At 71.1% G+C, this 56,819-nt stretch carries 51 protein-coding genes (1 of these 51 running past the window's edge); 36 read left to right on the forward strand and 15 right to left on the reverse strand.

The genetic code is table 11. The features are described from left to right. Positions 1-82 precede the first annotated feature (82 nt). Positions 83-2,125 (reverse strand): SpoIIE family protein phosphatase, encoded by a 2,043-nt coding sequence (locus Ade02nite_RS31935; protein WP_379036744.1) that lies wholly within the window; start codon positions 2,123-2,125, stop codon positions 83-85. 112 nt (positions 2,126-2,237) lie between these two features. Here Ade02nite_RS31935 and Ade02nite_RS31940 point away from each other — a divergent pair, with 112 nt between their 5' ends. Then, positions 2,238-6,644: a HAMP domain-containing protein gene (locus tag Ade02nite_RS31940; RefSeq protein ID WP_203772010.1), complete on the forward strand. Its 4,407-nt coding sequence runs from the start codon at positions 2,238-2,240 to the stop codon at positions 6,642-6,644. Next, positions 6,637-7,185, forward strand: coding sequence for a response regulator (locus Ade02nite_RS31945; protein ID WP_203772012.1), 549 nt, complete (start codon positions 6,637-6,639; stop codon positions 7,183-7,185). Before Ade02nite_RS31940 ends, Ade02nite_RS31945 begins: the two co-directional genes overlap by 8 nt. On the opposite strand, the gene Ade02nite_RS31950 is transcribed toward Ade02nite_RS31945, so the two are convergent. The 3 genes from Ade02nite_RS31950 to Ade02nite_RS31960 form a co-directional block, all read right to left on the reverse strand. Further along, positions 7,182-7,529 carry a thioredoxin family protein gene (locus Ade02nite_RS31950; protein WP_203772014.1) on the reverse strand — a complete coding sequence of 116 codons (348 nt, stop codon included), beginning with the start codon at positions 7,527-7,529 and terminating at the stop codon, positions 7,182-7,184. The two genes, Ade02nite_RS31945 and Ade02nite_RS31950, sit on opposite strands and share 4 nt — an antisense overlap. Further along, on the reverse strand, positions 7,502-7,885 hold the full coding sequence (locus Ade02nite_RS31955; RefSeq protein WP_203772016.1) for a MerR family transcriptional regulator: 384 nt from the start codon (positions 7,883-7,885) through the stop codon (positions 7,502-7,504). Before Ade02nite_RS31955 ends, Ade02nite_RS31950 begins: the two co-directional genes overlap by 28 nt. Positions 7,886-7,953: 68 nt before the next feature. Then, positions 7,954-8,280 (reverse strand): STAS domain-containing protein, encoded by a 327-nt coding sequence (locus Ade02nite_RS31960; protein ID WP_203772018.1) that lies wholly within the window; start codon positions 8,278-8,280, stop codon positions 7,954-7,956. A 146-nt stretch (positions 8,281-8,426) separates the two neighbouring features. On the opposite strand from Ade02nite_RS31960, the gene hemL reads away from it, so the two are divergent. From hemL to ccsB, 6 genes are read left to right on the forward strand one after another with little or no spacing between them, the layout of a single operon-like run. Continuing rightward, on the forward strand, positions 8,427-9,761 hold the full coding sequence (hemL, locus tag Ade02nite_RS31965) for a glutamate-1-semialdehyde 2,1-aminomutase (RefSeq protein ID WP_203772020.1): 1,335 nt from the start codon (positions 8,427-8,429) through the stop codon (positions 9,759-9,761). Then, a complete protein-coding gene (locus Ade02nite_RS31970) occupies positions 9,758-10,414 on the forward strand; it encodes a histidine phosphatase family protein (protein ID WP_203772022.1) in 657 nt (218 codons plus the stop codon). The genes hemL and Ade02nite_RS31970 overlap by 4 nt, the downstream gene beginning before the upstream one ends. Before the next feature lie 3 nt (positions 10,415-10,417). After that, positions 10,418-10,972, forward strand: a complete 555-nt coding sequence (locus Ade02nite_RS31975) for a TlpA disulfide reductase family protein (RefSeq protein ID WP_203772024.1) — start codon at positions 10,418-10,420, stop codon at positions 10,970-10,972. After that, complete coding sequence (locus Ade02nite_RS31980) at positions 10,972-11,772, forward strand: cytochrome c biogenesis CcdA family protein (RefSeq protein WP_203772026.1); 801 nt, start codon at positions 10,972-10,974, stop codon at positions 11,770-11,772. The genes Ade02nite_RS31975 and Ade02nite_RS31980 overlap by 1 nt, the downstream gene beginning before the upstream one ends. After that, positions 11,769-13,376, forward strand: coding sequence for a cytochrome c biogenesis protein ResB (gene resB, locus Ade02nite_RS31985; RefSeq protein WP_203772028.1), 1,608 nt, complete (start codon positions 11,769-11,771; stop codon positions 13,374-13,376). Before Ade02nite_RS31980 ends, resB begins: the two co-directional genes overlap by 4 nt. Beyond that, on the forward strand, positions 13,376-14,344 hold the full coding sequence (gene ccsB / locus Ade02nite_RS31990; RefSeq protein ID WP_203772030.1) for a c-type cytochrome biogenesis protein CcsB: 969 nt from the start codon (positions 13,376-13,378) through the stop codon (positions 14,342-14,344). Before resB ends, ccsB begins: the two co-directional genes overlap by 1 nt. Here the strand turns inward: ccsB and Ade02nite_RS49715 are convergent. Next, complete coding sequence (locus Ade02nite_RS49715) at positions 14,341-15,438, reverse strand: hypothetical protein (RefSeq protein WP_239169215.1); 1,098 nt, start codon at positions 15,436-15,438, stop codon at positions 14,341-14,343. The two genes, ccsB and Ade02nite_RS49715, sit on opposite strands and share 4 nt — an antisense overlap. A gap of 115 nt (positions 15,439-15,553) precedes the next feature. Between Ade02nite_RS49715 and Ade02nite_RS32000 the strand changes: the two genes are divergently transcribed. From Ade02nite_RS32000 to Ade02nite_RS32020, 5 genes are read left to right on the forward strand one after another with little or no spacing between them, the layout of a single operon-like run. Next, entirely contained in the window at positions 15,554-17,014 is a 1,461-nt protein-coding gene (locus tag Ade02nite_RS32000; RefSeq protein ID WP_203772032.1) for a menaquinone biosynthesis decarboxylase, read from the forward strand. Beyond that, the gene (gene mqnP / locus Ade02nite_RS32005; protein ID WP_203772034.1) at positions 17,011-17,907 is read left to right on the forward strand and encodes a menaquinone biosynthesis prenyltransferase MqnP; all 897 of its coding nucleotides are present in this window, start codon (positions 17,011-17,013) and stop codon (positions 17,905-17,907) included. The genes Ade02nite_RS32000 and mqnP overlap by 4 nt, the downstream gene beginning before the upstream one ends. A gap of 31 nt (positions 17,908-17,938) precedes the next feature. Continuing rightward, complete coding sequence (locus tag Ade02nite_RS32010; protein ID WP_203772036.1) at positions 17,939-18,469, forward strand: SigE family RNA polymerase sigma factor; 531 nt, start codon at positions 17,939-17,941, stop codon at positions 18,467-18,469. Then, positions 18,453-19,499: a hypothetical protein gene (locus tag Ade02nite_RS32015; RefSeq protein ID WP_203772038.1), complete on the forward strand. Its 1,047-nt coding sequence runs from the start codon at positions 18,453-18,455 to the stop codon at positions 19,497-19,499. Before Ade02nite_RS32010 ends, Ade02nite_RS32015 begins: the two co-directional genes overlap by 17 nt. 16 nt (positions 19,500-19,515) lie before the next feature. Continuing rightward, entirely contained in the window at positions 19,516-20,154 is a 639-nt protein-coding gene (locus Ade02nite_RS32020) for a UbiX family flavin prenyltransferase (protein ID WP_203772040.1), read from the forward strand. On the opposite strand, the gene Ade02nite_RS32025 is transcribed toward Ade02nite_RS32020, so the two are convergent. Continuing rightward, positions 20,127-20,402 carry a BldC family transcriptional regulator gene (locus tag Ade02nite_RS32025; RefSeq protein WP_030442123.1) on the reverse strand — a complete coding sequence of 92 codons (276 nt, stop codon included), beginning with the start codon at positions 20,400-20,402 and terminating at the stop codon, positions 20,127-20,129. The genes Ade02nite_RS32020 and Ade02nite_RS32025 overlap by 28 nt on opposite strands. Before the next feature lie 212 nt (positions 20,403-20,614). Here Ade02nite_RS32025 and Ade02nite_RS32030 point away from each other — a divergent pair, with 212 nt between their 5' ends. Beyond that, complete coding sequence (locus Ade02nite_RS32030; protein WP_097327836.1) at positions 20,615-21,064, forward strand: Lrp/AsnC family transcriptional regulator; 450 nt, start codon at positions 20,615-20,617, stop codon at positions 21,062-21,064. A 214-nt stretch (positions 21,065-21,278) separates the two neighbouring features. Here the strand turns inward: Ade02nite_RS32030 and Ade02nite_RS32035 are convergent, their stop codons facing one another. The 3 genes from Ade02nite_RS32035 to Ade02nite_RS32045 form a co-directional block, all read right to left on the reverse strand. After that, the gene (locus Ade02nite_RS32035; RefSeq protein ID WP_203772041.1) at positions 21,279-21,923 is read right to left on the reverse strand and encodes a putative glycolipid-binding domain-containing protein; all 645 of its coding nucleotides are present in this window, start codon (positions 21,921-21,923) and stop codon (positions 21,279-21,281) included. 256 nt (positions 21,924-22,179) lie between these two features. Next, positions 22,180-23,991, reverse strand: a complete 1,812-nt coding sequence (locus tag Ade02nite_RS32040) for a DEAD/DEAH box helicase (protein WP_203772043.1) — start codon at positions 23,989-23,991, stop codon at positions 22,180-22,182. A gap of 261 nt (positions 23,992-24,252) precedes the next feature. Beyond that, on the reverse strand, positions 24,253-25,407 hold the full coding sequence (locus Ade02nite_RS32045; RefSeq protein WP_203772045.1) for a hypothetical protein: 1,155 nt from the start codon (positions 25,405-25,407) through the stop codon (positions 24,253-24,255). On the opposite strand from Ade02nite_RS32045, the gene Ade02nite_RS32050 reads away from it, so the two are divergent. Further along, on the forward strand, positions 25,397-26,530 hold the full coding sequence (locus tag Ade02nite_RS32050) for a hypothetical protein (RefSeq protein ID WP_203772047.1): 1,134 nt from the start codon (positions 25,397-25,399) through the stop codon (positions 26,528-26,530). The two genes, Ade02nite_RS32045 and Ade02nite_RS32050, sit on opposite strands and share 11 nt — an antisense overlap. Positions 26,531-26,607: 77 nt before the next feature. Here the strand turns inward: Ade02nite_RS32050 and Ade02nite_RS32055 are convergent, their stop codons facing one another. Next, a complete protein-coding gene (locus Ade02nite_RS32055) occupies positions 26,608-28,293 on the reverse strand; it encodes a C40 family peptidase (protein ID WP_239169216.1) in 1,686 nt (561 codons plus the stop codon). Positions 28,294-28,565: 272 nt separating this feature from the next. Between Ade02nite_RS32055 and mqnE the strand changes: the two genes are divergently transcribed. From mqnE to Ade02nite_RS32085, 6 genes are all read left to right on the forward strand, one after another. Beyond that, a complete protein-coding gene (gene mqnE, locus Ade02nite_RS32060; protein ID WP_203772051.1) occupies positions 28,566-29,735 on the forward strand; it encodes an aminofutalosine synthase MqnE in 1,170 nt (389 codons plus the stop codon). Between the two features lie 24 nt (positions 29,736-29,759). Beyond that, positions 29,760-30,194, forward strand: a complete 435-nt coding sequence (locus tag Ade02nite_RS32065) for a hypothetical protein (protein WP_203772053.1) — start codon at positions 29,760-29,762, stop codon at positions 30,192-30,194. Between the two features lie 11 nt (positions 30,195-30,205). Continuing rightward, complete coding sequence (locus Ade02nite_RS32070) at positions 30,206-30,550, forward strand: DUF4229 domain-containing protein (RefSeq protein WP_203772055.1); 345 nt, start codon at positions 30,206-30,208, stop codon at positions 30,548-30,550. Positions 30,551-30,620: 70 nt separating this feature from the next. Further along, entirely contained in the window at positions 30,621-31,547 is a 927-nt protein-coding gene (locus Ade02nite_RS32075) for an ABC transporter substrate-binding protein (RefSeq protein WP_203772057.1), read from the forward strand. A 2-nt stretch (positions 31,548-31,549) separates the two neighbouring features. Further along, the gene (locus Ade02nite_RS32080) at positions 31,550-32,608 is read left to right on the forward strand and encodes a FecCD family ABC transporter permease (RefSeq protein WP_203772128.1); all 1,059 of its coding nucleotides are present in this window, start codon (positions 31,550-31,552) and stop codon (positions 32,606-32,608) included. Next, the gene (locus Ade02nite_RS32085) at positions 32,605-33,375 is read left to right on the forward strand and encodes an ABC transporter ATP-binding protein (RefSeq protein ID WP_203772059.1); all 771 of its coding nucleotides are present in this window, start codon (positions 32,605-32,607) and stop codon (positions 33,373-33,375) included. The genes Ade02nite_RS32080 and Ade02nite_RS32085 overlap by 4 nt, the downstream gene beginning before the upstream one ends. A 790-nt stretch (positions 33,376-34,165) precedes the next feature. Here Ade02nite_RS32085 and Ade02nite_RS32090 read toward each other — a convergent pair. Together Ade02nite_RS32090 and Ade02nite_RS32095 are read right to left on the reverse strand one after the other, a co-directional pair. Next, positions 34,166-34,915, reverse strand: a complete 750-nt coding sequence (locus tag Ade02nite_RS32090; protein WP_203772060.1) for a VOC family protein — start codon at positions 34,913-34,915, stop codon at positions 34,166-34,168. Positions 34,916-34,975: 60 nt separating this feature from the next. Then, positions 34,976-36,976: a HelD family protein gene (locus Ade02nite_RS32095; RefSeq protein ID WP_203772062.1), complete on the reverse strand. Its 2,001-nt coding sequence runs from the start codon at positions 36,974-36,976 to the stop codon at positions 34,976-34,978. A gap of 158 nt (positions 36,977-37,134) precedes the next feature. Here Ade02nite_RS32095 and Ade02nite_RS32100 point away from each other — a divergent pair, with 158 nt between their 5' ends. The 5 genes from Ade02nite_RS32100 to Ade02nite_RS32120 all read left to right on the forward strand — a co-directional run bounded on the left by Ade02nite_RS32100 (position 37,135) and on the right by Ade02nite_RS32120 (position 42,357). Next, entirely contained in the window at positions 37,135-37,716 is a 582-nt protein-coding gene (locus Ade02nite_RS32100; protein ID WP_203772064.1) for an ArsR/SmtB family transcription factor, read from the forward strand. A 33-nt stretch (positions 37,717-37,749) separates the two neighbouring features. Continuing rightward, a complete protein-coding gene (locus Ade02nite_RS32105) occupies positions 37,750-38,976 on the forward strand; it encodes an MFS transporter (protein ID WP_203772066.1) in 1,227 nt (408 codons plus the stop codon). After that, complete coding sequence (locus Ade02nite_RS32110) at positions 38,973-39,824, forward strand: menaquinone biosynthetic enzyme MqnA/MqnD family protein (protein ID WP_203772068.1); 852 nt, start codon at positions 38,973-38,975, stop codon at positions 39,822-39,824. Before Ade02nite_RS32105 ends, Ade02nite_RS32110 begins: the two co-directional genes overlap by 4 nt. 83 nt (positions 39,825-39,907) lie before the next feature. Continuing rightward, positions 39,908-41,392 carry an LPXTG cell wall anchor domain-containing protein gene (locus Ade02nite_RS32115; protein ID WP_203772070.1) on the forward strand — a complete coding sequence of 495 codons (1,485 nt, stop codon included), beginning with the start codon at positions 39,908-39,910 and terminating at the stop codon, positions 41,390-41,392. 170 nt (positions 41,393-41,562) lie between these two features. Next, on the forward strand, positions 41,563-42,357 hold the full coding sequence (locus Ade02nite_RS32120; RefSeq protein WP_203772072.1) for a thioesterase family protein: 795 nt from the start codon (positions 41,563-41,565) through the stop codon (positions 42,355-42,357). On the opposite strand, the gene Ade02nite_RS32125 is transcribed toward Ade02nite_RS32120, so the two are convergent. Continuing rightward, positions 42,354-43,946, reverse strand: a complete 1,593-nt coding sequence (locus Ade02nite_RS32125; RefSeq protein ID WP_203772074.1) for a beta-1,3-glucanase family protein — start codon at positions 43,944-43,946, stop codon at positions 42,354-42,356. The two genes, Ade02nite_RS32120 and Ade02nite_RS32125, sit on opposite strands and share 4 nt — an antisense overlap. 148 nt (positions 43,947-44,094) lie before the next feature. On the opposite strand from Ade02nite_RS32125, the gene Ade02nite_RS32130 reads away from it, so the two are divergent. Next, a complete protein-coding gene (locus Ade02nite_RS32130; protein ID WP_203772076.1) occupies positions 44,095-45,051 on the forward strand; it encodes an aldo/keto reductase in 957 nt (318 codons plus the stop codon). Positions 45,052-45,129: 78 nt separating this feature from the next. Here Ade02nite_RS32130 and Ade02nite_RS32135 read toward each other — a convergent pair whose 3' ends face one another. Both Ade02nite_RS32135 and Ade02nite_RS32140 read right to left on the reverse strand, forming a co-directional pair. Next, positions 45,130-45,975 (reverse strand): SWIM zinc finger family protein, encoded by an 846-nt coding sequence (locus Ade02nite_RS32135; protein ID WP_203772078.1) that lies wholly within the window; start codon positions 45,973-45,975, stop codon positions 45,130-45,132. Between the two features lies 1 nt (position 45,976). Continuing rightward, entirely contained in the window at positions 45,977-48,961 is a 2,985-nt protein-coding gene (locus Ade02nite_RS32140) for a DEAD/DEAH box helicase (RefSeq protein ID WP_203772080.1), read from the reverse strand. Between the two features lie 95 nt (positions 48,962-49,056). On the opposite strand from Ade02nite_RS32140, the gene mqnC reads away from it, so the two are divergent. From mqnC to nuoE, 9 genes are all read left to right on the forward strand, one after another. Beyond that, on the forward strand, positions 49,057-50,310 hold the full coding sequence (gene mqnC / locus Ade02nite_RS32145; RefSeq protein WP_203772082.1) for a cyclic dehypoxanthinyl futalosine synthase: 1,254 nt from the start codon (positions 49,057-49,059) through the stop codon (positions 50,308-50,310). Positions 50,311-50,618: 308 nt separating this feature from the next. Continuing rightward, positions 50,619-51,314 (forward strand): demethylmenaquinone methyltransferase, encoded by a 696-nt coding sequence (locus Ade02nite_RS32150; RefSeq protein ID WP_203772084.1) that lies wholly within the window; start codon positions 50,619-50,621, stop codon positions 51,312-51,314. Positions 51,315-51,421: 107 nt separating this feature from the next. Then, entirely contained in the window at positions 51,422-51,691 is a 270-nt protein-coding gene (locus Ade02nite_RS32155; protein WP_203772086.1) for a hypothetical protein, read from the forward strand. Positions 51,692-51,789: 98 nt separating this feature from the next. Further along, a complete protein-coding gene (locus tag Ade02nite_RS32160) occupies positions 51,790-53,085 on the forward strand; it encodes a geranylgeranyl reductase family protein (RefSeq protein ID WP_203772088.1) in 1,296 nt (431 codons plus the stop codon). Between the two features lie 75 nt (positions 53,086-53,160). Continuing rightward, positions 53,161-53,526: an NADH-quinone oxidoreductase subunit A gene (locus tag Ade02nite_RS32165; protein WP_097327860.1), complete on the forward strand. Its 366-nt coding sequence runs from the start codon at positions 53,161-53,163 to the stop codon at positions 53,524-53,526. Positions 53,527-53,562: 36 nt separating this feature from the next. Next, on the forward strand, positions 53,563-54,231 hold the full coding sequence (locus Ade02nite_RS32170; RefSeq protein ID WP_203772090.1) for a NuoB/complex I 20 kDa subunit family protein: 669 nt from the start codon (positions 53,563-53,565) through the stop codon (positions 54,229-54,231). After that, positions 54,228-54,932, forward strand: coding sequence for an NADH-quinone oxidoreductase subunit C (locus Ade02nite_RS32175; RefSeq protein ID WP_203772092.1), 705 nt, complete (start codon positions 54,228-54,230; stop codon positions 54,930-54,932). Before Ade02nite_RS32170 ends, Ade02nite_RS32175 begins: the two co-directional genes overlap by 4 nt. Continuing rightward, positions 54,929-56,254 (forward strand): NADH-quinone oxidoreductase subunit D, encoded by a 1,326-nt coding sequence (locus Ade02nite_RS32180; RefSeq protein ID WP_203772094.1) that lies wholly within the window; start codon positions 54,929-54,931, stop codon positions 56,252-56,254. The genes Ade02nite_RS32175 and Ade02nite_RS32180 overlap by 4 nt, the downstream gene beginning before the upstream one ends. Next, positions 56,254-56,819, forward strand: partial view of an NADH-quinone oxidoreductase subunit NuoE gene (nuoE, locus tag Ade02nite_RS32185; RefSeq protein WP_203772096.1) — the 5' portion only. The gene runs 508 nt beyond the window's last position; the window shows 566 of its 1,074 coding nt (coding positions 1-566); the start codon lies at positions 56,254-56,256; its stop codon lies beyond the right edge, outside the window. Before Ade02nite_RS32180 ends, nuoE begins: the two co-directional genes overlap by 1 nt.

Below are 56,819 nucleotides of genomic sequence, written 5' to 3' on the forward strand. Positions count from 1 at the left end.
AGCGGCCGTGGCGTGCTCGGTCGCGGCCAGCGTCCCGTGGCGTGGCGTGGTGGGTGGCGGCCGGCGGCGTGGCGTGGCGGCGTCAGGCGTCGTTGCGGAGGACGAGGATGGCGATGTCGTCGCGGGGCTCTTCGACCGAGAAGTTGATGGTTGTGGAGCGCAGGCGGGCGGCCATCACCTCGGCCGGATAGCCCGCCAGGGGGCCCGCCGCGTCGCGGAGGCGGGCTGTGCCGAACAGCTCGCGGCCTCGGCGGCGTTCGGTGACGCCGTCGGTGTAGAAGATGAGCGAGTCGCCTGGCTGGAGGCGCACCTCGGTGTCGGGGGACGAGATCGTCTCCAGGAGGCCGAGGGCCGTGCCGCCCGCGCCGACGAATGAGGTCTTGCCGTCCGCGTGGACCAGGACCGCTCTGTCGTGGCCGGCCAGGTGCAGGCAGACCGCCAGCACACCGTCGGGGGCTCGGCTCACCGAGGCCATCGCCAGGGTGCAGTAGCGGCCGCCGCCTCGCTGGACCAGTGTCCGGTTGACGCGGCAGAGGATCTCGTTCATCGGCTTGCCGTCGTCGACCAGGATGCGGATCACGTCGCGGACCAGGCCGGTCACCGTTGCCGCCTGGACGCCCTTGCCGGAGACGTCGCCGACCACCACGATCCAGCTGTCGGGGCCCGACGGCACCACGTCGTAGAAGTCGCCGCCGACCTCGGAGCCGGTCGGGACGTATTCGGCCGCGAAGCCGACGCCGTCGACCCGGGGGAGGGTCGGCGGGAGCAGCGAGGCCTGCAGGGTGCGGGCGACCTTGTGCCGCTCGTCGTGGATGCGCGCGTTGTCGATCGCCAGGGCCGCCCGGCGTGCCACGTCCTCGAGGATCGCCACCTCGTCGGTGTCGTGCCTGATGCGGTGGTGGCGGCCGACCGCGAGCGTGCCGAGCCTGGTGCCCCGGGCGACCAGCGGCACGGCGAAGCCCTCCGCCGGTGGCCCGAGCATCACCTGGGTGCCGAGCCGGGACGCCTCCTCGAGGCGGGACAGGACCGAGTCGGGACCCGTCTGCGCCAGCGTCTCGTGCAGCTCGGGCAGCGCCGACTCGTCGGTGTGTGTCGCCGCGGCCAGCTGGAGGTGGCCCCACGCGTCTGTCGTGTGCACCGCGCACCACTGGCCGAGCCGGGGCACCACCAGCTGCGGGATCAGCGCCATCGTCAGGTTGACGTCGAGCGACTGGGCGAGCAGCTCGCTCGCCTCGGCCAGGAACGTCAGCCACGTCTGCCGGCGCAGGTCGGTGCGGCGCAGGCGGTCATTTTCGAGGTGGAGCGAGAAGCGCTCGGCGACCATGGTGGCCAGCGGCTGCGCGTAGCCGATGGGGGACGCGTCGAGTTCGAGCTCGCCCGCGTACGGCCGGTGGACCGACAGCGGCACCCGGATGGTCTCGGCGTCGTCGCGCGGCGCTCGGCCGTAGCGGGCCAGCAGCTGGGGGCCGCCACCGTCGCCGCGGTCGAGCCGGATCACCGCGCCCGCCGCGCCGGTCAGCTGGGCCAGCTGCGCGAGCAGGCCGGCGGCGAACTCGGCCAGCCCGTCCTCGGTCTGCCGCTCGGGGGCGACCTGGAGCAGCGCGGTGAGCGCGCCGGCGCTCGGGGTGCCGCCCTCGATCTCCTGGGGGGTCGCCGGCACCACGGCCGCCGCCGTCTCGCCGGCGGGCTCGCGTTCGAGGCGGAACCAGACGCCCTTGCCGGTGCCCTCGTGCACCGTGCCCCAGCGGCTGGCGAAATGGTCGACCAGCAGCAGGCCCCGGCCGCGCTCGGCGACCTCGCCGATGTCGACGCTCTCGTTGCGCGGGCCGACCGCGAGCTGCTCGACCGGGCCGGGCGCGAAGTCGGTGACCGTGACGGTCAGCCCGGTCGCGTCGGCGCGCACCTCGATGTCGAGCTCGGTGTTGGCGTGCACCACCGCGTTGGTGGAGAGCTCGGTGGTCAGCAGCAGGGCCTCGTTGAGCAGGGGGTCGAGACCCGCCTCCTCGAGGACGGAGCGCACCAGGGCGCGTGCCGCCGCCGGCGTACGCCGGTCGTTGGGCAGGCGAACGCGCCGGACGAGCCCGCCCGCCGGACTCTCCGAGATCGCCTCGGCCTCCGCTGACACCCATGCATCCTCTCCTGAGGAAGGGCCTGTGCACAAAGTCGTGTCTCGCATTGACCCGGTCGGGCGAGAGAGGATAGGGCAGCCCAGCAGTTGGACAGCGAGTGAGGACAGCATGACCGCGGCCAAGGAAGCCAGCGTCGGCGCGCCCGACGACACCGCCGTGCTCGGTGAGCTCGCCGACGCGCTCCGGCGCGTTCGTCGCGGCGATCTCAAGGTTCGGCTGCCCCGCCGCAGCGGGATGGCCGGGGAGGTCGCCGACGCGTTCAACGAGGTCGTGTCGCTCCAGGAGCGGCAAAATCTCGACCTGCGACGGATCAGCCGCATCGTCGGCCGTGACGGTCGGCTCACCGAGCGTCTCGACGACGAGGGACTCGACGGCGCCTGGGCCGACAGCGTCCGTTCGGTGAACGCCCTGATCGACGACCTTGGCCGGCCGACGACGGAGATCTCCCGGGTCATCGTCGCGGTCGCGGAGGGTGACCTCTCTCAGCACATGGCTCTGGAGATGGACGGGCGACCCCTGCGGGGTGAATTCCTCCGCATCGGCCGCACGGTCAACACGATGGTCGACCAGCTGTCGTCGTTCGCCGACGAGGTGACCCGGGTGGCCCGCGAGGTGGGCACCGAGGGCGAGCTGGGCGGTCAGGCCGACGTCCGCGGCGTCGCCGGCACGTGGAAGGACCTGACCGACTCCGTCAACACGATGGCGTCCAACCTGACCCACCAGGTGCGGTCGATCTCCCAGGTGGCCACCGCGATGGCCCGCGGCGACCTGTCCCAGAAGATCACGGTTTCCGCCCGGGGCGAGGTGGCCGAGCTGGCCGACACCATGAACGGCGTGACCGACACGCTGCGGCTCTTCGCCGAGCAGGTCACCCGGGTGGCCCGCGAGGTGGGCACCGAGGGCAAGCTGGGCGGTCAGGCCGAGGTGCCGAACGTGGCGGGCACCTGGAAGGACCTCACCGACTCGGTGAACTCGATGGCGTCCAACCTGACGAGCCAGGTGCGCAACATCGCCCAGGTCTCGACGGCCGTGGCCAAGGGCGACCTGTCCCAGAAGATCACGGTGGCCGCGCAGGGCGAGATCCTGGAGCTGAAGGACACCGTGAACACGATGGTCGACCAGCTGTCGTCGTTCGCCGACGAGGTGACCCGCGTGGCGCGCGAGGTGGGCACCGAGGGCAAGCTGGGCGGCCAGGCCCAGGTCCGGGGCGTTTCTGGCACGTGGCGTGAGCTCACCGAGAACGTGAACCAGCTCGCCGCCAACCTCACCGACCAGGTGCGCAACATCGCCCAGGTCTCGACCGCCGTGGCCAAGGGCGACCTGTCCCAGAAGATCACGGTCGACGCCCGCGGCGAGATGCTGGCGCTGAAGAACACCATGAACACGATGGTCGACCAGCTGTCGTCGTTCGCCGACGAGGTCACGCGGGTGGCCCGTGAGGTCGGCTCGGAGGGCAAGCTGGGCGGTCAGGCCCAGGTCAAGGGCGTGTCCGGCACCTGGCGCGACCTGACCGACAATGTGAACTACATGGCCTCGAACCTGACCAGCCAGGTCCGCAACATCGCCTCGGTCACCACGGCCGTGGCCAAGGGCGACCTGTCGCAGAAGATCACGGTCGACGCGCGCGGCGAGATCCTGGAGCTGAAGTCGACCGTGAACACGATGGTCGACCAGCTGTCGTCGTTCGCCGACGAGGTGACCCGGGTGGCCCGCGAGGTGGGTACGGAGGGCAAGCTGGGCGGTCAGGCGCAGGTGCGCGGGGTGGCCGGCACGTGGCGCGACCTGACCGACAATGTCAACTCGATGGCCTCGAACCTGACGGCCCAGGTGCGCAACATCGCCCAGGTCTCGACCGCCGTCGCCAAGGGCGATCTGTCGCAGAAGATCACGGTCGACGCGCAGGGCGAGATCCTGGAGCTGAAGTCGACCGTGAACACCATGGTCGACCAGCTGTCGTCGTTCGCCGACGAGGTGACCCGGGTGGCCCGCGAGGTGGGCTCCGAGGGCAAACTGGGCGGTCAGGCGCAGGTGCGCGGGGTGGCCGGCACGTGGCGCGACCTGACCGACAACGTCAACTACATGGCGTCCAACCTGACGGCCCAGGTGCGCAACATCGCCTCGGTCACCACGGCCGTGGCCAAGGGCGATCTGTCCCAAAAGATCACGGTCGACGCCCGCGGCGAGATCCTGGAGCTCAAGGACACCGTCAACACGATGGTCGACCAGCTCTCGTCGTTCGCCACCGAGGTCACCCGGGTCGGCCGCGAGGTGGGCGTCGAGGGCAAGCTCGGCGGTCAGGCCCAGGTCAAGGGCGTCTCCGGTACGTGGCAGGACCTCACCGACAACGTCAACCAGCTCGCCTCCACGCTCACCATCCAGCTGCGCGCGATCGCCGAGGTGTCCACCGCCGTGACCCGCGGCGACCTGACCCAGAGCATCGCGGTCGAGGCGCAGGGCGAGGTCGCCGAGCTGAAGGACAACATCAACCAGATGATCGTCACGCTGCGCGAGACGACCAAGGCGAACGCCGAGCAGGGCTGGCTCGACTCCAACCTGGCCCGCATCGGCGGCCTGCTCCAGGGGCAGCGCGATCTCGGCGAGGTCTGCCGCATGATCATGACCGAGGTGACGCCGCTGGTCGACGCGCAGCTCGGCGCGTTCTTCCTGGTCGACAACGAGCAGGCGGTGATGCGGCTGCGGCTGGCGGCCTCGTACGGCTATGTCGCCCGCAACCACGAGGTCACGTTCGGGCCGGGCGAGGGGCTGGTCGGGCAGGCCGCGGTCTCCCGGCGCACCATCCGGGTGCGTGCCACCCACGACGGCATCCTCACCATGCGGTCCGGGCTCATGTCGATGCCGCCGAACGACCTGGTGGTGCTCCCGGTCCTGTTCGAGGGCGAGATGCTCGGTGTCATCGAGTTCGCCTCGGTGGCCGCGTTCTCGGGCCTGCACCTGACGTTCCTGGAGCGGCTGGTCTCGACGATCGGCGTCGCTCTCAACACCATTCAGGCCAACCGGCGTACGGAGGAACTGCTCTCCCAGTCGCAGCGCCTGGCCCGCGAGATGCAGGACCAGTCGGCCGAGCTCCAGCGCACGAACGCCGAGCTGGAGGACAAGGCCCAGCTGCTCAGCGAGCAGAAGGCCAACATCGAGACCAAGAACAGGGAGATCGAGCAGGCTCGTCGGGGCCTGGAGGAGAAGGCGCAGCAGCTCTCGCGCGCGAGCGCGTACAAGTCGGAGTTCCTGGCCAACATGAGCCACGAGCTGCGTACCCCGCTCAACTCGCTGTTGCTGCTGGCCCGGCTGCTGGCGGACAACGCCGAGGCGAACCTGACCGAGAAGCAGATCGAGTTCGCCCGCACGATCCACAGTGCGGGCTCCGACCTGTTGTCGCTGATCGACGACATCCTCGACCTTGCCAAGATCGAGGCGGGCCGGATGGACGTCGAGCCCGATCAGGTCGACTTCGACGGCGTGCGCAGCTATGTGGAGCAGGCGTTCGCGCCGCAGGCCGAGGAGAAGGGCCTGCAGTTCCGGGTGCAGGTGGACGCGGGGCTGCCCGCCTCGATCGTCACCGACCCGCAGCGGCTGCAGCAGATCCTGCGCAACCTGCTGTCCAACGCGGTCAAGTTCACCGACAAGGGATCGGTGACGCTGAACATCTTCGCGGCGCCGCAGAACACCGATTTCGACGTGCCGGCGCTGGCCGCGGCGCACCAGGTGATCGCGTTCTCGGTCTCCGACACGGGCATCGGCATCAACGACGAGAAGCTCGCGATCATCTTCGAGCCGTTCCAGCAGGCCGACGGGACCACCACCCGCAAGTACGGCGGCACCGGCCTGGGCCTGTCGATCAGCCGTGACCTGGCGGCGCTGCTCGGCGGCACCATCGTGGTGTCGTCGCGGCCGGGGGAGGGCTCGACGTTCACCCTCTACATGCCGGACGCGCTGACCGCCGACGGCGTACCGCCGCTGACCTTGCCGACCCTGCCGTCGGCGACCGTCGTGGTGCAGCCGACGCCGGCGCCGCTCGACATGCCACTGCTGGACATGCCGGTGCTCAGCCAGCGCGCCGACATCGAGAGCCACGTGGTGACCCCGGCCAGCCGCCAGCTCGACGGCGCCACGGTGCTGATCATCGACGACGACGTACGGAACGTCTTCGCCCTGACCAGTGCCCTGGAGATGCACGGGCTCAACGTCCTGTACTCGGACAACGGCGTCGACGGGGTGCGCGTGCTCGCCGAGCACCCCGAGATCGACATCGTGCTGATGGACGCGATGATGCCCGACCAGGACGGGTACGAGACGACCCGGGGAATCCGGCGAAACCAGCGCTTCCAGGACCTCCCGGTAGTCTTCCTGACGGCGAAGGCGATGCCCGGTGATCGGGAGTCGGCCCTCGCGGCGGGTGCCAGCGACTACATCACCAAGCCCGTCGACCTCGACGAGCTGATCGAGCTGATGGCCCGTTGGGTGAACGCGGACCCCGAGGAAAGGATCACGCGTGGCTGAGCGTGCCAAGGCCCTGCTCGTCGACGACCGCAAGGACAACTTGCTGGCCCTGGAGGCGATCCTCCAGGGCCTGCCGGTGACCCCGGTGGCCGTGCAGAGCGGCGAGGCGGCGCTGAAGCAGCTGCTCACCGACGATTTCGCGGTCATCCTGCTCGACGCGCAGATGCCCAACATGGACGGCTTCGAGACGGCGAGCCACATCAAGCGGCGCGAGCGCACCCGGCACGTGCCGATCCTGTTCCTCACGGCCGCCGACCGGGACGCGCAGCTCGCGCTCCGGGGCTATGCGGTGGGCGCGGTCGACTACCTGACCAAGCCCTTCGACCCGTGGGTGCTACGCGCCAAGGTGTCCATCTTCGTCGAGCTGTGGACGAAGTCGCAGCAGCTCAAGGCCCAGGCCGACGCGACGCGCGAGCGCGAGGCGCAGTGGCAGCGGCTCACCGAGACGGTGGACGAGGCGGCCCGGGTGCTGCGCTCCGGCGGCGACGACGCCGCCGCCGAAGCGCTGGCCCTCCTGGAGAAGGCCCGCTGGGGCAATTAGACGTTGGCGTACGGGGCGACGGCGTTCGCCAGCAGCTGCCGCAGGACGGACTTCGGGCGGGCGCCGACGGTCGAGCCGGTGAGCACACCGCCGCTGTAGACGAGCAGGGTCGGCAGCGACATGATCCGGTGGGCTCGGGCGGTCTCGGGGTTCTCGTCGGCGTTCAGCGTGGCGATCAGCAGCCTGCCGGCGAACTCGGGGGCGAGCTCGGCCAGGGTGCGGGCCATCGGGCCGCACGGCGGGCACCACTCGGCCCAGACGTCGAGGACGACCGGGGTGGTGGCGTTGCGGATCGTCTCCGCGAAGTTCTGGTCGGTCAGGGCTGGCAGGTCATGGTCAGGCACAGCGACTCCTCGACGGCCTCGTTCAGCTGGGCGCGCAGTCGCTGCCGGATGTCGGTGAGCTGCCCGATGTAGCTGTCCACTTCGGCCAGCTTGCGGCGCAGCACCTCGACCGAGTCCGGGCAGACGTGCCCGAGCTCGTTTCCAGCGCGCAGGCACGCGACGAAGGGCTTGATGTCCTCGAGACCGAAGCCGGCGGCGAGCAGCGAGCGGATCTCGTGCACGACGCGCAGCTCGGCGTCGTCGTACTGGCGGTATCCGTTCGCGTCCCGGCCGGCTCGGACCAGGCCGTGCTGCTCGTAGTAGCGCAGCGTCCTCGTGCTGGTGCCGGCCTTCTCGGCCAGCTCTCCGATCAACATCCCGGCGCCCTCCATCCGTCAGCTGACGTTAGGCGTTGACACCGGCGTCAACGCAACCCTGGGAGGGGTCAGGCGGTGCTGCTGATCATCAAGGCGCTCCTGAGGCCCGTGATATCGAGCACTCGCATGAGGAAGTCGCCGACGTTGGCGAGGGCCAGCACGGAGCGGGCGTGCTGGGCCTTGCGGCTGAGCACGACCAGGGTGCCGAGGCCCTGGGAATCGCAGAAGGTGACACCCGCCATGTCCAGCACGATGCGCGCCGGCGGCTCGGCCAGCACCTCGTTGACCAGCGTCGACAGGTTGGTGACCGTGAGCACGTCGATCTCCCCGGCGAGGTGGAAGACGACCTCGTCGGGGGCTCGCTGAACCGTGATCGACAGTTCGGGTCGCTCCACCCGGTCAGCCTATCGCCTATGCACCGGTTCGGCCCGTCGGGCGCGTCCGTAACAGGGCGTTCCGGACATCCCCGGATGCGGCTTTGCGGCATCCTCGGGTGATGTGAGGAACCCTCTTGAGATTCTTGCCGGGCCCCGCTGACACAATGGGAGCCGCTGTGACCACCTCATACCGCGCCGAGGGCCTCCCCTACCCGGAGGACGCCCCGGCTTCCCAGGCCCTCTTCGACCGCGCCAAGGCCATCGTGCCGGGCGGGGTCAATTCACCCGTGCGTGCGTTCCGAGCGGTCGGTGGCACGCCCCGATTCATGGCGCAGGGCTCGGGCCCGTGGCTGACCGACGCCGACGGCCGGCGTTACGTCGACCTGGTCTGCTCGTGGGGCCCGCTCATCCACGGCCACGCCCGCCCCGAGGTCATCGAGGCCATCCAGGCCGCGGCCGCGCGGGGCACCAGCTTCGGCACGCCCACCGCGGGCGAGGTCGACCTGGCCGAGGAGATCGTCCGCCGCACCCCGGTCGACGAGGTCCGCCTGGTCAACTCCGGCACCGAGGCCACCATGTCGGCGATCCGGCTGGCCCGCGGCTTCACCGGCCGCTCCAAGATCGTGAAGTTCGCCGGCTGCTACCACGGGCACGTCGACGCGCTGCTCGCCGCGGCCGGCTCCGGCGTGGCCACGCTCGGGCTGCCCGACTCGCCCGGTGTCACGGGCGCGGCGGCGAGCGAGACCATCGTCCTGCCCTACAACGACGTCTCCGCTGTCGAGGCGGTCTTCCGCGAGAGCGGCGGCGAGATCGCCGCGATCATCACCGAGGCCGCGGCCGGCAACATGGGGGTCATCGCCCCGCGCGACGGCTTCAACCAGCGGCTCGCCGAGATCGCCCACGCGGCCGGCGCGCTGCTGATCGTCGACGAGGTGATGACCGGCTTCCGGGTCTCGGCCGGTGGCTGGGCCGGGCTCGACCCGGTCGACGCCGACCTGTTCACCTTCGGCAAGGTGATGGGCGGCGGCCTGCCCGCGGCGGCGTTCGGCGGCCGCCGCGACGTGATGTCGCGCCTCGCCCCCGCCGGCCCCGTCTATCAGGCCGGCACGCTCTCGGGCAACCCGCTGGCCTGCGCGGCCGGGCTCGCCTCGCTGCGGCTCGCCGACGACGCGGTCTACAAGCGGCTCGACGAGCTCTCGGCGACGGTCGGCGCGCTCGCCTCCGACGCGCTCAACCAGGCCGGCGTCCCGCACCGGGTGTCGTTCGCCGGCAACATGTTCTCCATCTTCTTCACCGAGGTCGACGTGGTCGACTACGACTCGGCGAAGACCCAGGACGCCGGCGCCTTCAAGGCGTTCTTCCACGAGATGCTGTCGCGCGGGGTCTACCTGCCGCCGAGCGCGTTCGAGTCGTGGTTCGTCTCGACCGCGATCGACGACGCGGCGCTCGAGCAGATCGCGGCGGCGCTGCCGCACGCGGCGAGGGCGGCCGCGCGATGAGCGAGCCCACCAGGACCACCGTGCACGTCCTGCGCCACGGCGAGGTCTACAACCCCGACAAGGTCCTGTACGGCCGGCTGCCCGACTTCCACCTCTCCGAGCTGGGCAAGCAGATGGCCAAGGCGGCCGCCGAGGCGCTCAAGGACCACGACGTGACCTACGTGGTCTCCAGTCCGCTCGAGCGCGCGCAGGAGACGGCCGCCCCGATCGCCGCCGAGTTCGACCTCGAGATCGCCACCGACGTGCGGCTGATCGAGAGCTCCAACTTCTTCGAGGGCAAGAAGGTGTCCGTCGGCGACGGCGCGTTCAGCAACCCGCGTCACTGGTGGGTGCTGCGCGACCCGATCACCCCGTCCTGGGGCGAGGCCTACCTGGTGATCGCGCAGCGCATGTTCGCCGCGGTCCAGGCCGCCCGGGTCGCCGCCGAGGGCCACGAGGCGGTCTGCATCTCGCACCAACTGCCGATCTGGACCCTCCGGCGGTACGTGGAGAAGAAGCGGCTCTGGCACGATCCGCGTAAGCGGCAGTGCGGGCTCGCGAGTCTCACCTCGTTCCACTTCGAAGACTCCAAGATCGTCGGGATCGACTACTCCGAGCCGGCCGCCCATCTGGTGGCCCTGTCCGCGACAGCCAAGACCGCCAAGGGAGCTTGACCCGTGCGCCGCCTCGCCACCGTCCTGACCGTCGCCGTCCTCTCGGCCGGCGCGTTAGCCGGGTGCGGCGGCGACAGCTGGGCCGACAAGTGCACGACGGCCGAGGGCGTGGTCGAGTGCGCCCCCGGCCAGCGCACGCCGGTCAAGGAGGTCAGCGGCGAGCTGCTCGACGGCAAGCCCTACGACCTGAAGCAGGACGCGGGCAAGGTCGTGGTGGTCAACTTCTGGGGCTCCTGGTGCGCGCCGTGCCGCGCCGAGGCCGACGACCTCGAAAAGACGTACCAGTCGACCAAGGCCCAGAACGTCACGTTCCTCGGCGTCAACACCCGCGACGACCGTGACGCGGCGATCCAGTTCGAGCGCAACCGGGTCACCTACCCGAGCATCTACGACGTCGACGGCAAGGTCGCGCTCCAGTTCGACGTGACCCAGACGAGCACCCCGGCCACGCTGATCATCGACCGGCAGGGCCGCATCGCGGTGGCGATCCGCCAGGCCACGACGATCACCCAGCTCCAGCCCCTGGTCGAAAAGGTGGCCGCGGAGGGGAACGGCTGATGGGCGACCACTTCGCCTCGATCGCCAGCGGCGGGCCGCTGGTGCTGGCCGTCGCCGTGGCCGCCCTCGCGGGCCTGGTCAGCATCCTGTCGCCCTGCGTCCTGCCCCTCGTGCCGGGCTACCTGTCCTACGTCACCGGGCTGGCCGGGTCGGACCTCGACGCCTCCGCCTCGTCGGCCACCGCGGCCGGCGGCGGCGTCGCGACGGCCACCAAGGCGCAGAGCAGGAGCCGCGTGCTCGCCGGCACGAGCCTGTTCGTGCTCGGCTTCGCGGTGGTCTTCATCCTGCTCAACGTCGTGGTGGCCAACGTCGGCTTCCTGCTGCGCCACCAGGACGCGCTCAACGTCGTCCTCGGCGTGATGATCATCGTGCTGGGCCTCGGCTACCTCGGCTGGATCCCCGGCCTCCAGCGCGAGGCGCGCATCACGAAGCTCCCGGCCGCCGGCCTGGTCGGTGCGCCGATCTTCGGGGCGATCTTCGCGCTCTCCTGGGTGCCCTGCGTGGGGCCGACGCTCGGCGCCGTCATGCTGCTCGGCGCGACCACCGGCGAGACCGACCGCGCGGTGATCCTCGCGATCGCGTACAGCCTGGGCCTGGGCATTCCGTTCGTGCTCTTCGGTCTCTTCTTCAGCAAGCTGCTCGGCGTCTTCCGGGCCATCCGGCGCAACAGCCGCTGGGTGACCCGGGTCGGCGGGGCGCTGCTGATCCTGGTCGGCCTCGCCCTGGTCACGGGCGGCTGGAACCAGTTCCTGATCTGGCTGCGGGTGACCTTCGACTTCGGCGGGGGGACGCTGCTGTGACCATCGTCGAGGAGCGTCCCGCCCCGCCCGCCGCGCCGCCGCCGCGCCCGTCCCGGCGCATCTGGGCGCTGCTGCGCAACTCGTGGCGACAGCTCACCAGCATGCGTACGGCCCTGGTGCTGCTCTTCCTGCTCGCCGTCGCCGCGATCCCGGGCTCGATCTTTCCCCAGCGCGCGGTCAACGCCGAAAAGGTCACGCAGTACTACACGGCGCACCCCAAGCTGGCGCCCTGGCTCGAGAAGCTCGGCGGCTTCGAGGTGTACGCCTCGCCGTGGTTCGCCTCGATCTACCTGCTGCTGTTCGTCTCGCTGATCGGCTGCGTGGTGCCGCGGCTGATCGACCACGTGCGCGCCCTGCGCATCGCGGTGCCCGACGCGCCCAAGCGCTTCGGCCGCCTGCCGCAGCACAGCGACGAGTGGAGCAGCTCGCTCACGCCCGCCGCTGCCGCCGGGGTGATCGCCAAGCAGCTGCGCGGCCGCCGCTTCCGCACCAAGGTGCGCGAGCAGGAGGACGGCAGCTTCACGGTCTCGGCCGAGAAGGGCTATCTCAAAGAGACCGGCAACCTGCTCTTCCACATCAGCATGCTGGCCGTGCTGATCGGGGTGGGCTTCGGTCACTGGTACGGCTGGCACGGCAACCGCATCCTCGTCGGCGGCGCCGACCAGGGGTTCTGCAACGTGCTCCCGCAATACGACGACTCGTCGCTCGGGCCCCGCGTGGACACGGCCGACCTGCCGAACTTCTGCATCAAGCTGACGAAGTTCGACGCGACCTACCAGACCACCGGGCAGCCCAAGACGTTCTCCGCGACCGTCTCGGTCACCCAGGACGGCGGGGCCGCCGAGACCCGGTCGTTCACCGTCAACGACCCGCTGCGGCTCCACGGCGCCAGCGTCCACCTGCTCGGCCACGGCTACGCGCCGATCCTGCGCTACACCGACCGCTACGGCGTCTCGCAGACCAAGGTGGTGCCGTTCCTGCCGGTCGACGCCATGCAGACCAGCGAGGGCGTCGCCCAGTTCCCGGACGTCAACATCGACCCCAAGACCGGCAAGCGGGACGCCACGCTGCAGATGGGCTTCGAGGGCCGATACCTGCCGACGGTCGCCAAGGACGGCAGCGCCACCTCGGCGTTCCCGGCCGAGAACGACCCCGCGCTCTACCTGACCGCCTACCGCGGCGACCTCGGCCTCGACGTGGGCACGCCCGGCTCGGTCTACTCGCTCGACCAGGGGCAGATCGCCACCGGCGAGCTCAAGAACATCACCGGCACCCGGCCTCACCCGATGCGCGTCGGCGACACCTGGACCCTGGACGACGGCAGCAAGCTCGAGTTCCTCGGCACCAGGCCGTTCGCCACGCTGTCGATCCGGCACGACCCGACCCAGTCGCTGGCGCTCGCCGGCGCGGTCCTCGGGCTGCTCGGCCTGATGCTCTCGCTGTGGGGTCACCGGCGCCGGGTCTGGTTCCGCGCCCTGCCAGGAAGGTCGGCAGTGTCCGGCGGTACGTTGTTGGTGGCCGGTGGCCTCCCGCGCACCGACTATCCCGGTTTTCCGGACGAGTTCGAAGCTTTGGTCAAGACCGCCGAGGAAGGGACACCCTGATGGCGGAGTTGTCGAATCAGTTGGTGGCCGCCGCCGTCCTGGCATACCTGGCCGCGATGATCTGCTACGCGGGCGAGTACGCGTTCGGCAAGCGCAGCCACATCGGCAAGGCCGCGTCGCGTCCGGCCCGCCAGCTCGTGGGCGCCGGCGCTCCCGTCCCCGACGACATCGTCTCGGACGACCCGCCGCCGCCCGCCCGGCGTGACCGCGCCGAGCTCACCGGCCGCATCGCGGTCGGCTTCAACGCCCTCGCCGTGCTGCTGCACCTCGGCGCCCTGGTCACCCGCGGCGTCGCGGCGGACCGCATGCCGTGGGGCAACATGTACGAATACATCCTGTCGACGACCTTCGTCGCCTCGGCGGTCTGGATCGGCGTGGTGCTGGCCCGCCCGGCGGTGCGCCACCTGGGCCTCTTCGCGGCGCTGGCGCTGGTCGTCATGCTCGGCGCGGCCAGCCTGATCGCCTACACGCCGGTCGGCCCGCTCGTGCCGGCGCTCAACTCGTACTGGTTCATCATCCACGTGTCGACGGTCATCGTGGGTTCCGGCATCTTCCTGATCGGCGCGGTCCCGGCGGCGATGTTCCTCATCCGCAACGGGTACGACGAGGGCAAGCGCCGTTTCCCGTACACGCTGGGCAAGCGCGTCCCCGAGGCGGCGGTGCTCGAGCGGCTGACGTTCCGCCTGCACGCCTTCGCCTTCCCGCTGTTCACCTTCGGCGCCCTGATCGCCGGGCCGATCTGGGCCGAGGCGTCGTGGGGCCGCTACTGGGGCTGGGACCCCAAGGAGGTGTGGGCCTTCATCTCCTGGATCGTCTACGCCGGCTACCTGCACGCCCGGGCCACCCCCAGCGTCAAGCGCACGGTGGCGACCTGGATCGCGCTGATCGGCTTCGTGACCATGCTGATGAACCTGTTCGGCGTCAACCTGTTCTTCGAGGGCCTGCACTCGTACGCGAACGCGGGCTAGTCGAGCAGCTTGCCGAGGAGCCGGGGCTTTCGCTCCGGCTCCTCCGGCTTTTCCGAGGGCAGGTCACCGACCACGTCGGCGTCGCCGAGCGGCAGCGGCGGGCGCGGGGGTGCCGCCGAGCGCAGCAGGCCGCGGTCGCAGTCGCCGGCGGTCCAGGTGTCGTAGCGGGTCTGCCAGTCGAGGCAGAAGCCGCCGCGCTGCTGCCGCTGGGTGGGGTCGGTGCCGGTCAGGGTGGGCACGTCCTCGCGCCAGAGCCGTGGCTCGCCGCCGTCCGCCGGGCGCAGCCGCACGTTGTCGACGGTCACCGGGGGCACGTCGATCAGGCCCGGTCGGCCGGCGTCGACGTGCACCTCCACGTACTGCTCCACCACCGCGGTCTCGCCGATCGCCAGGCGCTGGGCGGTGAGCAGGTTCCACCGGTTGCCCCACCAGAGCCAGGCGCTCCACACGCCGCCCGGGTCGCTGTGCAGGTCGAGCCAGACCTTGTCGCCGGGGCGCAGCGCGTACTGGTCGTAGAACTGCCAGGTCTTGGTGTTGGTGTTGAACGTGTAGATGTGCTGCCGTCCGGGGCCGGCCCAGCCGGTCTCCGCCCAGCCGGCCTCCAGCCAGGTGATGACGCCGCGGCCGAGGTTGCGCTTGACCATGAAGCGGCCGGCGACGAAGTCGTACGAGCGGGGCCGGATAGACCCGTCGACGATCGACATGCGGCCGGAGACGCCGGCCCACTCGCCGCCGGTGTTCGCGCCCAGGTGGTGGTAGCCGCTGGGGGTGAAGCCCGCCTCGCCGCGCCTGGGCAGGCGCACGCCCGACTCGACGACGGGGCTGGTGGCCGCCCGGCACGCGCCGGGAGCGCCGGAGCCGGCGGGTCTCGTGGGCGGGCGGGTGGAGCGCTTCAGAGGCGGGCACGCGGGCAGCGTGGTGCGCTTGGCGGCCTTTCCCTCGGCGGCCGTCGAATCCGCGTTCCGGGCCGGAGCCTTCTCGCCGGCCGCCGGAGCGACGCCGGCCGTTGCTTTCTCGGCGGCTGCGGGGGCGATGCCGGACAGGGCGGCCAGGCCTGCCACCGCGCACCACAGCGCCACGTTCCGGACCTTCACCGGGTCACCTCCGCCACATCGGATTAATCGCCCAGTCCAACTCGAATCGGACATCCCGAGTGACGGTGATCGCCCCGGCTCGGAACTGTCGGACCCGTGGGGAAGACTGGGGTGCATGGCGCCGCGTGGGTTTCCCTATGAAGATCTGCAAAGCTTCGTCGCCGCTCTGGAGGCGGCGGGTGAGCTGCGCCGGGTGACCGTGCCGGTCGACCCGACGCTCGAGATCAGCGAGGTGGTGACACGCACCGTCCGGGCCGGCGGCCCGGCGCTGCTCTTCGAGCGGCCCACCCGCGGCGACATGCCCGTCGCGATCAACCTTTTCGGCACCGAGAAGCGCATGGCCATGGCCCTCGGCGTCGAGACGCTCGACGAGGTCGGCAACCGCATCGGCGAGATGCTCAAGCCCGAGCTCCCGGTCGGCTGGTCCGGCATCCGCGAGGGCATCGGCAAGGTCCTCCAGCTCAAGTCGCTGCCGCCGCGCAAGGTCAAGACCGCGCCCTGCCAAGAGGTGGTGCTCAAGGGCGACGAGGTCGACCTCGGCAAGCTGCCCGGCCTCCAGGTCTGGCCCGGCGACGGCGGCGTCTTCCACAACTTCGGCCTCACCCACACCAAGCACCCCGAGACCGGCAAGCGCAATCTGGGCCTCTACCGGCTCCAGCAGCACTCGCGCAACACCCTGGGCATGCACTGGCAGATCCACAAGGACTCGACCGCACACCACGCCGTCGCCGAGCGGCTCGGCCGGCGCCTGCCCGTCGCCATCGCGATCGGCTGCGACCCCGTCGTGTCCTACGCGGCGAGCGCCCCGCTCCCGTCCGACATCGACGAATACCTGTTCGCGGGCTTCCTGCGCGGCGAGCGCGTCGAGATGGTCGACTGCCTGACCGTCCCGCTCCAGGTGCCGGCGAACGCCCAGATCATCCTTGAGGGCTACCTCGAGCCGGGCGAGCGGCTGCCCGAGGGCCCGTTCGGCGACCACACCGGCTTCTACACGCCGGTTGAACCTTTCCCGGTGCTGCACGTCGAGTGCATGACCATGCGAAAGAAGCCGATCTACCACTCGATCATCACGTCGAAGCCGCCGCAGGAGGACCACGGACTCGGCAAGGCGACGGAGCGGATCTTCCTGCCGCTGCTGCGGATGCTGATCCCCGACATCGTCGACTACGACCTGCCCGCGGCCGGCGTCTTCCACAACTGCGCGATCGTCTCCATTCGCAAGCGATACCCCAAACATGCCCAAAAGATCATGAACGCGATCTGGGGCGCCCACCTGATGTCGCTCACCAAGCTGATCGTGATCGTCGACGAGGACTGCGACGTCCACGACTACAACGAGGTCGCCTTCCGCGCCTTCGGCAACGTCGACTACGACCGCGACCTGATGCTCACCCAGGGCCCGGTCGACCATCTCGATCACGCCTCCTACCAGCAGTTCTGGGGCGGCAAGGCGGGCATCGACGCCACCCGTAAGCTGCCGAGCGAGGGTTACACCCGGGGCTGGCCCGAGGAGATGACCATGTCGCCCGAGGTGGTGGGCCTGGTGGACAAGCGCTGGAAGGAATACGGCATATGACAGCGGTCGCCGAGGTCCCGGAAAAACCGGGCAAGGTGAAGTCGTTCCTGCGGCTGGTCACCATCGAGCATTCGGTCTTCGCCCTGCCGTTCGCCTACCTCTCGGCCGCGGTGGCGCTCGACCGCGAGGGCACCGGCATCCACTGGATCGACCTGCTGCTCATCACCGTCGCGATGGTCTCGGGCCGTACGTTCGCGATGGCGGCCAACCGCATCCTCGACCGCAAGATCGACGCGCAGAACCCGCGGACCCGCAACCGCGAGCTCGTCACGGGCGCGGTCTCCCCGCGTACGGCCTGGACCGGCGCCCTTGTCTCGCTGGTCGTGATGGCCGTGGCGGCCGGGCTGCTCAACCGGCTCTGCCTGGTGCTCTTCCCGCTCGCCGTGATCCCGCTGGTCGTCTACCCCTACGCCAAGCGGTTCACCAACTTCCCGCACTACGTGCTCGCCCTGGCCCAGGCGGTCGCCCCGGTCGGCGCCTGGCTCGGCATCACCGGCACGTTCTCCGGCTCCGGCCCGGCCTGGCTGCTCGGTGTCGCGGTGGGCCTCTGGATCGGCGGGTTCGACATCATCTACGCCTGCCAGGACGTCGAGGTCGACCGCAAGATCGGCGTGCACTCCACCCCGGCCCGCTTCGGCGTGCGCACGGCGCTGCACATCTCGACCGCCACCCACGTTGTGACGTTCGCGCTCTTCGTGTGGTTCGGCCACCTCGTCGGCCTCGGCTGGCTCTGGTGGATCGGCCTGGCGCTGACCGCCGCGGCCTTCGTCTATCAGCACGTCATCGTGACGCCGAACGACCTCTCCAAGGTCAACCGGGCGTTCTTCACCGCCAACGGCTTCGTCGGCATCGTGCTGTTCCTCTTCGCCTTGCTCGACCTGATTTTGCTGTAACCCGCGAGCCATCGGCCTCCGTCTAATCCGCGTGAGCGACAAAGAGGCCGAGTTCCGGGAGTTCGTGGCCGCGCAGATGGAACAACTGCGCGGCCTCGCCTTTCTGACGTGCGGCGACTGGCAGGTGGCCGAGGACGCTGTCCTCGCGGCCCTGGCCCGGCTGTACGTGAGGTGGAACCGCGTCGACAAGCCCGACGTGTACGCCCGTACGGCGGTGGTGCGGGCCGCGATCGACGAGACCCGGCGCCCGTGGTGGCGGCGCGAGCAGTCGCACAGCCACGCCGCGATGCCCGACCGGGCCGCGCCCGACCCGATGCCGGGTGTCGAGGACCGGCTGCACCTGCGCGAGGCGCTGCTGCACGTGCCGCCGAAGCAGCGGGCGGTGCTGGTGTTGCGCTTCCTCGAAGGCCTCAGCGTCCAGCAGACCGCGGCCGCCCTGCGGTGCCCGGAAGGCACGGTCAAGGTGTACACGTCCCGCGGTCTCGACATCCTGCGCCGTGTGCTCGGCGTAAACCTCGGCATCGACGAGCAGGCGGGAGGCCGGCATGAAGCAGCTGTCTGACCTGATGAGGGAGGCCGTCCAGACGGACGCGCCGCCGCTGCGCCACTCCGTCGACGACGTGGTCGCGGCCGGCAAGAGCCGCACGAGGCGCCGGGCGGCGGGCTGGACGTCGCTGGCCGTGGTGGCAGTGGTCGCCGCGATCGGCGTCCCGCAGGCTGTCCTGCACCGGGCCGGCCCGGCACGGCCGGACATCGCGCCGGCCACGTCGGCGCCGCCGAACGCCGAGCCGCCCACCGTGGCGTACACGTTCAAGGGCTACACCGCCGGAGACCTCCGCGTCGCCGACCCCAACGTCTGGCGACTCGACCTGGAGGAGGCGGCGGTCGTGCGGGGCGAGGAGACCGTCGGCAGTCTCGATGTCTACCGCGCCGGCGTCGATCCGCGCCGCATCTACCACTTCGAGAAGGTCACCGCGACCGATCCGATCGAAGGGCGGCCCGCCGTCGTCATCGGCGACGGCGCCCTCCGCGAGCGGCTGGCCTGGCAGTACGCGCCCGGGGCATGGGCCGTCGCCGCGCCGCGGGACCAGACGCCCCTGGACGAGCTGCGACAGCTGGCCGAGGCGTTCCGGCCGTCGCGGGCATACGGCGTCACCGTGCCGTTCCGGGCGGCCGTGCCGGGCGGATTGCGGATCATCTCGATCACCACCAGCGGCGACCGGGCGCGGGTGACAGCGGCGACCGACAAGCTCTTCCGCCGGATGCTGGCCGACCAGGACCGGCAGAACCCCGAGGGTGCCTACGACAACGTGAGCGACGGCTTGACCCTCGAGATCGGCCCGAGCTCGTCGAGCCCGTTGCGGCCGGCCGGCACGAAGGCCATCTGCACGGAACCCGCCCACGCCCAGCCCTGCGTCAAGTTCGTCGCGGGCGACCGCTACGTCGTGCAGGCACAGGGCCCACCCACGGCGACCCGGGCCGACGTGGCCGGGCTGCTCGACGGTGTCTCCGTGACCGACCCCGCCGATCCGTCGACGTGGGTTCCCGCCGATGAGGCGTTCCCCGCATCTGCCCTGCCGCCGAGAAACTGAAGTGCACACTTGAGGCATGCGTGAACCCTGGATCGTCGGTGTCTCGGGGGCGTCCGGCACGCCGTACGCCCGCGCGGTCTTGACCGCCCTGCTGGACGCCGGCGAAGCCGTGGACCTGGTGATCTCGCGGGCGGCGCGGCTGACCCTGCTCGACGAGACCGGGGCGAGCGTGCGGGACGCGCACTGGAAGGACGACGTCGGCGCGTGGCTCGGCCGCGACCTGGGCGACCTGACCTACTGGCCGGCGGGTGACCTGGCGGCCGGGCCGAGCAGCGGCTCCTACCCGGCCAAGGGCATGATCGTGGTGCCGGCGAGCACGGCGGCCTGCGCGGGCATCGCGATCGGACTGTCCAAGGACCTGCTCCAGCGGGCGGCCGAGGTCAACCTCAAGGAACGGCGACGCACGGTGATCGTTCCGCGCGAGACGCCGGTCACGCGCAGTCACCTGGAGCACCAGATCGCCCTGCTCGACGCGGGGGCGGTGGTGTTGCCGGCGAGCCCCGGGTTCTACGGTTCCGGGGCGCAGGCGACGGCGCAGCAGCTCGTCGACTTCGTGGCGGGCAAGGCGCTGGACGCGCTCGGCGTACCGCACACGCTCCTGACCCGGTGGAAGGGTGAGCTGAACGCTCAGCGCAACCCGTTGGGCGGGCCGTAACCCATGCCCGGGTTGGTGGGACCCGCGTTGCGCGGCCGGTTGGCGGCGTCGTCCTCGCGCATCTCCTCGACCACGCCGTCGCCCTCCAGCAGGGCCCTGACCTCGGACTCGCGGAACCGGCGGTGGCCACCCGGAGTGCGGATGCTGCCGATGCGCCCGGCGGCCGCCCATCGCGTCACCGTCTTCGGGTCGACGCGGAACAGCGCGGCCACCTCGCCCGGTGTCAGCAGACGATCTCCAGTGTCCACAACCCCCTCCTCGCGTCGGTGTTCTGGAGCGGCCGTGATCACGGTGAGTGTCGGCGTGCTCGATCGGGACGTAAAGCCATTAGAGCATTGCCCCGGAACCGAGTCCCTGGAATGCGGAAAAAGCCCTAATTGCGACAGTGATCGTTATCCTGCCGCCGAATCGCCGCTACCGGGCGTGAGTGACGATCTGCCACCCGTTTAGGGTCATCACCATGGACTCCATCGACCTGCGGCTGATCGAGCTGCTACGGGAGAACGCCCGCTCGTCGTACGCGGAGCTCGCCCGCAAGGTCGGGCTGTCGGCGCCCGCCGTGCACGAGCGCGTCGGCAAGCTCGAGGCCGCCGGCACCATCCGCGGCTACCGGGCCGAGGTCGACCACGAGGCGCTGGGCCTCGGCGTCACCGCGCTGATCGGCATCATCGAGGACTCGGGCGCCGACACCGACGACGTGCTGGCCGCCGTGCGCGCCATGCCCGAGGTCGAGAGCTGCTACTTCATGGCCGGCGTGGAGTCGTACCAGCTGACCGTGCGCGTCGGCACGATCGCCGAGCTCGAGCAGCTGATCGTCCGCATCAACCGCACGCCCGGCGTCGCCTCGACCCGCACGGCGATAGCCCTCTCCACGAAGTGGGAAAATCGGCCCCAGCCCGGGTTGGCGTAGCGGGGGTGTTTTCCCTTCTGGGCCTCGCGAATCTGGCAGGCTGAGGGGGTCGTCTTTCGCCGGCTTGGCGCTCAGCCGGCGCTTCGTCGTTGGTCCCGGCTTTTCGCCGCCGGCTTGGCGGCCGGGCAGCCTTTTCGCCGTCGGCTGGGTGATCGGTCGGCCTTTTCGCGGTCGGCTGGGTGATCGGTCGGCCCTTTCGCGGTCGGCTCGGTGTTCAGTCGGCCTTTTCGCCGGTGCGGGCGGCGAGGCCCGGGTAGTCGACGACGAAGCCGTCGTCGTCGACGGTGAGGTCGGCGCTGAAGGTCTCGCTGGCATACCGGATCCGTCCGTCCGGCAGCGCGGTGTAGATCTGGTCGGCCTGCACCACCTCGAGGCTCGGCAGCAGCACCCAGGCGACGCTGAGCCGGTGGGCAACGCCGACGTCGGCCCCTTGCGCCTGGTGCAGGCCCAGACGCCGTACGGGAAGAGTGTTCGTCAGCGGCGACCCGCCCAGATCGACGTCGAAGGCGCCGAAGAGCCGGTCAGGATCCTCGATGCCCGGGAAGCCCGCGCCCGCGTGCCCGCTGGCCGCCAGCACCGCGTCGAGGTCGCCCTGCTCCTTCGTGGTGGCGCGCCACCGCCCCGCGGCGAGCTCGAGCCGCACGCTGCGCGCCCACCCGGCCCCCTCGGCCGCCACATCGAGATAGTTGGTCACCCACTCCGCGTCGGTGCGCAGCTCGTAACGGCACGTGTACGGAATCGGATCGACGGCCAGCGCGGTGCCCCGCGCGTAGAGCCCGGAAGACGTGTCGACGAGGGCATGCTCGGCTCCGGCGGTGTCCCGGCGCTCCCAGAACAGCGACTGCGGCAAGGGCGACATGTCCTTCTGTTTACCCGCGCCCGCCGACCGGCAACAGCCCTCACCGGAAACCCGCGCGAGCAAGAGAGAACGTTCTGTCTTGTTTTTCGCGGGTCGGGGCGCTGGTGGCGGGGCGGGGTTGGAGAGGGAGAACGTTCTGTCTTGCTTCGCGGCGCGTGGCTGGGCGGAGCATGGTGGGCTCGCGCCGCGCAGCGGGCCGGAAAGGCCGAAAGCCCGGCACGATCGCGCGTGCCGGGCTTTCGGGTGGATCTGTGGATCAGAAGGTGCGCGCGGGGCGCGGGCTGCCGTAGCGGCCCGCCGAGCCGCCCTCGCGGCGGTCGTTGCGCTGGTTGTCGCGGCGGAAGCCGCCGGTGCGCTCGGCGTTGCGGCCGTAGCCGCGGTCGCCGGTGGGGCGGTCGGCGGCCGGTCGGTCACTGGCCGGTCGGTCACTGGCCGGGCGGTCGCCGAAGGAGCGGCGGTCGCCGTAGCCGCCACGGTCGCCATAGCCACCGCGGTCGTCGAAGGAACGCTGCGGGCGGTCGCCGTACGACGGGCGGTCGCTGCGGGGGCGGTCGCCGTACGAGCGGTCACTGCCCGTGCGGTCGTCGAACGAACGCTGCGGACGGTCACCGTACGAACGCTGCGGACGGTCACCACGCGGGCGGTCGCCGCCGAAGCCGCGACGGTCGCGGTCGCCGAAGCGGCCGCGGGAGCCGCCACGCTCGCGGCGGGGCTCCGGCTCGTCGACCACGGGAACGCCGCTGGGCTCGCGGGCGCCGGTGATCTCGACCAGCTTCTCGTCGCCGAGGCGGACGCGGACCTCGCCCGGGTGGACGCCGGCCTTCGCCATCATCGCCTGGGTGCTGCGGCGCTGCTTGGGCAGGACCAGCGTGACCACGGCGCCCGACTCGCCCGCGCGGGCGGTGCGGCCGGCGCGGTGCAGGTAGTCCTTCGGGTCCTTCGGCGGGTCCACGTGCACGACCAGCGAGATGCCGTCGACGTGGATGCCGCGCGCGGCCACGTCCGTCGCCACGAGGACGCTGGTGCGGCCCTCCTTGAACTCGGCGAGCGTGCGCGTGCGCACCCGCTGGGTCTTGCCGCCGTGCAGGGCCCCGGCCCGGACGCCCACCGCGCGGAGCTGCTCGACCAGGCGGTCGACGCCCATCTGGGTGCGGGCGAAGACGATCGTCTTGCCCTCGCGGTTGGCGATCGACGCCGCGATCGGGAACTTGTCGTGCGGCGGGATCAGCAGCAGGTGGTGGTCCATCGTGGACACGCTGGCCTCGGCCGGCGCGGTCGAGTGGGTGACCGGGTCGTGCATGAACCGCTTGACCAGCGTGTCGACGTCACCGTCGAGTGTGGCCGAGAAGAGCAGGCGCTGCGCGTCGGCCGGGGTCTTGGCCAGCAGCTCGGTGACCTCGGGCAGGAAGCCCATGTCGGCCATCTGGTCGGCCTCGTCGAGCACCGTGATCTCGATGTCGTCGAGCTTGCAGGCGCCCCGCTCGATGAGGTCGGCGAGCCGGCCCGGGGTGGCGACCATGACCTCGACGCCGCGGCGCAGCGCGTCCATCTGCCGGTCGTACGGAACGCCGCCGACGGCGGTCTTGAGGAACACGCCCACCGCGCGGCCGAGCGGCATCAGCGCGTCGGCGACCTGCATCGCCAGCTCGCGCGTCGGCACCAGGATCAGGGCCTTGGGGTGGTGCGGGCGGGCGCGGCCGCCCTGCGCGACGCGGGCCAGCAGCGGCAGGCCGAACGCCAGCGTCTTGCCGGAGCCGGTCTGGCCGCGGCCGAGAACGTCGCGGCCGGAGAGCGCGTCGGGCATGGTCGCGGCCTGGATCTCGAAGGGCTGCGTGATGCCCTCGCGGTTGAGCACGCGGACGATCTCGGCGGGGAGGCCGAGCTCGGCGAAGCTCTTCACCGGGGCCGGAGCCGGCTCCTCGGTGACGACCGTCTCGGTGACGGTGGTCTCAGTGGTCTCAGTCGAGTCGGCGACCGGGGTCTCGGTCGCGTCGACCGCGGTCTCGGCGGTCTCGGAGGGGGAGTCGAAGACGGACGGGAACGTGCTGGGATCAGCGAAAGTGGTCAAGAGAACCTCTCTACGGGGGCGCATGCTCGCGAATGGCCCGCCTCGGCTGCCGTGAGCCGACCGCTGAAATGCCCGCAAGAACGCCCGTGGCGTGCTCCGGATGGGCACGCCGCGTCAATAACTGTCATAAGTGTACGGCTCAACGTTTTCCACGCCGACCGCATTCCACGCCTGTAGTGGGCAGGCTCACGCCGGCGCAACCTCGCCAGCTTAGGGCAGGCGGGGTCGCACCACCAATCCAGTCGGATACCGGTCAGCCCGCTACTCGAACATCTTGCCGATCATGTCGCTGAACGAGCTGCCCGCTGTGAGCAGGAAAACGACGCTCACGGCGACCAGCAAACCGAGCACGACCAGCATCGCGACGGCGACCTTGAGGTTGCTGCGCCGCCGGTCGACGACCTCGTCCTGCCAGCCCTGGGCCAGGATGTGGCCGGTCAGCGAGCCGGAGGTCTCGATCGCGTTCATCGAGACCGGCATGGTTGTGTCGATCGTCTCGTATCCGCCGGTGCCGTAGAGCGTGCCGTGCAGGCGCTGCTGCGGCACGGCGATCGTCGAGTCGGGATCGTCGTGTGCGGTCCCGAAGGACGTGGTCGCCGGCGATCCGAAGATCGTGCCGGCGGGGGCTCCGGTCGGCTGACCGGAAGTCGGGCCGAAAGGCCGACCGGACGGGGCCGGCTCGCCGACCCCGAAGGGGGTGGTCACGCTGCGTGCGCTCGCTTCCGGGGGCATCGTGTACGCCGGAAGGCCGGCGCCGCCGCTCGGGATCATAGGCGGCGGGGGCACGATCGGCTGAGGCGGGCCGGGCACCGGGCTCGGTCCGGGCGGCTCGGGCACCGGGCTCGGCCCCGGACCCGGGGGCACCGGGAACGGGCCGGGACCGGGCGGGACGGGCGACGGACCCGGACCCGGCGGCACGGGCGAGGGCCCAGGACCAGGGGGTACGGGGGAAGGCGGCACCGGGCTCGGCGACGGCGACGGCGCCGGACCCGGACCGGGCGGCGCCGGCGACGGTGCGGGCCCCGGGAACGGGCTCGGCGACGGCGCCGGGAAGGGTCCGGGCGCGGGTGGCGCCGGGAACGGGTCCGGCGGCTGGACCGGCTCGGGGTGACCCGGCTCGGGCCGCGTGGGCTCCGGCTTGTGCGGCGGCGCGGGAACCGGCGGCACCGGCCTGGGGGTCGGCTCCGGCGACGGCGCCGGGGACGGCTCGTCGGGCTGCGGCTCCGAGGGCTCCGGCTCGCCCGGCTTGGGCTCACCGGGCTTGGGCTCACCGGGCTTGGGCTCACCGGGCTTGGGCTCGTCCGGCTTCGGGTCGCCGGGCTGCGGCTCCGCGGGCTTGGGGTCGGCCGGCTTGGGGTCGGCGGGCTCGGGCTCGCTCGCCGATTTCACGTCCGCCACCGGCTTGATGACGGGCACGCTGGCCGAGGCTTTGACCACGGGCGCGGCCGCCGTCGCAGCGGGCGCCGCGGTGGGAGCCGCAGAGCCACTGGGCGCGCCGCTGGTGGGCGCGGCGCTGTCGGACTCAGGGGCGGCTGCGCCTCCGCTGGCGGGCGCCGGGCTGGCGGGCGCCGGGCTGAAGGAAGCGGGGGTGGCCGGCGCTGCGCTGGTGGGCGCGGCTGCGGCGGTCGCGGAGCCGGCGGATGCCGACGTGGCAGACGTCGAGGCGGCGGGTGCGGTACCGGCGGATGCCGACGTGGCGGGTGTGGCACCGGCGGACGCCGAGGTAGCGGGTGCGGCACCGGCGGATGCCGACGTGGCGGGTGTGGCACCGGCGGACGCCGAGGTAGCGGGTGTGGCACCGGCGGACGCCGACGTGGCGGGTGCGGAGCCGGCGGACGTCGGGCTGGCGGGCGCGGCGCTGGTGGGCTTTGCGGTCGCCTTGACGACGGGGGCGGCCGGGGCCGTCTCGATCGGTGTCTCGGGTGTGCCGGGAGGGGTGACGAGCTTGGCGGACTTCGCGCCGTACAGCTTCGACTCGCCTGTGGGGCGCTTGAGGGCGCGGGCCACCTCGGCGGCGTCGGGCGTGACCGTGCCCGGGACGGTTGCCCGGGCGGCGCCCGATCCGAGCTTGGGTGAGAGCTGGCGGCTGGACCCGTCGACTCGCTCGGGCACGAGCGAAGGCTCGGACGAGGGCTCCGTCGAGGGCTCCGTCGAGGGCCCAGACGAGGGCTCGGGCGACGGGCGCTCCGGCGCCGCGGCTGGAGAGTCCGAGGAGGACTCGGCGGCAGGCACGGGAATCGACCCGGAGACCGAGGCGCGGCCGCTGGCGCCGCTCACCGGCGAGCTGGCGGGCGTGGCCCACAGCGCGCCCGGTGCGGGCGGCGGTGGGGGAGAGAACGTGTCGTCGCTGCTCGACGGCGTCGGCGTGGCGGCCGGCTTGGTGCCGTCGCTGTCCGGTGTCGCCTGCCGCTCGTCCATGGAACCTCCCGACGCCGCGTGCCGACGGTTGGGAACGTCGGGCGCTGACCATAACCGTGCCATATCCGCGCGCGTCATCGCACCCGGCATCAACCGGACCATGCCCCTGGACGTGCACTGACCACCGGAAAGACGGTTTTGCTCTCCCTGACGGGCAATACCGGTTCCGACGGCGAGACCGAACGGGACGCGAGGCGTTTACGACCCCGAAGCGGACGCCGAGCCGCTCGCCGACGCCGAGGTGGACGACGACGAGGTGGTGGCCGAGGACGACGTGGAGCTGGAACTGTCGCCCGTCGGGCTCGACTCGCTGCCGCCCGAGCTGGAGCTGCCACTCGTGCCGCCGCTCGACGGCTGCTCGTTGGTGGGCGCCGTCGTCGGCTCGGTCGTCTTCGGCGGCTCCGTCGTCGTCGGAGGCGTGGTCGTCGGTGTCGTCGGTGGCGTGGTCGGCGGCGTCGTCGTCGGTGTCGTCGGCGGCGTCGTTGTCGGGGTCGTCGGCTTCGTCGGTGTGGTCGTTGTCGGCTTCGGCTCGGTCGGCTTCGTGGTCGTCGGCGTCGTCGGCTTGGTGGGCGGCGTCGGCCTCGTCGGGGTGCTGGGGAGGCCCGTGCCGGGGTTGCTCGGCGACCCGGTGCCCGGGTTGCTCGGCGAGCCGGTGCCCGGGGTGCCCGTGCCGGGGTTGGTCGGCGTGGTGCCGCCGTCGGTCGGGTCGGGGTCGGGCGCACCGAGGTTGGGGCCCTGCACGATGCCCTCGACGGAGCCGAAGACCCGGGTGGCCTGGAAGAGCCGCGACCAGCGCACGGGTGTGAGCCGCACGTTGAGGCCGGTGCGCGGGGCCTCGACCATCATGCCGTTGCCCGCGTACATCGCCACGTGGTGAATGCCTCGCCAGCTGCTCGACGAGCTGAAGAACAGCAGGTCGCCCGGGAGCAGGGAGTAGCGGTCGACCACCTTGTTGCGGGTCTGCCAGTACTGGTCGCGCGAGACGCGGGTCAGCTGGAAGCCGACCGAGCGGTACGCCGCGTACATCAGGCCGGAGCAGTCGTACTGGTCGGGACCTTCCTCGGACCAGACGTACGGGTCGCCGCGCTGTGCCAGGGCGAACTGGAGCGCCTGGATGGCCCGCGCGTCGGCGCCGCGACCGGCCTCTTCGCCGGCGAGGTAGGCCGCGCCGAGCTGGCTGTCCTGGGCGGTCTCGGTCGCCTCGGCGGCGCTCAGCTCGTCGGCGTGGGTGAGCTCGAGGGCCTGCTGCGCCGCCTGCTTCTGGGTGATCTGCGTGTTGAGCTTGTTGTACTTGTCGACCAGCTCGGCGTAGCGCTCGGCGGCCAGGGCCTGCTCGTCGAGGGCGATCTGGGCGTTGATCTGCGCCTGCTCGATCTGGCGGCTGATGGCCTGCTGGGTGTCGACCTGGCCGCGCTGGATGCGGGCGAGGTCGCCGAGGCCGCTCAGCCCGGAGTCGAGCATGCCCGGCGGCAGCGCGGCGGCCTCACGCATGGCCTGGGCGGCCGCTTCGGAGGCGGCGGACTGGGCCTGGCGCAGCGCCTCCTCGGCCTGGGTGAACTTGACCTGGGCGGCGGACTGCTGCTGGCTCGCCAGGTCGCGGTCCTGGCCGATCTGGATGAGCTGGTCGCCGAGGGTGGCGATCTCGGTGCGGCCCTTTTCGATCGCCTGGAGGGCGGGGCTCGTCGGGGTGGGGGTGAGCGTCGTCGTCGCGACCGGCAGGGTGCTGGCCTTTTGGCCCGGCAGGGTCAGGGTGCCGAGCGGCATCGGCCGGGCGCCGATGTCGGGCACCGAGACGCCGAGGTTGTCCTGCGGTGCCTGCGGGGCGGTGGCCGGGTCGGCCAGCGCGGGCAGCGGCGTGAAGAGTGTCGCGATGGCTGCGGCCACGGCCGAATAGACGACGGGACGCCACCACGGGCGCGGTCGCCGAACACCGAGTCGTGCAGTCGCCATGTGCTCCCCGTCCACCACGGCGCCGGCGCGCCGCTCGTCGTTCCCCCTAATGTGATACCCCACGTCTCACATTCCTGTCGATTGATCCCGGATGAAAGAAGACTGGGAATCTTGGTTACAGCGGCGTGAGCTGGAACCCCTGCCGCGCGGTTTCTTGTCGGGGGTGCGCCGTACCCTCGACAGCGAGGTCAGTGAGAGGGGCGCACATGGATGCCGGCTTGAAGCGCGAGATCGAGGCCAAGGTCTACGCGGGTGAGAGGCTCAGCCGAGCCGACGGCGTGGCGCTCTACGAGAGCGACGACCTCGCCTGGCTCGGGCGTCTCGCCCACCACAAGCGCACCGAGCTCAACGGCGACCGGGTGATGTTCAACGTCAACCGGCACCTCAACCTGACCAACGTGTGCTCCGCCAGCTGCGCCTACTGCTCCTTCCAGCGCAAGCCCGGCGAGAAGGACGCCTACACGATGCGCATCGACGAGGCCGTCGCCAAGGCCAAGGAGATGGAGGACGAGCAGCTCACCGAGCTGCACATCGTCAACGGCCTGCATCCGAGCCTGCCGTGGCGCTACTACCCCAAGGTGCTGCGCGAGCTCAAGGCGGCGCTGCCCGGCGTGAAGCTCAAGTGCTTCACCGCCACCGAGGTGCAGTGGTTCGAAAAGATCAGTGGCCTCTCGGCCGACGAGATCCTCGACGAGCTGATGGACGCCGGGCTCGAGTCGCTGACCGGCGGTGGCGCCGAGATCTTCGACTGGGAGGTCCGGCAGCACATCGTCGACCACGACACCCACTGGGAGGACTGGTCGCGCATCCACCGCGTCGCCCACGCCAAGGGCATGAAGACCCCGGCCACGATGCTGTACGGGCACATCGAGGAGCCGCGGCACCGCGTCGACCACGTGATGCGCCTGCGCGAGCTCCAGGACGAGACGGGCGGGTTCGCGGTCTTCATCCCGCTGCGCTACCAGCACGACTTCGTCGACTCGCAGGACGGCAAGATCCGCAACCGGCTCCAGGAGCGCACGACCATGGCCGCGCCGGCCGAGTCGCTCAAGACGTTCGCCGTCTCCCGGCTGATGTTCGACAACGTTCCGCACGTGAAGAGCTTCTGGGTCATGCACGGCCTGTCGGTGGCCCAGCTCTCGCTCAACTTCGGCGCCGACGACCTCGACGGCTCGGTCGTCGAATACAAGATCACCCACGATGCCGACTCGTACGGGACGCCGCACACGATGCACCGCGACGACCTGCTCGAGCTCATCTGGGACGCGGGTTTCCAGCCGGTCGAGCGCGACACCCGCTACCAGGTGGTCCGCGAGTACGACAAGGCTCCGTCGCTCGCGAGCCGTCGCGCCGAGCCGCAGAAGGTCTGGGCATAGCGAGCGCGTACCCTGCTTGGTGTCATGTCCGATACGAAGAGTGCCCGCCGCCCGCGCCGCGACCCGAGCGGACGCCTGGCCACGATCGGTGACCTCATCGGCACCGCGATGGCCGGGCTGGTTACCGGCGCCGTCGTCCTGTTGCTGCTCGAGGCAGTGCTGTCGCTGACGCACGTCTCCGAGTTCGGCAACACGAGCGGCTGGCTCGCCGTGATCCTGCCGGTGTGGCTCTTCGTCGAGGAGTTCCGCGCCGAGGGCTTCGGCGCGGCGCGCGTCGTGGTGGCGCTGCTGGCGATCGGCTTCGGCGTCGCCGCAGGCATGACGCTGGCCGGCTTCGCGTCGTCGCAGTTCGCGTTCCCCACGCTGGTCAGCGGGCTGCTCGGGGCGTTCGGCGCCACGGTTGTCTACTGCCTGATCTGGTTCTACGGCCTGCGGTGGCTCGACCACCGCGTGGGCTAGGGAGAGAAGAGATGAATCCCGCCGTCAAGTACTCGCTGGGCCGCCTCGGCTTGTTCGTGGTCGTGTTCGCGGTGCTTCTGCCGATCCCGTTGAACTTCCTGGTCAGGGCGATGGTGGCGCTGGTGGTCTCGGCCGTCGCGTCGTACTTCCTGCTCGCCACGTGGCGCAACCAGATGAACGAGCAGCTCGTCGGCGCGGCCTCACGGCGTACGGCCGAAAAGGAACGTCTGCGCGCCGCCCTGGCCGGCGACGAGGAGGCGGCCGCCGCGGGTGACCGCGCCGCGGAGCCGAAGGCGGACGACCCAGCGGAAGAGAAAGCAGTCGCCGAGGGCGAGCCCAAGGGCGCCGAGAAGTAACAGCCACCCGATCCACGCTGGAGGGCTCCGACGCCCGTCGGCCATCCACCCGGCCGACCGGAGGAACCCCATGAAACGCATGCTCACCGCCGCCCTGACGGCCATCGCCCTGCTGCTCGCCGGCGGCTGCGGCGGCAACGACAGCCGGGACGAGAGCGCTCCCTCGCCCGGCGGGTCCGCCGCCTATCCCGTCACGGTCGGTGACCTGACCCTCGGCGCCCGTCCCGAAAAGATCGTCTCGCTCACGCCGACGGCCACCGAGATGCTCTTCGCGATCGGCGCCGGCCCACAGGTGACCGCTGTCGACGACCAGTCGACCTATCCGGCCGACGCGCCGCGGACCGACCTCTCCGGCATCAAGCCCAGCGCCGAGGCCATCGCCGCGAAAGACCCGGACCTGGTCGTCCTCTCCGACGACATCGACAAGATCGTGTCGCAGCTCGAGACGCTGAAGATCCCGGTCTACCTGACGCCGGCGGCGAAGAGCCTGGACCAGACGTACGAGCAGATCGAACAGCTCGGCACCCTGACCGGCCACCGATCCGAGGCGAGCGCGCTGACCGACCGGATGGCCACCGACATCAAGAAGATCGTCGACGGTGTGCCGCGGCGGTCGAAGCCGCTGAGCTACTACTACGAGCTCGACCCGACCCTCTACACCGTGACCTCGAAGACCTTCGTGGGCTCGGTGTTCTCGCTCTTCGGCATGACCAACGTGGCCGACGCCGCCGACCCGGACGGCACCAAGGGCGGCTATCCCCAGCTCTCCCAGGAGGCGCTGGTCAAGTCCAACCCGGACACGATCTTCCTGGCCGACAGCAAGTGCTGCGCGCAGTCGCCGGCCACGGTCGCCAAGCGCGCCGGCTGGAGCACCGTCACGGCGGTGCGGACCGGTCAGATCTACGCGCTCGACGACGACATCGCCTCCCGGTGGGGCCCGCGCACCGTCGACCTGGCGCGCTCCGTCGCGGACGCGGTGGCCAAGGTTCCCGCGTGACGATGCGGCCCCGCCCGGCCGGCCTTCGGGTCGGCTGGCTGGCCGGAGGCGTTCTCGCCGTCGTGGTGGCGCTGATCGCCGGGCTGGCCGTCGGCTCGGTGTCCCTCCCGCCCGGCGGGGTCGCACTCGAACTGCTCAACCTTCTTCCCGGCGTACGGCTGCACAGTGGTCTCAGCGAGCGCGAGGTGGCGATCCTCACCGAGCTCCGGCTGCCCCGCGTGGTGCTCGGCCTGCTGGTGGGCGGCATGCTCGCCCTCGCCGGGGCCGCGTACCAGGGCGTCTTTCGCAACCCGCTCGCCGACCCGCACCTGCTCGGCGTCGCGGCCGGGGCCGGGCTCGGGGTCACCGCCGTGATCTCGCTGCGCGCGGGCGCACCGGGCGGCGATGCCACCGCCAAACTGCCGCTCGGCGTACCCATGGCGGCTTTTGCCGGTGCCCTGCTGGCGGTCGCCCTGACGTGGCTGCTGGGCGCGTCCGGCGGTCGTGACCGTACGCCCTCGACCTTGATCCTGTCGGGTGTGGCGGTGTCGTCGTTCCTCGCCGCCGGGCAGACCTACCTCCTCCAGCAGAACGTGGAAACGCTGCGTGAGGTCTATTCGTGGCTGCTCGGGCGCCTCGCCACCGCCGGCTGGCACGACGTGTTACTCGTGCTCCCTTACGCGGTGGTGACCGGCGCGATCGTCCTGTCCCAGCGGCGTGAGCTCGACGTGCTCACGGTGGGCGACGAGGAGGCGAGCGCGCTCGGCCTGCACCCGCAGCGGTCCCGCTACCTGCTGATCGTGGCAGCCTCGCTCGGCACCGCCGCGGCGGTCTCGGTCTCCGGCTTGATCGGCTTCGTCGGCATCATCGTCCCGCACACGATGCGGCTGCTCGCCGGCCCCAGCTACCGCTCGATCCTGCCGCTGTCGGTGCTGTTCGGCGGCGCTTTCCTGGCTCTGGCCGACCTGCTGGGCCGCGTCGCCGGCGGCCAGGCGGAGATCCCGATCGGGGTGGTGACGGCCTTCTTCGGGGCGCCGTTCTTCATCGTCGTGCTCCGCACCAGCCGCCGGGTGGCGGCATGACGGCCATCCGGGTCGAGGGTCTGCGGGTCAGCCTCGGCGGCACGCTCATCGTCGACGGCGTCGACCTCGACGTGGAACGCGGCGAATGGGTGACCGTGATCGGGCCCAACGGCGCCGGCAAGTCCACGGTGCTGCGGGCCATCGGCGGCCTGCTCCAGCACACCGGCACGATCGAGCTGAACGGCAGCCGGATCGACCGGTTGCCCCGGCGCGAACGCGCGAAGACGATCGCCACGGTCGCCCAGTCGCCCGTCGTACCGCCGGGCATGCGGGTTTTCGATTACGTGCTGCTGGGGCGTACCCCCTATGTCCCGCCCCTGGGTCGTGAGTCGGCTAACGACCTCGTCGTCGTCGAGGAAGTGCTGCGTGAGCTCGACCTGATCCGCTTCGCCGACCGGCGCCTCGACACCCTGTCCGGCGGCGAACGGCAGCGCGCCTACCTCGCCCGCGCGCTCGCCCAGGGCGCCGGCATCCTGCTGCTCGACGAGCCGACCAGCGCGCTCGACATCGGCCACCAGCAGGAGGTCCTCGAACTCGTCGACCGGCTGCGCGCCGAACGCGCCCTCACCGTGCTGGCGACGATGCACGACCTGACCACGGCGGGCGAATATGCCGACCGCATGGTGCTGCTGGCCGCGGGCCACGTGGTGGCGGCGGGCACGGCACGCGAGGTGCTGACGGAGGAGCACCTGGCCATGCATTACCGCGTGCGCGTCCGCGTCATCGAGGGCGAACACGGCCCCCTCGTGGTCCCGGTGCGAGGCTGAGCCTCCGCCAGCACCGCAAACCCCGCCCTCCCAAGGGGGCCCCCGTCCTCTCCAAGTCTGGCGCAAAACGCAAGGACGCGCGGAGCCGCTGTGGATAACCGGTGGCCCTGTGGAAAACCCCGAACCGGGAGGAGCGGCCGTGAGAGGGAGCGGGTTGGGCGTGGGCCTCGGAGCTGCGGGATCGGGAGCGGCGGCTTGGAAGTGCCTGCCTGGGCGCGGCGAAGGCTCCGCAAGCGAGGCCGTGGCGGGCGCGGGCCGGAGGGCGACGGGTTGGGGGATGCGGCCGTGGCAGGCGCGGGCAGGAGGGCGACGGGTTGGGGGATGCGGCCGTGACGGGCGCGGGGGTAGAAGGCCGACGGGCTAGGGGATGCGGCGTGAAGGGGCGGGAGCAGGAGGGCGACGGGTTAGGGAGGTACGGCGTGAGGGGGGCGGGGTAGGAGGGCGACGGGTTAGGGAGGTGCGGCCATCGCGGGCCTGGGCAGACGCGACCGGCGAGGAAAGTGCGGCCGCAGCGGGCAGGAGAGCGACGGGTTCGGCGCAGGAGGGGCTCGGGAGTCGGGGGAGGCCCGGAAGGGCGCGCTCAGGTCGGGCGAGGGCGAGGGACCGCCGGCTCGGGGAGGGGCGGCCGACAAGCGCGGGATCGGAGGTCCAGCTTGGGCGGGCGGGAAGCGCGCGGACAGGGCTGGCCGGGAAGCGCGACCTCACAAACGCGGGCTGGAGCGCGACCAAGAGGTGAGGTCCCGGGGTGGCGCGCAGCACGGGAAGCGCCGGGCGCGGAACCGCTAGCCGGCTAACGGTTGCCGGCCAGGATGGCGAACAGGCCGCCCTGGGGGTCGCTGAGGACCGCGTAGCGGCCGATCGACACGGAACGTGGGGGCTGGATGATGTGGCCGCCCAGGGCGAGGACGTGTTCGGTGGCCAGGTCGGTGTCGTGTGCGGCGAAGTAGACCATCCAATGGGGACCCACGTCGTCGGGCCAGATGTGCGGGAGCATCGGCTGGATGCCGCAGACCGGTGTCTCGTGCACCTTGGCGACGATGTAGGGCGCGCCGTCCATCTGGCTGACGCGGTATCGCCAGCCGAAGACTGCCTGGTAGAACGCCATCGCGCCGTCCAGGTCGCGGGTGTTCAGCTCGTTCCAGGTGAGCGCGCCGGGCACGTCGAAGAGCTCGGCGCCGCGCATCGCCCAGGGCTGCCAGACGCTGAACGGGGCGCCGCCCGGGTCGAGGAACGCCGCCATCCGGCCCTGGTCGGCCACGTCGAACGGGGGCACCAGGACCTTGCCGCCGGTGGCCGCCACCCGGGCGGCCACCGCGTCCGCGTCGTCGGTGCCGATGTAGGTGCTCCAGGCTGTGGGCTGGCCGGCGCCGTAGAGGGGGCCGGCGCCGGCGACCGGCAGCCCGTTCCGCAGGAATGTGATGTATTCGCCGGAAACCTCTGCGGTCCACCCGAAAAGGTCGGTGTAGAACCTCTCCGCGCCGGCCAGGTCGGCGGTTCCGAGATCGACCCAGGCCGGCGTGCCGGGCGTCGATGCGGTCATCGCCGCATCATCACACCGCGTTCCTCAACACAGCCTTAAGTGTCGGAGTTCTGCGTTTTTTCAGGTCAGCGCGGCGGGCAGCGGTTTCGCGTGCACCACGGAGAGCCGGGAGACGGCGCGGGTGAGCACGACGTACAGCCGGTTGAGGCCCTTCGGCTCGGCGTCGACGATGTCCGACGGCTCGTGGACGACCACGTGGTCATACTCCAGGCCCTTGACCACCGTCGCCGGCACCACCGTGACGCGCGCCTCGGAGTCGACGTCGTCGGGCGTCGCGTTCTCGATGCCGGCGGCCGCGAGGTGGCCACGGAGGCGTTGCACCGCGGTGTCCGCCGCGATCAGGGCGACCGAGCCCTCGTGCGCCAGGGCCGCCGTCACCTCGGCGAGTGTCTCGGCGTCCAGGTCGGACGGCGCCGCGACCGGCACGATCGCGAGGTCGCCGTCGCGGCGCAGCGACACCGCCTCGGGCACGTCGACGCCCAGGGCCGGCAGCAGGCGGTTGGCCAGCTCGACCACGGCGGCCGGCACCCGGAAGCCGACGGTCAGCGGCACCACGCTCGCCTCCGGCTTGCCCAGGTGGCTCAGCGTCTCGCCCCATGCGGCGGCGGCCCACGGCGCCGTGCCCTGTGCCAGGTCGCCGAGCACCGTGATGGAGCCGTGCTCGCTGCGCCGGGCGATGGCCCGCGCCTGCATGGGGGAGAGGTCCTGCGCCTCGTCGATCACCACGTGGCCGAAGCTCGCCGTGCGCTCCATCAGCCCGGCCGCCTCGTCGATCAGCACCAGGTCGGCGGCGCTGAACTTCGCGGCCTTCACGGTCCGCGGCGGCTTCGCCCAGCGGATCGCCTCCTGCTCCTCGGCGGTGAGCAGGTCGCCCGCCACGAACGGGTCGGTCAGCACCTCGGCCACCAGCGCCTCCGGCGTCACCGCGGGCCACGCCTTCTCGAGGAACTCGGTCACCGGCGCGACCTTGGCCATCTTGCGCAGCCAGCCCTCGGTCGGCGAGTTGCCGGTGCGGTATTCCGACTGCCGCTGGAGCAGGCCCACCACCCGGGCGCGGACCCGCTCGCGACCCACCGCGTAGGGCAGTCCCTCGCGCCGGGCCTCGTCGACGATGCGGCGCAGCGGTTCGGCGTCGATGCGCCAGCGGTACGAGCCGTCGGACACCATGATCGGGTCGGTGGGCTTGGTGAGCCGCGCCCACAGGGCCTTGCGCAGCACGTCGGCCATGCGTACGTCGTTCTTGACCAGTGCCGCGGCGGGGCTGTCGTCCGCTCGTACCGGCACGCGCCCCACCAGCTCGTCCACCGTGGACTGCTGCACCTCGATCTCGCCGAGCGCCGGGAGGACCGCCGAGATGTACGACAGGAAGGCCGTGTTGGGGCCGACGATGAGCACGCCCGAGCGGCGCAGCCGTTCGCGGTGCAGATAGAGCAGGTAGGCGGCCCGGTGCAGGCCGACCGCCGTCTTGCCCGTGCCCGGGGCGCCCTGCACGCAGATCGAGTCGGCGAGGTCGGCGCGGACAAGCTCGTCCTGTTCGGGCTGGATGGTCGCCACGATGTCGCGCATCGGGCCGACACGCGGCCGTTCGATCTCGGCGGTCAGGATGCGGCTCTTGGTGCCCAGCTCCTCGCCGCGGTCGAGGTGCTCGTCCTCGAAGCTGGTCAGCTCGCCTTTCACGAAGCCGAACCGCCGGCGGACGCTCACCCCCTGGGGGTCGCGCACGCTGGCCCGGTAGAACGAGCGGGACAGCGGGGCGCGCCAGTCGAGCACCATCGGCTCGCCGGCGTCGTCGGTGACGTGCCGGCGGCCCACGTGGTACGCCGACTCGTCGATGTCGAGCCGCCCGAAGAAGAGCGGCGTCGTGGGGTCGTCCGCGAGTTCCTTGACCCGGCGGGCCATGTGCCGGCCGAGCTGTTCCGCGGTGTACGCGTCGCCGGCCACCTTGTCGCCGGTCGAGAACAGGGCCTCGGCCCGTCCTCGCATCCGGGCGAGCGCGGCGCGCGACTCGGTGAGGTGGTGACGTTCGGCTGCTAGTTCGGTGTCCAGGTCGAATGCGGGCACGGCTCATCCTCAGGCAGGGTGTTCCCGGCTGCTCGCGTATCCGGCGGGAGGCCGCCGGCGCGGGGGGACGTCCGCTGCGGTGCATGCTCACCACGGCCGTCGAGCGGCCCTCCACACTACGCGCAACCGTCCGGCCACTCCACCGAATAATGGGGGCCATGACGGACGGGCAGAGCAGGCGGATCTCCGAACCCCAGGTCATGCGGGCGCTGGCCCACCCGGCCCGCATCGAGATCATGGAGTATCTGAACAACACCGGCGCCGCGATCACCGCGACCGAGTGCGCCGAGCTGGTCGGTCTCTCGCCCAGCGCCACCAGCTACCACCTGCGCGAGCTGGCGAAATACAAGCTGGTCGAGCAGGCGCCGAGCCGCGGGGACGGCCGCGAGCGGGTGTGGCGCAGCACCAGCACCGGGCTGCGCATCGACACCGAGGGCGGGGAGCCGGAGGCTGTCGCGGCGGCCGCCGCCCTGGTCGACGTCTTCCTCGACCGGGACGTGCGCCGGGCCCGCGAGTGGGTGCGGCGGCAGCCGAACGAGCCCGAGCCGTGGCGTGACGCGGGCGGGATGTCCAGCCTGGAGCTGCTGCTCACCGCGGACGAGCTGAAGGAGCTCACCGCCAAGGTCAACGCGCTGACGGAGCCGTACCGGTTGCGGGATCGGCAGGAGACCGCGCCGCCCACCGCCCGCCGGGTGCACTTCAACTACGTCGTCTTCCCGACCGAGGAGGGCCAGCCGTAGCGATCAAGAAGTGTGAAGGATTATTTTCGAAGTATGTCTTTCACACTTCAGGCCTCGCGCTGGTCCGATGTCTCTCTGGTCGTCGGCTCCCGGGCGCTGTCGGCCTGTGGGGACTTCCTCGCCGCGACCACGCTCGCCCTCGTCCTGCAGGAGTCCGGTCACGGTGGCGTGGCGGTGTCCGGCCTGATGCTCGCCGCGGGCCTGCCGCTGGTGCTGCTCGCCCCGATCAGCGGCCGCCTCGCCGACATGGCCGACAGCCGGACGATCCTGGCCGTCACGGCGTTCGCGCAGGCCCTCGTTTGCGCCGTGCTGGCCTTCACCACGCACCCGGCGCTGATCATCGCCCTGGTGGCGCTGCTCGCCTGCGGTCTCGCCTTCACCCAGCCGGTGCTGTCGGCGCTGCTGCCCGAGATGGTCCGCCGGGAGGACCTGGCCAAGGCGAGCGGCATCAGCCAGACCGCGGGGCAGGTCGGCGTCCTGATCGGCCCGGCGCTCGCCGGCATCCTGGTCGGGCAGACCGGGGCGCGGGTGCCGTTGCTGATCGACGCGGGCACCTATCTGGCGCTCGTCGTGGCCGCCTTCGCCGTGCGCACGCGGCGACGTCGCTCCCCCGCGGCCGGCGTTCCCGCGCCGCTCGTCCCGTGGCGCCTGCGCGACGACCGTACCCTCGCGGTGATGGTCGGTGTGCTCGCCGCCATCGTGCTGGGGATCAGCGCGATCAACGTCTTCGACGTCTTCTTCATCCGCGAGACCCTCGGCGCATCCACCACTTTGTACGGTTTCGTCGCCGCGTCCTGGACGGTCGGCATGCTCGCCGGGTCCGTCGTCTGCGGCCGGGTGCCGCCGCACCGCATCACGCCGATGGCGATGCTGGCCGTGACCAGCGGCAGCTGCGTTCCGCTCGTCGGGGCGGCCTTCGTCGGCGACGCTGTGTGGGTCGTGCCGCTCTGGATCGCCGGCGGCTTCTTCAACGGCGCGATCAACGTCTTCGTGATGGTCTTCGTGGCCGGTCGCGCGCCGTCCGCCGCCCGGGGCCGGGCGTTCGCCGCCGTGAACGCGCCGATCCAGGGCGCCGGCATGATCGGCCTGGCCGTGGCGGGTCCGCTTGTCGGCCAGTTCGACCTGCGGGTGCTGGTCGCGTCCACCGGCGTCGCCGGTCTGCTCGCCGCGCTGGCCGCCTGGCCGATCGTGCGACGTGAACCACCATCGCCCCCTGCCGTGCGCGGTTCCCACCTGGTGAGAGATAGCGTCGGGGCATGAGCGACAGCGCCGGTCGGCCCCGGGTCGGGCACATCCAGTTCCTCAACTGCCTGCCGATCTACTGGGGCCTGATGCGATCCGGCGCCCTCCTCGACGTCGACCTGCGCAAGGACACCCCCGAGCGGCTCAGCGCCAGTCTGGTCGCCGGTGACCTCGACATCGGCCCGATCACCCTCGTCGAATACCTGCGCCACGCCGACGAGCTGGTGCTCCTGCCCAACCTGGCGGTGGGCAGCGACGGCCCGGTGCTCTCGGTCAACCTGATCTCCACCCGGCCGCTCGCCGAGCTCGACGGCCGGCCGGTCGCGCTCGGCTCCACCTCGCGCACCGGCGTGCTGCTGGCCCAGATGCTCCTCGCCGACCAGTACGGCGCCGAGCCGGAATACTTCCGCTGCCCGCCCGAGCTCACCCAGATGCTCATGGAGGCGGACGCCGGCGTGCTGATCGGCGACCCGGCCCTGCGCGCCATGTACGAGGGTCCCCGCCTCGGCCTGGAGGTCACCGACCTGGGCGAGGCGTGGCGGAAGTGGACCGGGCTGCCGATGGTCTTCGCCGTCTGGGCGGTTCGCAAGGACTTCGCCGCGGCCAACCCGGGCGTGGTCAAGGACGTGCACGAGGCGTTCCAGCGCTCCCGCGACCTGTGCCTGGGCGAGCTCGACGAGGTGGCCGCGGCCGCCGCCCGGTGGGAGCCGTTCGACGCCGAGACGCTCGCGCACTATTTCCGGGTTCTCGACTTCTCGCTCGGCGAGCGCCAGATCGCCGGTATGCGGGAGTTTGCCCGCCGAGCTGCCGCTCGGGGCGAGGTTCCGCCCCTTCCGGCCGAAGGACCGGTATTCGCCGAAGTTTGATCTCCAGCAAGTGAGGGCTCTAGTCTGCCGTGACTCTCAGCTGACTGACGGAAAATCCAGCTGATTCCCAGGAACGGTGACCCATGAGCCTCCGCTCGTTAGCGATTCCCGCTGCCCTCGCGGCCGTGGCCCTCGGCGGTCTCGCCGCGCCGGCCCAGGCCGCCCCGGCCGAGACCGAGCCGCTCGTCGGCGTCTACCTTCCCGAGCAGATCGCGGTGATCCAGGGCAAGTCCAAGACGGTCCGCGCCGAGATCCAGAACTACAGCTCGGTGACCGCGAAGGGCGTCGTGCTCGAGTTCAAGGGCGTCGACCCCAGCCTCGGTCTCACGCTCCCGGCCGGCTGCGAGGCGACCAGCTGCAAGCTGGGCGACCTGGCCGGTGGCCAGAAGCGCACGATCGCCGTCACGCTGAAGCCGACCGGCGACAAGATCGTCTCGTCCTTCACGGCGAACGTCGGCGCGTTCGAGACCGAGACCACCGTCGTGCGCTCGGCCGGCGGCGTCGACCTGGAGGTCGACCCGATCGGCGACCTGAAGATCGCGCGCGGTCAGTCCGCGAACGTGCCGGTCGTCGTGCGGAACACCGGCAGCGAGACGCTCGACCAGATCGGCCTGGTCATGCTCGCCGAGCCGGGTCTCGAGCCGCTCACCGACTACTCCAACTGCGTCACCGAGCTCGACGACGAGGAGCTCGGCGGCGTCATCTGCTTCTTCAAGCAGGAGTTCGCCCCCGGCGCGACGTTCACGCTGCCGGCCGGCTCCCCGATGAAGATCAAGGTGCGGGCGGACGCGGGCGGCCCCTACAAGTACCAGGGCGCGGTGGCGGCCATCGGCGTGAAGGACGGCGCCGCGGACGCGCTCGCCGCGAAGCCCGGGCCGAAGCTGACGCTCGAGGCCAAGCGCACCGCCGGCGAGGTCGACGTGCCGGACGACGAGGACGTCCCGGAGGACATCAACTCCGACGACAACATCGCCCTCTTCGGCGTCAGCCTCGGCAAGTCCGTGGCGGACAGCACCGCGATCGGCGGCACCTTCGCCGGCGCGGTCGGCGACACCAAGACCGTCAAGGTCGGCGTACGCAACCTCGGCCCGACCAGCGTCGTCCCGCTCACCGACGACTGGTTCCCGGCCGTGCTGGTCAGCGTGCCGGCCGGTGTCAAGCTGACCAAGGTCGACGAGTTCTGCCTGCCGGCCGGCGCCGACGAGTTCTCCAAGGAGTTCGGCACGGTCAGCGGCCTCGACTACATCTGCCTGCCCGAGTCCGGCATGGGCAAGGGCCAGCAGAACCTGTTCACCTTCACCGGCGTCATCACCGGCACGTCCTCGGCCGCCGGCTCGGTCACCGTCGACGGCGGCCCGCAGGACAACAACGCCAAGAACGACAAGGCTGCTCTCGCCCTGAAGGTCACCGGCACCGGCGGCCAGGGCGGCGGCGAGGGCGACGGCGAGGGCCTCCCGGTCACCGGCGCCCCCACCGGCTGGGTCGCGCTCGGCGGCGCCCTCCTGCTCCTCGCGGGTGCCGCGGCGGCCTACACCTTCCGCCGCAAGCGGATCATCACGACGCTCTGACGAAGCGGCGAAAAGACCGCCCCGGCCGCGTGCCGGGGCGGTCTTCGCTTTCGTTGGCTAGAGTCCCCGATCATGGACTTCGATGAGCACGAACGGGCCCGCTGGTCCGGCCGTGCCAAGGCGTACGCCGGAAGCTCGCCCGGCTGTGCGCCCGGAGCAGGGGAGAGGGCATGGGGCACCAGTTCGACGCCGACACTGTGGTGAGCGAGTCCGGTGGGCGGTGGGCGGCGACGATCAGTCCCGAGTGGGCGATCGCGACCGGTGTGCCGAACGGCGGCTATCTGTTCGCGGTGGCGCTGGCGGCCGGGGCGCGGGCCGTGCCGGAGCAGCGACTCGTCACGGCGACCGGGCATTTCGTGCGGCCGGGGCAGGACGGGGCGGCCGATCTCGCCGTGGAGGTGGTCAAGCGGGGGCGGCTGACCAGCACGGTGTCGGTGGCGCTGCGCCAGGACGACAAGGAGCGGGTCCGGGTCGTCGCCACGTACGGCGATCCGGCTCTTCAGGAGGCGCCGGTGCGGCACCCGATCGCCGCTCCGGAGATTCCCGGGCCCGGCGAGTGTGTCTCCTCCGCCGGCGGGCTGGCGGGCAAGATGGGCGTCCGGGTCGCCGAGCGCGTCGACTACCGGATGTTGCCCGGCTCGCGCTGGATCGGTGGCGACGGCCCCGGCGAGGCGCGGATCGACGGCTGGATCCGGTTCGCCGACGGCCGTGAGCCCGATCTGGCGGCCCTGCCGTTCTTCGTCGACGCCTTCCCGCCCGCGCTGGGCGAGCTGGTCGGCCCGGTGACCGCGCCGACCCTCGAGCTCACCGTGCACCTTCGCAAGGAGCCCGCCCCGGGCTGGCTCCAGGCCCGCCTCGAGGCCCGGCACATCGCGCCGGGCCTCGTGGAGGAGGACGCCTACCTGTGGGACAGCGCCGGTGAGCTGGTGGCGCTGTCCCGTCAGCTGGGCCTCTGGCGTCCCTAGGAGGTCCGCCACTTCTGGTTGGCCGATCCCGCGCAGTCCCACAGCTGGAGCCGGGCGCCGTCGGCGGAGTTGAGGTCCTTGATGTCGACGCACCTGTTGGACTGCGGGTTGACCAGATCGCCGGCGGCCGAGAGCACGAACTGCTGCGCGCCGGTGCCGTTGCAGGTGTAGAGCTGCAGGGGCGTGCCGTTCGCCGTGCCGGCCGCGGTCACGTCCATGCACTTGTTGTTCTGGCTCTTCAGGGCGCCGCCCGTGAAGGTCCACTTCTGGGCGTTCGTCCCGTTGCAGGTCCACATCTGCAGCGGGACGCTGTCGGCGAAGTTGGAGCTGGGCACGTCGACGCACTTGTTGTTCAGCGCGCTGATGAGCGGCACACCGCCGGTCGCCGGGGGAGGCGTGGTGCCGCCGCCGCTGAACGGGGTGAGGATGAGGCCGGCCGAGCGCGGGTCGCCGTCGTGCACCAGCGACTCGAAGGCGCCGACGTCGTCGAAGGCGAACGCGTACGCCTTGCCGTCGACCATGTTCGCGTGGATCACCTTGGCGTACACGTTCGTCGGGTTGTTGCGGTAGAAGTCGGCGGCGTTCGTGCTGGGCTGCGTGTCGATGGTGCCGAGCGTGCCGCGGTTGAGGGCCGCGCAGAGCGTACGGGAGATCGGTCCCACCACCTGGTCGTTGGGCGCCGGCAGATCACCGTCGCAGCCCCAGACGCTGGCCGACGACGGCCGGTTGAACGACGCGACCTGCGCGCCCGCCGAGTTCGTGAAGACCATCGTGTTGCCCGAGGTGCGGCCGAAGTACCGGGTGTTGGGCTGGTCGGCGAAGGGCACCACGGTCAGCGTCTTGGTGGTGTACGCGTTCCAGGCCGAGGCGATGTACGAGTCGAGGTACGTGCTGCTCAGCAGCCCCGCGCCGGCCGCCTTGCCGGGCGCGAGCACGCGCAGCACGGTCCCGTCGGCCCGGGAGTAGACCGTGTTGGCCCACCCCGCGGTCCCGCGGATCGTGTTGATCACGTTGGTGCGGCCGTTCGCCACGAGATCGCCCGTGCGCTTCGTCGCGCCGGAGGCGCCGGTGACCGAGACGGCGTGCGGCACGGCGAACATGTCCACCTGTGAGCTGTTGAGCCACAGCCCGGCGTCGTTGTAGGTGAACTCGCTCCAGTCGAAGAGGATGTCCCGGTTGGCGTCGCCGCCGGCCCACGGCGCCGGCTGCACGAGCCCGTCCGGGGTCAGGAAGAACTTGAGCTTCGCGCCGAGCGAGAAGTAGACCCGCCCGGAGAATCCGCGCGGGAACTGGATGGTCGAGCTGCCGCCGTTGCCGGCGCCGGGAATGGACACGTCCGGTGCGGCCACCGGCGGGAGTGCCCCGCCGCTCCAGGCCGTGAAGGTGCCGGCCTGGTTGACGTAGCCGAGCCGGCCGGACGACAACTGCACACCGATGACGTAGAGGTAGACCGCGTCGCCACGACCGGTGTTGTTCGTGACGGTGACGGGCAGCAGGGCGGGGCCGATCGCCGACGCCGCGCGCGGCGAGATGACGACCGCGGCGGCCAGGACGGCCAGGAGGGCGGCAAGGGAGCGGAGCCTACGCACGGGGACTCCTTCCGTTCGGGGGAGGACGGATGGGGGAGAGCGCTCTCAGCCGAGCCTCGGATTTGTTAATAACGTGTGTCAATAGATGCACGGCGATATCGCCCCGTCCCGGGCGAACGACGGTACGAACGGGCATAGGGTCGTGCTCATGAGTGAGATGAGCTACCGCCGGCTGGGCACCTCGGGCCTGGTCGTCTCCGTCGTCGGCATCGGCTGCAACAACTTCGGCCGCAAGCTCGACGCCGACGGCACCCGCGAGGTCGTCGACGCCGCCTTCGACGCCGGGATCACGCTGTTCGACACCGCGGACATCTACGGCAGGCCGCACGGCGCCTCCGAGGAGTGCCTCGGCGCCGCGCTCAAGGGCCGCCGCGACGAGGTGGTGCTCGCGACCAAGTTCGGCATGACCATGGAGGGCCTGAACGGCAACGACTTCGGCGCCCGCGGATCGCGCCGCTACATCGTGCGCGCCGTCGAGGCCTCGCTGCGCCGGCTCGAGACCGACTACATCGACCTCTACCAGATGCACGAGCCCGACCCGCGGACCCCGATCGACGAGACCCTCTCCGCCCTCGACGACCTGGTCCGCTCCGGCAAGGTGCGCTACCTCGGCAACTCCAACTTCGCCGGATACCAGATCGCGGACGCCGACTGGACCGCCCGCGCCGGCGGCCTCACCCCGTTCATCAGCGCGCAGAACCGGTACAGCCTCCTCCAGCGCGACGTCGAGACCGAGGTCGTGCCGGCCTGCGAGCACTACGGCCTCGGCCTGCTGCCGTTCTTCCCGCTCGACTCGGGCCTGCTCTCCGGCAAGTACCGGCGCGGCGAGACCCCGGCCGCCGGCACCCGGCTCTCCCTCGACCGCTACCAGCGCTTCCTCGACGGCGCCGACTGGGACAAGATCGAGGCGCTCGCCTCCTTCGGCGCGGAACGCGGCCACAGCCTGCTCGACGTCGCCATCGCCGGTCTCGCCTCCCGGCCCGCGGTCACGAGCGTCATCGCCGGCGCCACCAGCGCCGAGCAGGTGCAGGCAAACGCCGCGGCGGGTGCGTGGTCACTCTCCGCCGACGACGTCGCGGCCCTGGACGACCTTTTGGACCGATGACGTACGGGTTCTCGCGTCACCAACCACAGTGGACCACGACTCGCCGCAAGGGATCGGCTGGGTGCCGCCCGGGCCGGATCACCCGGCCTCCGGCCCCGTGGTGGGTCCATCATGGAGATCCCGGTACGCGGGCCGCAACAGGTCCACGAGCGGGATGTGGCGCACCTTGACGGGCGGCGCGTCGAGCGCCCGCAGCAGCAGCTCCGGTGGCACGGTCACCCGGGACGGGCGCTCGCGCAGTCGCCCGAGGCTGATGCCGGGCGCGTAGAAGTCGGCGAGCCGAGCGTCCAAAGGGGACTCCTCGACCGCGAGCGGGTCGACGGCGGCAGCCGGCTCGGGGGTGCCGCGCAGCGCGTCGAGCAGCGCCTCACGAGCGCGTCCCCGCCACGCCAGCACCAGGAACGGGTCGTCGTCGAAGGCCTCGGCGAGCACGTAGAGCACCGCGGAGCCGTGCTTGCAGGGCACGCTCCAATCAGGACAGCTGCACCGGATGTCCAGCCGCTCGGGGAACAGCGGAGCGTCGTGGGCCGCGAACAGCTCGACGATCTCGTGCGGCATCTCGCCGGCGAGCAGGGCCGCGCGATACAGCGCCTGGCCGCCGAGCGCCTCCGTCAGCACGGTCCACTGTGCCTCGTCGAAGGCCGCGATCGCGATCGTCACCTCGTACGGCTGGGGCCGTGAGCCTTGCACCCGGGCCGTGACCCGCCCCGACGCGAGAGTGAAGTCCATGACCTGGCCCTTGCGCGCGTAGGCGCGGCCCCGCGCGAGGCGGCCGCCGTCGCAGACCTGCTCGAGCACGTCGACGAACCTGCGCGACCACCACTGCTCGCCGATCTTGCCGCGTTTGGCGCGCACGGCGATGCCACCGTCCACTTCGATCGGACGGCTCGTCTCGAAGAACCGGCCCTCGGGGTCGATCGGCATGTCACCTCACCGCCGCGGGGTCGAGCGCGAACAGCTCGCGCAGCTGGTCGGTGCTCAGGTCGGTGATCCAGTCCTCGCCGGTGCCGACGACCGAGGAGGCCAGCGCCTTCTTCCGCTCGATCATCGCGTCGATCTTCTCCTCCAGCGTGCCGGTGCAGATGAACTTGCGGACCTGCACGTCACGCGACTGTCCGATGCGGAACGCGCGGTCGGTGGCCTGGTCCTCGACGGCCGGGTTCCACCACCGGTCGAAGTGGACGACGTGGTTGGCGGCGGTCAGGTTGAGCCCGGTGCCCGCGGCCTTGAGCGAGAGCAGGAAGAGCATCGGCTCGTCGTCGTGCTGGAAGCGCTCGACCAGCGCGTCGCGCTTCGCCTTCGACAGTCCACCGTGGAGCCACAGCACCGGGCGGTCGAGATGCGCGGCGAGGTACGGCTGGAGCAGCGCGCCCCACTCCGCGTACTGCGTGAAGATCAGGGCCTTGTCGCCGTCCTCGATGATCTCCTCGGCGAGCTCCTCGAGCCGGGCCAGCTTGCCCGAGCGCGCGGGCAGCCGCGAACCGTCCTTGAGCAGGTGGGCGGGGTGATTGCAGACCTGCTTGAGCTTGGTCATCGCGGCCAGCACGTTGCCGCGGCGCTGGATGCCCTCGGACCCCTCGATCTCCGACATCATGTCCTCGACGACGGCCTGATAGAGGGTGGCCTGCTCGGCGGTGAGCGTGCACCAGACCTTCATCTCGTTCTTCTCCGGCAGATCCGAGATGATCGTCTTGTCGGTCTTGAGCCGGCGCAGCACGAACGGCCCGGTGGCGCGCTTGAGCGCCGCGGCGGCGTCCTCGTCCTGGTGGATCTCGATCGGCTCCTGGAAGCGGCGGCGGAACCGCTTCGCCGGCCCGAGCATGCCGGGGTTGCAGAAGTCCATGATGGACCACAGCTCGGCGAGGTGGTTCTCGACGGGAGTGCCGGTGAGGGCGAGCCGGGTGCGGGCGGGCACGGCGCGGACGGCCTGGGCCTGGCGGGTGCCGCTGTTCTTGATGGCCTGCGCCTCGTCGCAGACGACACGGCCCCAGTCGACCTTCTTGAGCGTCTCGAGATCGCGGGTGGCCGTGCCGTAGGTCGTGATGACCAGGTCGGCATCGTCCACCGTGTCGTAGAAGTCGTCGCCGCGAACGCGCGAGCCGCCGTGATGCACGTAGACCCGGATGCTGGGCGCGAAGCGGGCGGCCTCCTTCTGCCAATTGCTGACCAGCGACATCGGGCAGATGAGGAGGGTGGGGCTCATCCGCTGGTCCGTGGCCGCAGTGGCGCGCTCGGCGAGGAGCAGGGACAGGGTCTGGGCGGTCTTTCCTAGGCCCATGTCGTCGGCGAGGATGCCGCCCAGGCCCAGCCGGGTGAGGAAGTGCAGCCAGGAGAGGCCGCGCTCCTGGTAAGGACGCAGGCTGCCCTGGAAGGCGGCCGGGGTGGGCACCGGCTGCATGCGGTCCGCGGCCTGGCCCGACAGGAGGTCGCCGAGCATGCCGTCCGCGTCGACCTCGACCAGCGGCAGGTCCTCCTCGCCGCCGTCGACGACCTGCTGGAGGATCTCGCCGGCGGTGAGCTCGCCCTCGCGGCGGCGGGTGACCGCCTTCAGCGCGGCGCGCAGCTGGCGGTCGTCGAGCTCCACCCACTGGCCGCGCACCCGCACCAGCGGCACCTTGAGGCGGGCCAGCTCGGCGAGCTCCTCGGCGCTCACCACGCCGTCGCCGATGACCAGGTCGAGCCGGAAGTCGACCAGTTCCTGAAGGCCGAAGCCGGAGTCGGCGGCCGCCCGGGTCGAGGTGCCCTTCGGTTTGCGGGAGCGGGTGGTCAGCTTGAGGCCGACCGCCTTGCGGCCCGCCCACGCCGGCAACTGCACGCCGAAGCCGGCCGCCTGGAGCAGCGGGGCGGCGTGCCGGAGGAACTCGTGCGCCTCCGCCGTGTCGATCGCCATCCGGCCCGGCTCCTGGTCGCGCAGCGCCACGTGGAGCAGGGGAAAGAGCCGGACGGCGCGCCCGAGCCCGGCCAGCAGCGTCTCGTCGGGGCGCGCGGGCAGCCCGGGGAAGCGGCCGCCGGCCCAGATCTCCTCGGCCGGCAGGTAGAGGCTCGGGTCCTCCGCCGACTGCAACGCGAACTCGAGGCCCCACTCGTCGTCGCCGGGCTGCGGCTCGAAGAGGCGGAAGCTGACCCGCACCGGCCCGTTCGCCTCGTGGGCCGCGCGCAGCCAGTCGTCGAGGGCCGCGCGCAGCTCGCGCTCCTCGGCCGGCTTCGCGCCCGGCAGGGTGGGGTCGCCGGCGGTCAGCGCGGCGATCCAGCGGTCGGGCAGCGGCGCCTTGGGGCCGGCCCGGTGGCCGTGCAGGATCCGCTCGGGCATCACCGAGCGTGCGCCGGAGTCGACGAGCGCGTCGAGGGCATTGCGCAGCGTCACCGCCACGCCGCCGCCGGTGGCGCGCACCGACGGGGGCATGCCCTCGGCGAAGTCGCGATAGGTGGCCGCGTCCGCGCCCGTGAGCACCGGCCGCCAGCGGGCCGTGGCCACACCGTGCTCGGTGACCAGCTGGGGCAGCATGCGCCCGCGGCGGGCCAGGTCGCAGGCATAGCCGGCCAGGACGCAGAGGTAGCGCAGGTCGGGCGCGGCCAGCCAGTCGTCCGAGGGCTCGGCCAGCTCGCGGAGCGCCGGCAGCGCGGCGTCGCCGGGCACCAGCAGCACCGGCACCCGCCACGGGGCCAGCTTGACGCCCCGCCCGCTCGTCTCGACGCCGGTCTCGGGTGACGGCACCGGGCCGCGGCCGGTGCTGGGCAGCTGGAGGATCGCCGAGGCCGGCGAGCCGGGCAGGCCGGGCAGATCGCCGGCCGGTGCGGCGAACGGGTGCGGCCGCTCGGCCGCCCGGGAGCCGGTGGTGAGGGGCCGCGTGGCGTCCTCGCCCCAGAGCATCAGCTGCCCGTCCGACCAACCACCATGAATGACGAGCACACCCACCCCCAGCGACGACCGCGCATCGAGAGTAACGACCCAGGTGAGAGGTGCGCCGCTGACGGTGAGGCCCGGCTGGACGTACTCTTCGGTACGTGACGGCGAACCGCGAGATCGACAGCATCCTGCAGCGAGCGGCCGACGGCGGGCGGATCACGCCCGAGGAGGCGCTGCTCCTCTACACGGAGGCCCCCTTCCACGCGCTCGGCGAGGCCGCCGACGCGGTGCGCCGCCGCCGATACCCGGACGGCATCGTCACCTACCTGATCGACCGCAACATCAACTACACGAACGTGTGCGTCACCGCGTGCAAGTTCTGCGCCTTCTTCCGTGCCCCCAAGCACAAGGAGGGCTGGTCGCACCCGATGGAGGAGATCCTGCACCGCTGCGGCGAGGCGGTCGATCTCGGCGCCACCCAGGTGATGCTCCAGGGCGGCCACCACCCCGACTTCGGTGTGGAGTACTACGAGAACCTCTTCTCCTCGGTCAAGCAGGCCTACCCGCAGCTGGCGATCCACTCGATCGGCCCGAGCGAGATCCTGCACATGGCCAAGGTCTCCGGCGTCTCGATCGAGGAGGCCGTCGTCCGGATCAAGGCGGCCGGTCTCGACTCGATCGCCGGGGCGGGCGCCGAGATGCTGCCCGACCGGCCGCGCAAGGCGATCGCCCCGCTCAAGGAGAGCGGCGCGCGCTGGCTCGAGGTGATGGCGGTGGCGCACCGCAACGGCCTCTCGTCGACCGCGACCATGATGATGGGCACCGGCGAGACCCACGAGGAGCGCATCGAGCACATCCGCATGATCCGCGACGTGCAGGACCTCGCGGTCGCGAACGGCTACCGCGACGACGCGGTCGAGCAAGAGGCGGGTGGCGGGGCGGTAGCCGGGGGTTTCCGGGCGTTCATCCCGTGGACCTACCAGCCCGAGAACAACCACCTCAAGGGCCGCACCCAGGCGACCACGATGGAATACCTGCGCTTCCTGGCCATGTCGCGGCTGTTCTTCGACAACGTCGCCCACCTGCAGGCCTCGTGGCTGACCACGGGCAAGGACGTCGGCCAGCTCTCGCTGCACATCGGCGTCGACGACCTGGGCTCGATCATGCTGGAGGAGAACGTGATCTCCTCGGCCGGCGCCCGGCACCGCTCCAACCTGCACGAGCTGATCTGGATGATCCGTACGGCCGATCGCATCCCGGCGCAGCGCGACACCCTCTACAGGCACCTGGCCGTGCACCGCACCCCCGACGAGGACCCGACCGACGAGCGCGTCGTGTCCCACTTCTCGTCGATCGCGATGCCCGGCGGCGGCGCGGGCCGCGCCCAGCTTCCGGTGGTCGGGGTCTCGTAAAGGTCACGAAGGTCACGGCCCGATCTCGGCAAACGCCCTGTTCGGGGGGTCGTCGTTGCCCGTTCGGTCAGGTGCCCCTCGGCGAACCGGCGAGGGTCGATTGCTCCTTCGTAACGAGCGCGGTAAAGCTCTGTTCCCGGCTTTCCGTGCTGGTTACGTTGCCCTCGTAAGACCTGAGAACTTCTTTGAACCCGGTAAGGGTTTGCGGACCCGACCGATGGCGGTCGTATATATAACGCACAAGGATCGGGCGGGATGGGTGACCATCCCGCCCGATCTGTGTTCGGGCCAGGTGGCAGAGTGGTGGGGTGAGTCGCGCAGATCTGGACAAGCAGCCGCACGAGGTCGCCGAGATGTTCGACGGCGTGGCCAAGCGCTACGACCTGACCAACACGGTGCTCTCCTTCGGGCAGGACCGCGGCTGGCGGCGCGCCACCCGCGCTGCGCTCGGTCTGCGGCCCGGGGAGCGGGTGCTCGACGTGGGCGCCGGCACCGGCGTCTCCACCGAGGAGCTGGGCCGTTCGGGCGCGTTCGCGGTCGGCGCGGACCTCTCGGTGGGCATGCTGCGGGTGGGGCGCCGGGCGCGGCCGGCCGTGCCGCTGGTAGCCGGCGACGCGCTGCGGCTGCCGTTTCCGGATGCCACGTTCGACGCGGTGACGATCTCCTTCGCGCTACGCAACGTGGTCGACACCGACGCTGCGCTGCGTGAGCTCGGCCGGGTCACCCGGCCCGGCGGCCGCTTGGTGGTGTGCGAGTTCAGCCACCCGACGAACGGGCCGTTCCGCACCGTCTACCTGCAATACCTGATGCGCTCGCTGCCCGCGGTGGCGCGGAGCGTGTCGAGCAACCCGGACGCGTACGTCTATCTCGCCGAGTCGATCCGCGCCTGGCCGGACCAGCCCGCCCTGGCCGCCCGCGTCGCGGGGGCCGGACCGTGGTCCCGTGTCGGCTGGCGCAACCTCACGGGCGGCATCGTGGCCCTCCATCGGGCGACGCGCCTCTGAGCCGCTCCCGCGCCGCTTCCGGGACCGCGCCGTCGACCGCATGGCCCTAAAGGGGACAACTCGGTCGTTTCCGCCCATCTACGGCGAGTTCCTGTTTTCCTCGGAGAATGACCACTTTCGGGCACCTCGAGGACACCGACATCGACATTGCGATCGACGACCGGGAGGCCGGCGAGCGTCGCGGCATGGAGCTGGCCGCCCGCATCCGGATGGTCGCCGCTCAAGATCCTGAGCTGGCACAAGATCTTGTCGAGCAGTTGATCTCCGCGTTGGAGAAGGCGACCGGCGGCACCTTCCGGCAGTTCCTCGACGCCGAGGGCGAGTCCGAGATCACCACGGACGCACCGTCCGTTAATTCACCGGCGCGAAACAGTTAGGGTTCCCTTACCCGAACGAGCTTCGATGGCCGTCTTAGACTCCGACTTGGGCGCGCTTGTGAACTGTTTCACGAGCCGCTGCGAGACGGAGGTGTGGTGTGCGCAACGAGGTACTATCCGGGCCGGTAGCCGACGAGGCGGACGTGATCGTCGTCGGGGCCGGACCGGGCGGGTCCGCGGCGGCTTATCACATGGCGCGTCATGGCTTGCGCGTTCTGCTTCTCGAGAAAACGGAGTTCCCGCGCGAGAAGGTGTGCGGTGACGGCCTGACTCCGCGCGCGGTCCGCCAGCTGGTGCGGATGGGCGTCGACACCTCGGAGAAGGCCGGCTGGCTGCACAACCGCGGCCTCCGCGTGATCGGCGGCGGTGTCCGCCTCGAGCTCGACTGGCCCGACCTGGCGAGCTTCCCCAGCTACGGCCTGGTCCGCACCCGCCTCGACTTCGACGACATGCTGGCCAAGCGCGCTGTCGAGGCCGGCGCGATCCTGCGCACGTCGGTGAACGTGACCGGCCCGGTGCTCGACGACGACGGCCGCGCCATCGGTGTCGAGGCCAAGGTCGGCGCCGGCAAGGAGCCCGTGCAGTTCCGGGCGCCCCTGGTGATCGCCGCGGACGGCGTCTCGGGCAAGCTCCCGCTCGCGATGGGCCTTGCCAAGCGCGACGACCGCCCGCTCGGCGTGGCCGTCCGGCGCTACTACACCTCACCGGTCCGCTCCGACGACGACTACCTCGAGTCCTGGCTGGAGCTGCGCAGCTCGGAGGACCCCGACCGGCTGCTGCCGGGCTACGGCTGGATCTTCGGCATGGGCGACGGCCGGGTGAACGTGGGCCTCGGCATCCTCAACTCGTCCAGCGCCTTCGGCAAGACCAACTACCGCTCGATGCTGACCGACTGGCTCGCGGGCACGCCGGCCGACTGGGGCTTCCGCGACGAGTCCAACGCGGACGGCCCGATCCTCGGCGCCGCGCTGCCGATGGGCTTCAACCGGGTGCCCCACTACACGCGCGGCCTGATGCTGGTCGGCGACTCCGGTGGCATGGTCAACCCGATGAACGGCGAGGGCATCGCCTACGCCATGGAGTCGGGCGAGCTCGCGGCCGAGGTGGCCGTGCAGGCGCTGGCCCGGCCGGAGGGCGCCGACCGCGAGCGTGCGCTGCGGGCGTACCCGTCGGAGCTTAGTCTGCGGTTCGGTGGCTACTACCGGCTCGGCGGGGTGTTCGTGAAGCTCATCGGCAATCCCCAGATCATGCGGATCGCGACGAAGCACGGGATGCCGCATCCGACGTTGATGCGGTTCGTTCTGAAACTGCTGGCGAACCTCACCGACCCGCGCGGCGGCGACGCCATGGACCGGGTCATCAACGGCCTGACCAAGGTGGCCCCCGCGGTCTGACCGCACCCCCGCGAGACCAAGAACAAATCGGACGAATAGTGTTATACGGCTCATAGTCGAAGCAGGAGTCCTGAGATGTCGGTCAACCCATACGTCCCGATCGTCGGGTTACTCATCCTCGGCGCGCTCTTCGCGTTGTTCTCCGTGTCGATCGCGCCGATCGTCGGTCCTCATCGCTACAACCGCGCCAAGCTCGACGCATACGAATGCGGCATCGAGCCCGCGCCGCAACCGGTGGGCGGCGGCCGGTTCCCGGTGAAGTTCTACCTGACCGCGATGCTCTTCATCATCTTCGACATCGAGACCATCTTCCTCTATCCGTGGGCCGTGTCCTTCAACGCGCTCGGCCTGTTCGGCTTCGTCGAGATGGTCCTGTTCATCGTCACCGTCTTCATCGCCTACACGTACGTGTGGAGGCGTGGCGGCCTCAACTGGGACTGAACCGCGGCGTAACCGGTCTTAACAGGAGACACAGCCATGGGAATCGAAGAGAAGCTACCGGCCGGCATCCTGCTGACCTCCGTCGAGAAGCTGTCCAACTGGGCCCGCAAGTCCTCCTTCTGGGGCGCGACCTTCGGCCTGGCCTGCTGCGCCATCGAGATGATGGCCGCCGGCGGCCCGCACTACGACCTGGGCCGCTGGGGCATGGAGGTCTTCCGGGCGTCGCCCCGCCAGGCCGACCTGATGATCGTGGCGGGCCGGGTGAGCCAGAAGATGGCGCCCGTCGTCCGGCAGATCTACGACCAGATGCCCGAGCCGCGCTCGGTGATCTCGATGGGCGTGTGCGCCTCCTCCGGCGGCATGTTCAACAACTACGCGATCGTGCAGGGCGTGGACCACATCGTCCCGGTCGACGTCTACCTGCCCGGCTGCCCGCCGCGGCCCGAGATGCTGATCGACGCCATCCTCAAGATGCGCGAAAAGGTGATGGCCCAGCCGCTCGGCCCCGGCGGCCGCAAGATGCTCGAGCAGCGCCGGGCCGAGGGCAAGGTGCCGGTCGTGGCGCCGGGCGCGATGCCGTCGTCGTACCGCGTGGACAAGGCGCGCCGTGCGGAGTGGACCCAGGCGGTCAAGGAAGGCCGCGAGGAACAGCTGCGCATCGAGAACTGGATGAAGCTCCAGCCGCATCTGCGGGAGGGCAAATGAGCATCGCACCCCAGGACGGCCACGAGCCGGTCGGCGCCGACATCGACGCGCCGGCGCAGACGCCGGCCGGCCCGCAGAAGGGCATGTTCGGCATCACCGGCACCGGCGACGTCTCCGGCTTCGGCGGCCTGGTCCGGCGGCGGCCCGAGCAGGCGAGCAGCCCCAAGCCGTACGGCGGGTACTTCGACGAGGTCACCGACGCGCTCGAGGAGGCCTACCCCGCCTTCGCCGACGCGATCGAGAAGGTCGTCGTCGACCGGGGCGAGCTGACCCTGCACATCAAGGCGGAGCGGATCGCCGAGGTCGTCCAGATCATGCGGGACGACGAGTCGCTGCGGTTCGAGCTCTGCTCGTCGGTGTCCGGCGTGGACTACCTGGGCAGCGACCCGCGCCGGCTGCACGTGGTCTACCACCTGACGTCGATGACGTACCGGCGCCGCGTACGGCTGGAGGTGGCCGTCGCCGACGGCGTCAGCGTGCCGAGCGTGACCAGCGTCTATCCCACCGCCGACTGGCAGGAGCGGGAGACGTACGACATGTTCGGCGTGGTCTTCGCGGGCCACCCGAACCTGACGCGGGTGCTCATGCCGGACGACTGGGAGGGCCACCCGCAGCGCAAGGACTACCCGCTCGGCGGCGTCCCCGTCGAGTACAAGGGCGCCGAGATTCCGCCTCCTGACCAGCGGAGGGTCTACCAATGACACAGTCCGGATACGCAACCGAGCGCGAGACCACCGAGGGACGCGTCTTCACCGTCACGGGCGGCGACTGGGACACCGTCACCGAGAGCATCGACCCGCTGAGCAACGAGAAGATCGTCGTCAACATGGGCCCGCAGCACCCGTCGACGCACGGCGTTCTGCGGCTCGTGCTCGAGCTCGAGGGCGAGACCGTCCAGGAGGTGCGCCCGGTCGTCGGCTACCTCCACACCGGCATCGAGAAGAACCTCGAATACCGCAACTGGACGCAGGGCACCACCTTCGTCACCCGGGCCGACTATCTCGCGCCGCTGTTCAACGAGGCCGGCTACTGCCTCGCCGTCGAGAAGCTGCTCGGCATCACCGACCAGATCACCGAGCGTGCCAACACCATCCGGGTGCTCTTCATGGAGCTGAACCGGATCTCGTCGCACCTCGTCTGGCTGGCCACCACGGGCATGGAGCTGGGCGCCATCTCGATGATGCTCTACGGCTTCCGCGAGCGTGAGTACATCCTCGACATCTTCGAGGAGACCTCCGGCCTGCGGATGAACCACGCCTACTTCCGCCCGGGCGGGGTGGCGCAGGACATCCCCGAGTCGGCGATCAAGAAGATCCGCGACTTTCTGGTCTACCTGCCCAAGAAGCTCAAGGAGTACGAGGCCATGCTCTCCGGCCAGGTGATCTGGCAGGAGCGCACCCAGGGTGTCGCCGTGCTCGACGTGACCGGCTGCCTCGCGCTCGGCGTCACCGGACCCGTCCTGCGCTCCGCGGGACTGGCTTGGGACCTGCGGAAGACGATGCCCTACTGCGGCTATGAGAATTATGAGTTCGACGTCCCGACCGCGACGACCGCCGACGTCTGGGGGCGGTACCAGGTCCGTCTCGCCGAGATCCGAGAGTCACTCAAGATCATAGAGCAGGCGCTCGACCGGCTGCGGCCGGGGCCGATCTTCATCGCCGACAAAAAGATAGCCTGGCCTGCGCAATTGGCCGTCGGGCTGGACGGCATGGGCAACTCCCTCGAGCATGTGGCCAAGATCATGGGCCAGTCGATGGAGTCCCTTATCCACCATTTCAAGCTCGTGACCGAGGGCTTCCGGGTGCCGGCGGGCCAGGTCTACGTCGCGATCGAGCACCCGCGCGGAGAGCTCGGCGTGCACGCGGTCTCCGACGGCGGCACCCATCCGTACCGGGTGCACATGCGCGACCCGAGCTTCGTGAACCTCCAGGCCATCCCCGCGATGGCCGAAGGTGCGCTGCTGGCCGACGTCATTGCCGGTGGCGCGTCCCTTGACCCCGTGATGGGTGGGTGTGACCGGTAATGACAGCAACCCAGGTGGAGTTCTCCCCCGCCGCCGCTCCACTGGCCGAGAAGCTGCTCGACCAGGCAAACGAGATCATCGCTCGCTACCCCGAGGGGCGCAGCCGCTCGGCGCTGCTCCCGCTGCTCCACCTGGTGCAGACCGTCGAGGGCCACGTCAGCCCGAACGGCGTGGCGTTCTGCGCCGAGATCCTGGGCATCAACAAGGCCCAGGTCGGCGCGGTCGCGACGTTCTACACGATGTACAAGCGCCGCCCCACCGGCGAATACCTCGTGAGCGTCTGCACCAACACGCTCTGCAACACGCTCGGCGGGCAGGAGGTCTACGACCAGCTCTCCGAAGTGCTCGGCGTGGGGCACGACGAGACCACCGCCGACGGCCGCATCACGCTGGAGCACGCCGAGTGCCTCGCCGCGTGCGACTACGCGCCGGTGGTCACGGTCAACTACGACTTCGCCCTCGACGAGGCCACCCCCGAGGCCGCGGTCGGCCTGGTGGAGAAGCTGCGCGACGGCCGGCCGTACACGCCGGCCCGCGGCGCCCGGATCTGCTCGCTCAAGGAGAT

Origin of the sequence: Paractinoplanes deccanensis (assembly GCF_016862115.1) — a bacterium.
In the GTDB taxonomy this organism is placed as follows: Bacteria; Actinomycetota; Actinomycetes; order Mycobacteriales; family Micromonosporaceae; genus Actinoplanes; species Actinoplanes deccanensis.

Coding starts and splice junctions, on each gene's coding strand:
- Ade02nite_RS32130 (WP_203772076.1), top strand. CDS start 44,095: ATGAGTGAGATGAGCTACCGCCGGCTGGGCACCTCGGGCCTGGTCGTC.
- Ade02nite_RS32065 (WP_203772053.1), top strand. CDS start 29,760: ATGTCCGATACGAAGAGTGCCCGCCGCCCGCGCCGCGACCCGAGCGGA.
- Ade02nite_RS32175 (WP_203772092.1), top strand. CDS start 54,228: ATGAGCATCGCACCCCAGGACGGCCACGAGCCGGTCGGCGCCGACATC.
- Ade02nite_RS32030 (WP_097327836.1), top strand. CDS start 20,615: ATGGACTCCATCGACCTGCGGCTGATCGAGCTGCTACGGGAGAACGCC.
- ccsB (WP_203772030.1), top strand. CDS start 13,376: ATGGCGGAGTTGTCGAATCAGTTGGTGGCCGCCGCCGTCCTGGCATAC.
- Ade02nite_RS32035 (WP_203772041.1), bottom strand. CDS start 21,923: ATGTCGCCCTTGCCGCAGTCGCTGTTCTGGGAGCGCCGGGACACCGCC.
- Ade02nite_RS32075 (WP_203772057.1), top strand. CDS start 30,621: ATGAAACGCATGCTCACCGCCGCCCTGACGGCCATCGCCCTGCTGCTC.
- Ade02nite_RS32015 (WP_203772038.1), top strand. CDS start 18,453: ATGAAGCAGCTGTCTGACCTGATGAGGGAGGCCGTCCAGACGGACGCG.
- hemL (WP_203772020.1), top strand. CDS start 8,427: ATGGGAGCCGCTGTGACCACCTCATACCGCGCCGAGGGCCTCCCCTAC.
- Ade02nite_RS31970 (WP_203772022.1), top strand. CDS start 9,758: ATGAGCGAGCCCACCAGGACCACCGTGCACGTCCTGCGCCACGGCGAG.
- Ade02nite_RS32165 (WP_097327860.1), top strand. CDS start 53,161: ATGTCGGTCAACCCATACGTCCCGATCGTCGGGTTACTCATCCTCGGC.
- Ade02nite_RS32090 (WP_203772060.1), bottom strand. CDS start 34,915: ATGACCGCATCGACGCCCGGCACGCCGGCCTGGGTCGATCTCGGAACC.
- Ade02nite_RS31940 (WP_203772010.1), top strand. CDS start 2,238: ATGACCGCGGCCAAGGAAGCCAGCGTCGGCGCGCCCGACGACACCGCC.
- Ade02nite_RS32000 (WP_203772032.1), top strand. CDS start 15,554: ATGGCGCCGCGTGGGTTTCCCTATGAAGATCTGCAAAGCTTCGTCGCC.
- Ade02nite_RS32180 (WP_203772094.1), top strand. CDS start 54,929: ATGACACAGTCCGGATACGCAACCGAGCGCGAGACCACCGAGGGACGC.
- Ade02nite_RS31980 (WP_203772026.1), top strand. CDS start 10,972: ATGGGCGACCACTTCGCCTCGATCGCCAGCGGCGGGCCGCTGGTGCTG.
- Ade02nite_RS32100 (WP_203772064.1), top strand. CDS start 37,135: ATGACGGACGGGCAGAGCAGGCGGATCTCCGAACCCCAGGTCATGCGG.
- Ade02nite_RS32020 (WP_203772040.1), top strand. CDS start 19,516: ATGCGTGAACCCTGGATCGTCGGTGTCTCGGGGGCGTCCGGCACGCCG.
- Ade02nite_RS32120 (WP_203772072.1), top strand. CDS start 41,563: ATGGGGCACCAGTTCGACGCCGACACTGTGGTGAGCGAGTCCGGTGGG.
- mqnP (WP_203772034.1), top strand. CDS start 17,011: ATGACAGCGGTCGCCGAGGTCCCGGAAAAACCGGGCAAGGTGAAGTCG.
- Ade02nite_RS32105 (WP_203772066.1), top strand. CDS start 37,750: ATGTCTTTCACACTTCAGGCCTCGCGCTGGTCCGATGTCTCTCTGGTC.
- Ade02nite_RS32110 (WP_203772068.1), top strand. CDS start 38,973: ATGAGCGACAGCGCCGGTCGGCCCCGGGTCGGGCACATCCAGTTCCTC.
- Ade02nite_RS32050 (WP_203772047.1), top strand. CDS start 25,397: ATGACGGGCACGCTGGCCGAGGCTTTGACCACGGGCGCGGCCGCCGTC.
- Ade02nite_RS31955 (WP_203772016.1), bottom strand. CDS start 7,885: ATGTTGATCGGAGAGCTGGCCGAGAAGGCCGGCACCAGCACGAGGACG.
- Ade02nite_RS32085 (WP_203772059.1), top strand. CDS start 32,605: ATGACGGCCATCCGGGTCGAGGGTCTGCGGGTCAGCCTCGGCGGCACG.
- Ade02nite_RS32155 (WP_203772086.1), top strand. CDS start 51,422: ATGACCACTTTCGGGCACCTCGAGGACACCGACATCGACATTGCGATC.
- Ade02nite_RS32115 (WP_203772070.1), top strand. CDS start 39,908: ATGAGCCTCCGCTCGTTAGCGATTCCCGCTGCCCTCGCGGCCGTGGCC.
- Ade02nite_RS32070 (WP_203772055.1), top strand. CDS start 30,206: ATGAATCCCGCCGTCAAGTACTCGCTGGGCCGCCTCGGCTTGTTCGTG.
- mqnE (WP_203772051.1), top strand. CDS start 28,566: ATGGATGCCGGCTTGAAGCGCGAGATCGAGGCCAAGGTCTACGCGGGT.
- Ade02nite_RS32080 (WP_203772128.1), top strand. CDS start 31,550: ATGCGGCCCCGCCCGGCCGGCCTTCGGGTCGGCTGGCTGGCCGGAGGC.
- Ade02nite_RS32170 (WP_203772090.1), top strand. CDS start 53,563: ATGGGAATCGAAGAGAAGCTACCGGCCGGCATCCTGCTGACCTCCGTC.
- Ade02nite_RS32135 (WP_203772078.1), bottom strand. CDS start 45,975: ATGCCGATCGACCCCGAGGGCCGGTTCTTCGAGACGAGCCGTCCGATC.